The organism is Streptococcus infantis, from assembly GCF_047460685.1.
GTDB classification, from domain to species: Bacteria; Bacillota; Bacilli; order Lactobacillales; family Streptococcaceae; genus Streptococcus; species Streptococcus infantis_AD.
This window is the reverse complement of the sequence record NZ_JASHFS010000012.1, coordinates 1-57,671: the sequence shown is the minus strand read 5'-3', so window position 1 is coordinate 57,671 and position 57,671 is coordinate 1. Positions and strand designations below refer to the sequence as shown.

At 40.2% G+C, this 57,671-nt stretch carries 43 protein-coding genes, 1 tRNA gene and 4 pseudogenes (1 of these 48 running past the window's edge); 17 read left to right on the top strand and 31 right to left on the bottom strand.

Going from position 1 to position 57,671, the window contains the following annotated elements:
- The 5 genes from QM917_RS06975 to QM917_RS06955 form a co-directional block, all read right to left on the bottom strand.
- On the bottom strand, positions 1-6,340 hold the 5' portion of the coding sequence (locus tag QM917_RS06975) for a SpGH101 family endo-alpha-N-acetylgalactosaminidase (protein WP_414285336.1). Its footprint begins 515 nt before the window's first position; 6,340 of the gene's 6,855 nt are visible here — the first part of the coding sequence; it begins with the start codon at positions 6,338-6,340; its stop codon lies beyond the left edge, outside the window.
- 345 nt (positions 6,341-6,685) lie between these two features.
- Positions 6,686-9,010: a DNA translocase FtsK gene (locus QM917_RS06970; RefSeq protein WP_414285335.1), complete on the bottom strand. Its 2,325-nt coding sequence runs from the start codon at positions 9,008-9,010 to the stop codon at positions 6,686-6,688.
- Positions 9,011-9,099: 89 nt separating this feature from the next.
- Positions 9,100-11,055 carry a fructose-specific PTS transporter subunit EIIC gene (locus tag QM917_RS06965; protein ID WP_414285334.1) on the bottom strand — a complete coding sequence of 652 codons (1,956 nt, stop codon included), beginning with the start codon at positions 11,053-11,055 and terminating at the stop codon, positions 9,100-9,102.
- Complete coding sequence (gene pfkB, locus QM917_RS06960; protein ID WP_414285333.1) at positions 11,052-11,963, bottom strand: 1-phosphofructokinase; 912 nt, start codon at positions 11,961-11,963, stop codon at positions 11,052-11,054. The genes QM917_RS06965 and pfkB overlap by 4 nt, the downstream gene beginning before the upstream one ends.
- Positions 11,960-12,700: a DeoR/GlpR family DNA-binding transcription regulator gene (locus QM917_RS06955; protein ID WP_414285332.1), complete on the bottom strand. Its 741-nt coding sequence runs from the start codon at positions 12,698-12,700 to the stop codon at positions 11,960-11,962. Before QM917_RS06955 ends, pfkB begins: the two co-directional genes overlap by 4 nt.
- Before the next feature lie 161 nt (positions 12,701-12,861).
- Between QM917_RS06955 and QM917_RS06950 the strand changes: the two genes are divergently transcribed.
- Positions 12,862-12,949 (top strand) — tRNA-Ser (locus QM917_RS06950).
- A 129-nt stretch (positions 12,950-13,078) separates the two neighbouring features.
- Here the strand turns inward: QM917_RS06950 and QM917_RS06945 are convergent.
- The 7 genes from QM917_RS06945 to QM917_RS06915 all read right to left on the bottom strand — a co-directional run bounded on the left by QM917_RS06945 (position 13,079) and on the right by QM917_RS06915 (position 22,709).
- Complete coding sequence (locus QM917_RS06945; RefSeq protein ID WP_414285331.1) at positions 13,079-14,413, bottom strand: Nramp family divalent metal transporter; 1,335 nt, start codon at positions 14,411-14,413, stop codon at positions 13,079-13,081.
- 448 nt (positions 14,414-14,861) lie between these two features.
- Positions 14,862-18,038, bottom strand: coding sequence for a carbamoyl-phosphate synthase large subunit (gene carB / locus QM917_RS06940; protein WP_414285330.1), 3,177 nt, complete (start codon positions 18,036-18,038; stop codon positions 14,862-14,864).
- Positions 18,039-18,733: 695 nt separating this feature from the next.
- On the bottom strand, positions 18,734-19,813 hold the full coding sequence (locus tag QM917_RS06935) for a carbamoyl phosphate synthase small subunit (protein WP_000166838.1): 1,080 nt from the start codon (positions 19,811-19,813) through the stop codon (positions 18,734-18,736).
- Between the two features lie 49 nt (positions 19,814-19,862).
- Complete coding sequence (locus tag QM917_RS06930) at positions 19,863-20,786, bottom strand: aspartate carbamoyltransferase catalytic subunit (protein ID WP_414285329.1); 924 nt, start codon at positions 20,784-20,786, stop codon at positions 19,863-19,865.
- 20 nt (positions 20,787-20,806) lie between these two features.
- Entirely contained in the window at positions 20,807-21,328 is a 522-nt protein-coding gene (pyrR, locus tag QM917_RS06925; RefSeq protein ID WP_075229176.1) for a bifunctional pyr operon transcriptional regulator/uracil phosphoribosyltransferase PyrR, read from the bottom strand.
- Positions 21,329-21,536: 208 nt separating this feature from the next.
- Complete coding sequence (nth, locus tag QM917_RS06920; protein ID WP_371608332.1) at positions 21,537-22,166, bottom strand: endonuclease III; 630 nt, start codon at positions 22,164-22,166, stop codon at positions 21,537-21,539.
- Complete coding sequence (locus QM917_RS06915; protein WP_248035388.1) at positions 22,167-22,709, bottom strand: YceD family protein; 543 nt, start codon at positions 22,707-22,709, stop codon at positions 22,167-22,169.
- Between the two features lie 169 nt (positions 22,710-22,878).
- Between QM917_RS06915 and QM917_RS06910 the strand changes: the two genes are divergently transcribed.
- Positions 22,879-23,208 carry a helicase BlpT gene (locus tag QM917_RS06910; protein ID WP_248035385.1) on the top strand — a complete coding sequence of 110 codons (330 nt, stop codon included), beginning with the start codon at positions 22,879-22,881 and terminating at the stop codon, positions 23,206-23,208.
- A 242-nt stretch (positions 23,209-23,450) separates the two neighbouring features.
- On the top strand, positions 23,451-25,010 hold the full coding sequence (locus tag QM917_RS06905; RefSeq protein WP_414285328.1) for an ATP-binding cassette domain-containing protein: 1,560 nt from the start codon (positions 23,451-23,453) through the stop codon (positions 25,008-25,010).
- Positions 25,011-25,396: 386 nt separating this feature from the next.
- On the opposite strand, the gene QM917_RS06900 is transcribed toward QM917_RS06905, so the two are convergent.
- The 3 genes from QM917_RS06900 to QM917_RS06890 all read right to left on the bottom strand — a co-directional run bounded on the left by QM917_RS06900 (position 25,397) and on the right by QM917_RS06890 (position 27,566).
- Positions 25,397-25,993 carry a lysostaphin resistance A-like protein gene (locus QM917_RS06900; RefSeq protein WP_414285327.1) on the bottom strand — a complete coding sequence of 199 codons (597 nt, stop codon included), beginning with the start codon at positions 25,991-25,993 and terminating at the stop codon, positions 25,397-25,399.
- Between the two features lie 111 nt (positions 25,994-26,104).
- Complete coding sequence (gene htpX / locus QM917_RS06895) at positions 26,105-27,004, bottom strand: zinc metalloprotease HtpX (RefSeq protein WP_414285326.1); 900 nt, start codon at positions 27,002-27,004, stop codon at positions 26,105-26,107.
- A gap of 1 nt (position 27,005) precedes the next feature.
- Complete coding sequence (locus tag QM917_RS06890; protein WP_414285325.1) at positions 27,006-27,566, bottom strand: LemA family protein; 561 nt, start codon at positions 27,564-27,566, stop codon at positions 27,006-27,008.
- Positions 27,567-27,660: 94 nt separating this feature from the next.
- On the opposite strand from QM917_RS06890, the gene rsmG reads away from it, so the two are divergent.
- Both rsmG and QM917_RS06880 read left to right on the top strand, forming a co-directional pair.
- Positions 27,661-28,374: a 16S rRNA (guanine(527)-N(7))-methyltransferase RsmG gene (gene rsmG / locus QM917_RS06885; RefSeq protein ID WP_414285324.1), complete on the top strand. Its 714-nt coding sequence runs from the start codon at positions 27,661-27,663 to the stop codon at positions 28,372-28,374.
- A 212-nt stretch (positions 28,375-28,586) separates the two neighbouring features.
- Positions 28,587-29,870, top strand: a complete 1,284-nt coding sequence (locus tag QM917_RS06880; RefSeq protein ID WP_414285323.1) for a uracil-xanthine permease family protein — start codon at positions 28,587-28,589, stop codon at positions 29,868-29,870.
- 140 nt (positions 29,871-30,010) lie between these two features.
- Here QM917_RS06880 and QM917_RS06875 read toward each other — a convergent pair.
- The 6 genes and pseudogenes from QM917_RS06875 to QM917_RS06850 form a co-directional block, all read right to left on the bottom strand.
- Positions 30,011-30,747: pseudogene (locus tag QM917_RS06875) on the bottom strand (type II CAAX prenyl endopeptidase Rce1 family protein).
- A gap of 35 nt (positions 30,748-30,782) precedes the next feature.
- Positions 30,783-31,694 (bottom strand): DMT family transporter, encoded by a 912-nt coding sequence (locus QM917_RS06870; RefSeq protein WP_049548188.1) that lies wholly within the window; start codon positions 31,692-31,694, stop codon positions 30,783-30,785.
- A gap of 9 nt (positions 31,695-31,703) precedes the next feature.
- The gene (locus tag QM917_RS06865; protein WP_049548187.1) at positions 31,704-32,636 is read right to left on the bottom strand and encodes a serine hydrolase domain-containing protein; all 933 of its coding nucleotides are present in this window, start codon (positions 32,634-32,636) and stop codon (positions 31,704-31,706) included.
- Positions 32,633-33,358, bottom strand: coding sequence for a CppA N-terminal domain-containing protein (locus tag QM917_RS06860; RefSeq protein ID WP_049548186.1), 726 nt, complete (start codon positions 33,356-33,358; stop codon positions 32,633-32,635). The genes QM917_RS06865 and QM917_RS06860 overlap by 4 nt, the downstream gene beginning before the upstream one ends.
- Positions 33,359-33,507: 149 nt before the next feature.
- A complete protein-coding gene (locus tag QM917_RS06855) occupies positions 33,508-34,326 on the bottom strand; it encodes an endonuclease/exonuclease/phosphatase family protein (protein ID WP_049548185.1) in 819 nt (272 codons plus the stop codon).
- A 51-nt stretch (positions 34,327-34,377) separates the two neighbouring features.
- A complete protein-coding gene (locus QM917_RS06850) occupies positions 34,378-36,558 on the bottom strand; it encodes a PTS transporter subunit IIBC (RefSeq protein WP_414285322.1) in 2,181 nt (726 codons plus the stop codon).
- 202 nt (positions 36,559-36,760) lie between these two features.
- Here QM917_RS06850 and QM917_RS06845 point away from each other — a divergent pair, with 202 nt between their 5' ends.
- Genes QM917_RS06845 through QM917_RS06825 form a run of 5 tightly spaced genes read left to right on the top strand, consistent with a single transcriptional unit; the run spans position 36,761 to position 41,468 of the window.
- Entirely contained in the window at positions 36,761-37,708 is a 948-nt protein-coding gene (locus QM917_RS06845; protein WP_075231835.1) for a TIGR01212 family radical SAM protein, read from the top strand.
- Positions 37,692-38,249 carry a class I SAM-dependent methyltransferase gene (locus QM917_RS06840; protein ID WP_414285321.1) on the top strand — a complete coding sequence of 186 codons (558 nt, stop codon included), beginning with the start codon at positions 37,692-37,694 and terminating at the stop codon, positions 38,247-38,249. Before QM917_RS06845 ends, QM917_RS06840 begins: the two co-directional genes overlap by 17 nt.
- The gene (locus tag QM917_RS06835; protein ID WP_223139941.1) at positions 38,242-38,496 is read left to right on the top strand and encodes a hypothetical protein; all 255 of its coding nucleotides are present in this window, start codon (positions 38,242-38,244) and stop codon (positions 38,494-38,496) included. Before QM917_RS06840 ends, QM917_RS06835 begins: the two co-directional genes overlap by 8 nt.
- An 11-nt stretch (positions 38,497-38,507) precedes the next feature.
- Complete coding sequence (locus QM917_RS06830; protein ID WP_414285320.1) at positions 38,508-40,562, top strand: cation:proton antiporter; 2,055 nt, start codon at positions 38,508-38,510, stop codon at positions 40,560-40,562.
- Positions 40,563-40,604: 42 nt separating this feature from the next.
- Complete coding sequence (locus QM917_RS06825) at positions 40,605-41,468, top strand: YihY/virulence factor BrkB family protein (RefSeq protein ID WP_248035912.1); 864 nt, start codon at positions 40,605-40,607, stop codon at positions 41,466-41,468.
- A gap of 227 nt (positions 41,469-41,695) precedes the next feature.
- Here the strand turns inward: QM917_RS06825 and QM917_RS06820 are convergent, their stop codons facing one another.
- Positions 41,696-42,637 carry an ATP-grasp domain-containing protein gene (locus tag QM917_RS06820; RefSeq protein ID WP_248035911.1) on the bottom strand — a complete coding sequence of 314 codons (942 nt, stop codon included), beginning with the start codon at positions 42,635-42,637 and terminating at the stop codon, positions 41,696-41,698.
- A 14-nt stretch (positions 42,638-42,651) separates the two neighbouring features.
- Positions 42,652-43,902, bottom strand: coding sequence for a dicarboxylate/amino acid:cation symporter (locus tag QM917_RS06815; protein WP_414285319.1), 1,251 nt, complete (start codon positions 43,900-43,902; stop codon positions 42,652-42,654).
- Positions 43,903-44,151: 249 nt separating this feature from the next.
- On the opposite strand from QM917_RS06815, the gene QM917_RS06810 reads away from it, so the two are divergent.
- On the top strand, positions 44,152-44,505 hold the full coding sequence (locus QM917_RS06810) for a DUF3397 domain-containing protein (protein WP_414285318.1): 354 nt from the start codon (positions 44,152-44,154) through the stop codon (positions 44,503-44,505).
- Between the two features lie 110 nt (positions 44,506-44,615).
- Positions 44,616-46,277: an N-acetylmuramoyl-L-alanine amidase gene (locus QM917_RS06805; protein WP_414285317.1), complete on the top strand. Its 1,662-nt coding sequence runs from the start codon at positions 44,616-44,618 to the stop codon at positions 46,275-46,277.
- 45 nt (positions 46,278-46,322) lie between these two features.
- On the opposite strand, the gene QM917_RS06800 is transcribed toward QM917_RS06805, so the two are convergent.
- From QM917_RS06800 to QM917_RS06790, 3 genes and pseudogenes are all read right to left on the bottom strand, one after another.
- Positions 46,323-46,628 (bottom strand): hypothetical protein, encoded by a 306-nt coding sequence (locus tag QM917_RS06800; protein WP_371608352.1) that lies wholly within the window; start codon positions 46,626-46,628, stop codon positions 46,323-46,325.
- Positions 46,629-46,811: 183 nt separating this feature from the next.
- Positions 46,812-46,908 (bottom strand): annotated as a pseudogene (locus QM917_RS06795) (cell wall anchor protein); the annotation flags it as partial.
- 210 nt (positions 46,909-47,118) lie between these two features.
- Entirely contained in the window at positions 47,119-47,289 is a 171-nt protein-coding gene (locus tag QM917_RS06790) for a hypothetical protein (protein WP_193388990.1), read from the bottom strand.
- Between QM917_RS06790 and QM917_RS06785 the strand changes: the two are divergent.
- Together QM917_RS06785 and QM917_RS06780 are read left to right on the top strand one after the other, a co-directional pair.
- Positions 47,277-47,377, top strand: a pseudogene (locus tag QM917_RS06785) (IS630 family transposase); the annotation flags it as partial. The gene QM917_RS06790 and the pseudogene QM917_RS06785 overlap by 13 nt on opposite strands.
- A gap of 111 nt (positions 47,378-47,488) precedes the next feature.
- Positions 47,489-47,737 (top strand): annotated as a pseudogene (locus QM917_RS06780) (transposase); the annotation flags it as partial.
- A gap of 29 nt (positions 47,738-47,766) precedes the next feature.
- Here QM917_RS06780 and QM917_RS06775 read toward each other — a convergent pair.
- From QM917_RS06775 to zapA, 3 genes are all read right to left on the bottom strand, one after another.
- Positions 47,767-50,103 (bottom strand): endonuclease MutS2, encoded by a 2,337-nt coding sequence (locus tag QM917_RS06775; RefSeq protein ID WP_281335065.1) that lies wholly within the window; start codon positions 50,101-50,103, stop codon positions 47,767-47,769.
- Between the two features lie 116 nt (positions 50,104-50,219).
- Positions 50,220-50,768, bottom strand: a complete 549-nt coding sequence (locus QM917_RS06770; protein ID WP_414285316.1) for a CvpA family protein — start codon at positions 50,766-50,768, stop codon at positions 50,220-50,222.
- Positions 50,765-51,067 (bottom strand): cell division protein ZapA, encoded by a 303-nt coding sequence (gene zapA, locus QM917_RS06765; protein WP_281335063.1) that lies wholly within the window; start codon positions 51,065-51,067, stop codon positions 50,765-50,767. The genes QM917_RS06770 and zapA overlap by 4 nt, the downstream gene beginning before the upstream one ends.
- An 87-nt stretch (positions 51,068-51,154) precedes the next feature.
- On the opposite strand from zapA, the gene rnhC reads away from it, so the two are divergent.
- The 3 genes from rnhC to QM917_RS06750 all read left to right on the top strand — a co-directional run bounded on the left by rnhC (position 51,155) and on the right by QM917_RS06750 (position 55,118).
- The gene (gene rnhC, locus QM917_RS06760; RefSeq protein WP_414285315.1) at positions 51,155-52,036 is read left to right on the top strand and encodes a ribonuclease HIII; all 882 of its coding nucleotides are present in this window, start codon (positions 51,155-51,157) and stop codon (positions 52,034-52,036) included.
- A gap of 3 nt (positions 52,037-52,039) precedes the next feature.
- On the top strand, positions 52,040-52,651 hold the full coding sequence (gene lepB / locus QM917_RS06755; RefSeq protein ID WP_414285314.1) for a signal peptidase I: 612 nt from the start codon (positions 52,040-52,042) through the stop codon (positions 52,649-52,651).
- 100 nt (positions 52,652-52,751) lie between these two features.
- Positions 52,752-55,118: an ATP-dependent RecD-like DNA helicase gene (locus tag QM917_RS06750; protein ID WP_414285313.1), complete on the top strand. Its 2,367-nt coding sequence runs from the start codon at positions 52,752-52,754 to the stop codon at positions 55,116-55,118.
- Between the two features lie 47 nt (positions 55,119-55,165).
- On the opposite strand, the gene tig is transcribed toward QM917_RS06750, so the two are convergent.
- Positions 55,166-56,449, bottom strand: a complete 1,284-nt coding sequence (gene tig / locus QM917_RS06745) for a trigger factor (protein WP_061862742.1) — start codon at positions 56,447-56,449, stop codon at positions 55,166-55,168.
- Positions 56,450-56,842: 393 nt separating this feature from the next.
- Positions 56,843-57,671: mucin-binding protein (locus tag QM917_RS06740; RefSeq protein WP_414285312.1), on the bottom strand; the 829-nt coding region annotated here is incomplete at its 5' end.

Genomic DNA, 57,671 nt, shown 5'->3' with positions numbered 1-57,671 from the left:
CTGCTTCATCGCCCGCTGTGCCAAGAACGCCAGTGTATTCTGGAACCTCTACAACTGGGGCTGCTTCATCGCCTGCTGTGCCAAGAACTCCAGTGTATTCTGGAACCTCTACAACTGGGGCTGCTTCATCGCCTGCTGTGCCAAGAACGCCAGTGTATTCTGGAACCTCTACAACTGGGGCTGCTTCATCGCCTGCTGTACCGATTGGTTCTGTGTACTCTGGAACTTCATGGATTGCGGCTTCAACACCATTTACACCACCTGTGAATTCTGGAAGGTCAACAACTGGCGCAACTTCGTCACCCTTGCTTGAAGTTGGAGTTTCAGGTTTAGGTTTTGGAGTTGGTTCTGGATCTGGAGTTGGAGTAGGTGTTTGGTCTTTCAATTGGTCGAGATAATCTGCAAAGTATTCAAGCATTCTATTTGTCAAGAGATGATTATCTGTTGCAAATTTCATGCTGGCAACAACACTTGCTACTTCCTCTTGATTGCTCTTATCAGTCAATTTTTGAGCTTTAGCCAAGGCTGCTTCATAAGCTGTAGTATCAAGACCAGTTTCAGCAACTTGTGGACGAGCGAAGATCAATTCTGCAGCAGATTGATATCTATTGCCACCATCTCCGTAAGTTCTTGTTCCTGTTAGGACAATCTTCTTAGCTTTGATAGTCTTGCCAAAGTCGATATCTTTTGGCTTATTGTTATCAGCCCAATTGGTTGCATTGAAGGTATGTTCCTTACCTGTTTCATCCGTTACTACAAGAGTCACATCTCTCAAGTTACCATTTGAACCTGAACCACGCGGAACATAACGGAAGCCTGTGATTTCAGTTGGTTCCTTCAAGACCATAGTTGCAGGTTTACCAACATCTCCTCCGCTCCATGATGTATGCCATAGGCTTGACACGTTGCCATCAAAGGCATTTTCAAGACCTTCTTGAGCCTGAGCAGGAGCACTTAGGCTTGAAAAGTCATCTGCTACAAGAGCTGTTTTCTTCATCACTAAAGCGTCTTTAAGAGCATTGACCTTAGCAATTTCAGACTTAGCTTCTTCTACACTGATGTCATCGTCTGCTTGGCTGAGGTTGAAGACTGCTTCTTTCAAAGCATCCATTGTTTCTTTGGTGTAGTTAGTCATGGCTACAGTTGGAAGATAGTTCTTGACAGCATTTTCTGTCATCATCTTACCAGTCAAGACAATCTCTTCGATTTGAAGTCTGTCCATGATGAAGTCATTGTAACCACGGAAGTTAGCATTACCACCAGAATCTCCGCGAGTGTTACTTGCATTGCCTGTAGAGTAGATACCTACCCATGTATCGCCAGTTTCAGCCCCTGTCACGAGGAAGGTTGCTCGTTTCGCTTTTTGAGAATCTGTCCATGTATTTGGCAATTCATGCACTTCCATATTGCTCGTTTGACCAGATTGGAATTCTCCCTTACCGACTACAAAGGCGTAAGTGTTGTCAGAACCAGCTTCATAGTCAAATGTAATACGGTAGGTCTTGCCTGCTTCAAAGCGGAAGTTTTGTGGAATTGTTTGGTAAACCAAGTTACGACGACTTACGAGACCATTTGTCTTGAGTGACCAATTTCCTTCGATAACGTCATCAACTTTCTTGCCGTTCCAATCACGTTGAGTGTATGGACCATGTTTTTCAGACAAGTGAGTACGGTTATCTTCAACACCCTCGATACCACCGATAACAAATGGGAAGATACCTTGACCAACATTTTCAAAGTCTTGTTTGAAGACGCCTGTTGCAGTATCGTGACCGTCCCCGTACATATTTGATTCATTTTCAAAGGTACGAATTTCATCAAAGTAAGTTGCTTCATCGCCTGCTTCACGACTCAAGGTCAAGGTTACATTTGATACATCTGAACCTGTTGTGAAGAAAGCATACATGTTTTGGAAATAACTTGTGTTATCAACTGTTGCATTGCTTCGACGAGTATTGTGAGCATAGGCTTTTACATAGTTGAGGGCGAGTGACTTGTTGGTGTAGTTGGTTACTTCTTTTTCACCAGTATTAACGGTAATACTTGCTTTAGCATTACTACGGTTGTCTACACCGACATAGACTGCATATTTAGTATTTGGCTTCAAGCCAGTCAATTTTTGAGTGAGACTAACTTTTTCTTTGTTGCCTTGGATGCGGAGCATTTGGTTTGCACCTTGAGACTTCACGATTTCAGCCTTAGAAGCATCTCCCGAAATCTTCCAATGATCCAAAGATTCACTGTTAAATCCTTGGTCATAGATATGCATTCCTTCACTCCATGACATTTCAGGATTTGTTTGTTTAGAACGATAGAGAACATATGGCTGATTTGCAGTGAGGTCAAGGGTAATCTTACCATCTTTCACGGCAACTTCTTTTTCCTCAGTTTTACCTTGGTCAGTTAGCTTATAAAGGTAAACCTTACCATTTGCCCAGTCGCTAGGAAGTGTCCAAGTTGTTGCACCTGCTTCAGTATTGAAGTAGTACATTTTTTCCTTGTCACTTTCAAGCTTATTACCATTTGCATCCCAGTTCCAAGGTGTCAAGTAGGCTGAACCATCTTGAATCACACGATCGTTAAGCGTAACAATTCGTTCACGATATTGTGGACTGTTGACATCATTAGATTTACGAGTTACAACAACCTTGTTATTTGCAGCATCGACCAACTCGACTTTCATTTCTGGAGTCCATTTATAGGTACTACCATTGTCAGACATGGTTACTGGTTTGCCATTTTCCCATTTGCTTACTGTGAAGTGTTGGAAGTACTTAGTCATCACATCATGGGCAAACAAGTTTGTTACATAACCGTTATAGTCACTACGTCCTTGCCATCCTTCAAAGTCCTTCATGCTATAACCGCCTAGAAGTGGGTAGTCAGCTGCACCACCATAACTTCTGTAGTCACCAACCCAAGAATCTTTTTGGTGGTTACGGATAAAGCGAGTGATGGCACTGTTAATACCTTTATTTGTATAGCCACCGTAGGTCAAGTCAGCTGCCCAGTGTTGGAAGGTAGAATCATATTCACCACCATGGCCCCACTCAATAGCAAAGCGCCAACCTTGTTTGTTAATTTCTTTCGCAATAACGTGAGTTGCCCAGGCACCGTTGTCACCTGATTGACCGTTACCCCATACGTCGACATAGATGAAGTCTAAACCTTCACCCAATTCCTTCTTCAACTCTTCCCAACGAGCTAGACGCCCATGAGCGAGGTCATAACCAGCATCAATATTGATACCTTGGTCAAGCCAGTTCCAACCGTAGCTGTAGCTACCATCTGCATTTTTACGTAGGATATTTTCATTGAAGTATTTTGATTCAGGATATGTTTCTGAAGCGTTAACGTGGATACCGAGGTGGGCACCATATTTCTTAGCTTTCGCAATAAGAGTCTTAAAGTCTTCAACACCACCAATACGTTTACCGATGTCTGCATAATTCAAGTGTCCAGAGTCATGTCCTTCACTTCCGTATCCCTTAAGAAGTACACCTTGACCAAGACCATCGGTGTGGAGGTTGATCTTCTTGATACCATCCAAGGTCATGAGGAATGGGTTTTGCGCTTGTGAACCAAAGTTCATAGCGATACGGTAAGCTGTAATGTCTTTAACTTTTTCCCAACCTTGAGGGTTGTTCATGATGCTACGGTAAGCGATGGCACCATCTTGCCAGTCAACCTTATGGTCAGCATTAGCATCTTCAGTGATGACAACTTTTGCACTTGGAAGTTCTTGAGTGTATGCTGGGAAGACAACTCCATTGTGGGCTTTTTCCCATTGCCATTCAGAGCTATGAATTTCCACATAGTTGGCATTACCAATCGTATTCTTGTAAGCTGTCAATCGTGTCCAGTCGTAAGAACCACCACCGTAGCTGTTTTGTGAGTTACTCCATACCCCAGCTGCAAGCTTGTCTGTTGAAACAAATCCATACATGTAACCTTTGGCCAATTCTTTCATTGGATTGGTTACTTCGATATGGTCATCACCACTGACGTGAGTGTTGTTTGACATGGTTGCCCCATCAAACTTAGCTCCTGCTTGGTCACTAGAAACAGATACCAAGGCATTTCCTAGGAAGCTGATGGAAGAAAGTAATTTACGTTCGTCATCAATCTTTTGTCCTGGTGTCACTTGGTTATGGTTGACAATCTTAGTCACATCAAAGTGAAGTTGGTTGTCCACTACTTGCAAACGAACGGTCATATCTGCATTGATGAGATTTTTCTCATCACGGAGTTTCATGTCATACTCGGCAGTCGTTGCGTTGACCTTTTTATAGGTAACTTCAGGAGTCACAGCGTGCTTGTTAATCACCACTTGATTAATTGGTTGCACTTGACCCGGAAGTTTGTTGCCATTAAGGACATATTCTTTAATACGTGGGAAGGCTTGGTCAATGACTGCTTTCAATACTGTAGATTGAATAGTGTCGTATTTTACATTGCTATCATCTACTGTATCGCCCTTTTCTTTTTTAGTCGATTCTTGATCGCTTTTAACTCCTTCTTGGTCATCCGTTTTGACATTTACAATGGTTCTCTCACTGCCATAGCTTCCAGCCTTAAGAACGATTTTCTTCTCATCTTTGAGCTTGTCATTTACAGCAGATGGTAAGGTAAGTGTGTCAAAAAGTTTGACATCATTGTTTGTTGCGTTAAGTTGTCCATCTGATTTAAGACTGATGGTCAAGTGGTTGGTTGAGCCATTAACAGGAGCTGCAACACGTCCACCTTGGTACCAAAGTCCACTTCCATTTGACTTGTATTCCCAGAACCATCCACCTTGGTCATAACCTACAAAAACGTTGTTATCGGTATCTTTGAATTTCATGAAGACACCAAAGCGAGATTTACCAGTTTCAGATTCTTCTTTAAAGGTCAAATCAACTGTGGCATTTCCATTAGCATCGACTGTCAAACCATCTTTTTCAAACAAGGCTGGTTTCTTACCATTGTCATTTTGAGCAGTTGAAGCTAGTTGGTTGTAACGAACTCCATTTTCTTCACGGATTGTTACTGTTCCCTGTTGGTCTTTATTTTCAACTGTTTTCCATTCTGGAGTAACTTCTTTTGATTCAGTCGGTTTATTCTCAGCTGGTTTATTCTCAGCTGGTTTATTTTCAGCTGGCTTGTTTTCAGCAGGTTTATTTTCTGCTGGTGTTTCTTCTTTTGGCTTATCTTCCTTAGGTTTATCCTCTTTTGGTTTTTCTTCTTTATCTTCTACTTGCTTATCCAAAGCATCTAGACCAGCTGGTTTCGTTGTTTCAATACCCTTGATGTAGTTTTGAATCCACTCTAGCTGAGCAGGTGAGAAGAGAATACCTCCACTACGTTTACCAGATACACCATTTTGATGAATACCAATCAATTTCCCATTTTCATCGAAAATTCCACCACCGCTGGCACCAGGTTCACTTCCTTGATAGCTAATGCCACGAACACCTTCTCCGTGATTGTTAATAGCTTCAACAGTGGTATTAAGGATTGGATCGAGCTCGCCTTTTGGATAACCAAAAACATGCACCTTATCTCCCACCTTAATTGTAGATGGTTTATCCAAAACTTCAACTGGAGCATTTGCAAGTGGACTGCGAAGTTTGACAATGGCTAAGTCATTTTTATAACCTTTTAGGAAACCTTCACGATCCCAGTGTTTCACATCATTCTTACTGAATTTGACGTCCGGTGCCCCTTTGTAAGAAACTGTATAAACATCGTCATCACTTTCAACATTATCAGCTACTTTACGATTATTGCCATCTGGAACATCTTTGATAAAGTTATGAGAAACAGACAAAACGAGATTTTCCCCGATAACGATACCACTACCGAGCCCAGCAGAGCTTTTAATTTCGACAGTCGCACCGTAGTTTAATTCTCCATTTTTTGTTTTAGCTACTTCTTCTGGAACTAAGCTTTTATCTTCTTTTTCTAGTTCTTCTTTTGAGGCAGTGCGGCCATTTTCTTCAGCCTTATCAAGTTTTCCACGTAGTTCTTCAGGAAGAGTATCTGAAGCTGCTGAGCTTGTTGCAGTTGCAGTTTCTGTTGCCAGCAATTCTTCTTCAGTCTTTGGTCCTTCAGTTACTTCAGGAGAACCCTGATCTTCACCAGGTTTTGGCGCTTCAAAGTCATGCCCATCATCCTCTTTAGCATTGGCAAGAGCTGCCGCCAAATCAGCTGGCATATTCGCTGTTGAACCTGTTTGTGCAGAATCTGCGAGAACAGTGCTAGTTCCAAAGAAAGCTGCACCAATCATAACAGAAGCAACTCCTAATGAAAATTTCCGAATACTATATTTGCAACGTTTTTCAAATAATCCTTTATCCATCGGTTTTTTTGTTCCTTTCAGTTTACCAAGTAAGCGTTTGCATTTTATTTTAAAAAAATATCCTCCTCAATTTTTAAACACTTCTGGATAAACATATAATTTTTTCTATACCAATTTAATATATCAAAAACAGTTTGAAAAATCAATAGTTTAATAGGTAAAACTAGTAAAAGTAAAATCCAATTATTGGGCAAGTCTGAAACGATTTTCAGATGGCCTTATTTCTAAAGAAATCGCTATTAAAAAAGAAACTCTATCTAAAAAGTTAGACCAATTTTGACTAACTTTTTAATAAAGTTTCCATGCATTTTTATACTTTTTTTACGTTTTTTACGTTTTTTATTGTTATAAAACCTTTCGCGGCTTCGTTCCTTCTGCAGGTCCGATAACTCCAGCCATCTCTAATTCTTCCATCAAGCGAGTTGCTCGGTTAAAACCAACTGATAATCGACGCTGAATCATGGAAGCACTTGCTTTTTGAGTTTCAATGACCAGAGCCTTAGCTTCTTCAAATAGCGGATCTCCCCCTTCATCTCCTGTGCTAGACTCACCATCTGTCTCAGAAACTTCTCCTGGATCAAAGCTTTCATCATAGTCAGCATCTGCTTGAGCTTTGATAAAGCTAACAATACGCTCAACATCATCATCCGAGATAAAAGAACCTTGCAGTCTGACAGGGTGGTTTTCATCGATTGGTTTAAAGAGCATGTCCCCTCGACCAAGCAATTTCTCAGCACCATTTTCATCCAAAATAGTTCGAGAATCCGTTCCAGAAGATACAGCAAAGGCTACACGAGACGGTACATTGGCCTTAATCAAACCAGAGATAACATCAACCGACGGACGCTGCGTCGCAAGAATCATATGAATACCAGCCGCACGCGCCTTCTGTCCAAGACGGATAATAGCATCTTCTACTTCCTTGCTGGCTACCATCATGAGGTCAGCTAATTCATCGACAATCACGACAATCAAAGGAAGAGGTACTTGTTTATACTCAGATTGAGCGTTGAATTCCTCTACCTTAGCATTGAAACCAGCAATATTACGAACGCCAATTTTTGCAAAGAGTTCATAGCGATTTTCCATCTCATCCACGACTTTTTGAAGGGCCTTGCTGGCCTTACGAGGATTGGTCACAACTGGAATCAAAAGGTGTGGAATATCATTATAGACTGACAACTCAACCATCTTCGGATCCACCATCATAAACTTGACTTGGTCTGGACGCGCCTTCATGAGAATACTTGCAATGATACCATTGACTGCAACAGATTTACCAGAACCTGTCGAACCAGCTACTAGCAAGTGAGGCATTTTAGCAAGGTCGAAACTACGGGCTGTACCATTGACAGCTTTCCCAAGGGGAATTTCTAGAAGATTTTCAGGTTTAGTTTGCGACTGTTCCCAGAGCTCTCGGAAGGAGACTGTCGCAATCTCTGAGTTAGGCACTTCAATCCCGACTAAGGATTTCCCAGGAATTGGAGCTTCGATACGGACATCTTTCGCAGCCAAGGCCAGAGCCAAGTCATCTGCTAGATTAGAAATGCGATTGACCCGCACACCAACAGCTGGCTTGACTTCGTACTTGGTAACGGATGGACCAATCTCAGCACGTTCAACCGTTACCTTAATACCGAAACTCGCAAAGGTTTCTTCCAAAATCTTGATATTCTCGCGAACGATTTTCTTTTCCTTGGACTGGTCTTTTGGCTTATCGGGTGCAAAAAGTTGCAAGCTTGGAAGTTTGTACTCTAAAGCTTTTTTTGCAGAAAAATCTACCTCAACATCCTCATCCTCTAAGAACTCATCTTCCTCTGGAATGTCAACTTCGCTAGGAACTTCATAGTCTGCTTGAGGGAGAATAATTTCAGGTTCTACCCATTCTTTCTCTGGAAGAGGTGGTAAATCATCAAAGTGAACAGGGGGAGCTTCTAAAATCTCGCCAGTTTCCATATCAACAGGAGGTATGTCCAACAAGGCTTGCTCTGCCTGCTCTTTCTCAAGTCTTTCCTGTTCCTCTGCTTCCTTACGAGCTTTTTCTTCTTCTCGTTTGACAAAACGTTCTTGTTTCTTCTGCTCGCGTCTCTCCATCCAAAGTGCAAAACGTGCTCCAAGAAAATCAGCGACATCATAGACAGACCAGGGACTAACTAGAAGAGCACCGATTAAGATTAAGATGGCTCCGATAAAATAAGTACCAATATTTGAAAAGAGAAAGGCGACTGGAATATAAAGGGCAACACCTAGAAGCCCTCCTCCAGCAAAGCTAGTCACACGAAAGCCTGTCAAATCTGTCAAAACTTGGGCTAAAGTCCCCTTTAAGACAGATTGCTCGATGCCATATTTCCATACAAGATAAGCTTCAAAAATCAGCAATAAGCCTGAAAAAATGCAAAGAAAACCTGAGATCAGACCTTCTTGCTTCCGAATCCATTTAAAGAGAAAAAGATAGACTAGAACGACAACAATGACCAGATAAGCCAGACTTCCTACTAGTAATCGAATAAGGTTATAGAGCGTAAGTCCCACTGCTCCTAATTTCAGAGCAGCGAACATTAAGCAAAAAGCTATGACTAAGGAAATTAACATCCTTTGGATAGCTTGCTTTCTTTCTAATTCAGCTTTTGACGGTCTCCGTCTTGTTTTACTTGTATTTTTGTTTGCCATGCTTCTATTATACCATATTTCAGAAACATCTAGAGAAATCAAAAAATGACTGCCCACTTTCGTGTTCAGTCATTTGAATGTATTTGTAATTATTTTTCTAATGGTTTACGAAGATAACCGTAAACGACACCACTAACAAGTGCTCCAATCAAGACAAAGACAAGGTAAAGAAGGGCATTTGTTGTAAGGGCGATAACGAAGATTCCTCCGTGAGGTGCCATGAGTTTGATACCTGCAAGACCAACAAGTCCACCTGCCACTGCTGAACCAAGGATAAAGCTTGGGATAGCACGAGCTGGGTCAGCTGCACCAAATGGAATCGCACCTTCAGTGATGAATGACAAGCCCATAACGATGTTAGTCAAACCTGAGTTGCGTTCTTCTTTAGTAAATTTATCTTTGAAGAGAAGTGTTGCGACAAAGATTGCAAGTGGTGGAACCATTCCGCCAGCCATAACCGCTGCCATCGCTACTGAACCACCTGTTGACACTGTTGCTGCAAGAGTACCAGTACCAAAAACATAAGCTGCTTTATTGACAGGTCCACCCATATCGACAGCCATCATACCTCCAAGAACGATACCAAGAAGGACAGCTGAACCGCCTCCAAGACCGCCAAGGAAGTCGTTCATAGCAGTGTTGATTGCTGCCATTGGGATGTTAACAGCAAGCATGACAAATCCTGTCAAGACTGTTCCAAGAAGTGGCAAGAGAAGGATTGATTTAGCACCTTCAAGCGAACGTGGAACCTTCACGTATTTCTTAACCAAAAGTACCAAGGCACCAGCGATAAATCCACCAACAAGGGCTCCAAGGAAACCTGATGATACACCTGCAAGGGCTGAAGTTGCTTCACCACCTTGAGCGTAAGGGATTTTACCAAAGGCAAAACCTTCTTTGGCAATAGCTCCAGCTACGAAACCTGCTACCAAACCTGGTTTTTCAGCGATAGAGTAGGCAACATAACCTGCAAAGACTGGAAGCATCAAACCAAAGGCTGCACCACCAATTTTCATGAACATAGAAGCTAGTTCATGGTAAGAACCAAGATTGCCAAGATTTTCATTTGGAACACCCAAAGCACCATCAATCAAGAAGGCAAGGGCAATCATGATACCCCCACCGATAACGAATGGTAACATTTGAGATACACCACTCATCAAGTGTTTGTAGAAGGCACCACCAAGGCTCTGTTTTTCATTGCTTGTAGTTGCAGCTTTTACACCATTAGCAGCACGATAAACTTCTGCATCTCCAGAAAGAGCCAAGTTAATCAACTCTTCTGTTTTACGGATCCCGTCAGCAACTGGACGATTGATCAATGGTTTACCATCGAAACGATCCATTTCAACGGCCTTGTCTGCTGCGATGATAACGGCTTTAGCCTTGCGGATATCTTCTGCAGTCAATTTGTTGCCAACACCGCTAGCACCATTGGTTTCAACCTTGATACCGACACCCATTTCCGCAGCCACTTTTTGAAGAGCTTCTTGAGCCATATAAGTATGGGCAATTCCTGATGTACAAGCAGTTACAGCAACGATAAAGTCATCAGAACCATTTGCAGGTGTTTGAACTGGTTCCTCAGCTTTTTCTGATGCTTGGTCAAAGAGTTCAATGACTTGATCAGCTGATGTCGCTTGACGAAGTTTGTCAGCAAATCCGTCTTTCATCAAGTACTGAGACAATTCTGCCAAGGCAGCCAAGTGAGTATCATTGGCATCTTCTGGAGCAGCAATCATAAAGAAGAGGTCAGTTGGTTGTCCATCTAAACTTTCGTAGTCAACACCCTTGTTTGACTTAGCAAAAAGAACTGTTGCTTCCTTTACAGCAGCATTTTTGCTGTGTGGCATAGCGATACCGTCACCCAAACCTGTAGAAGTCAAAGCTTCACGCGCCAAGATTCCTTCTTTAAAGGTTTCAAAATCTGTCACGTATCCGTGTTCTACCAAGCTATGAATCATTTCTTCGATAGCTGCTGTTTTTTCAGTTGCTTGTAAATCGAGCAACATCACATCTTTTCTCAATAAATCCTGAATTTTCATTTTTTTTCTACCTCAACTTTTTCATAAGTTTCTTTAATAAATGCTGCAGTCGCCAAGTCATCAGAGAAGGTAGTTGCTGTTCCACAAGCCACTCCCCACTTGAAGGCTTCTACTGCATCTTTTGATTTGACAAACTCACCTGTAAATCCAGCAACCATAGAGTCACCAGCACCAACTGAGTTTTTCACGGTTCCCTTTATTGGTTTTGCAAAGTAGGCTCCCTCTGATGTTACCAGAAGGGCACCGTCACCAGCCATAGAGATGATAACGTTTTGAGCACCTTTAGCCAGCAATTCTCGAGCGTATTTTTCAATCTCATCTAAACTTTCGAGCTTGACTCCAAAGATAGCTCCGAGTTCATGATTGTTTGGTTTGACCAAAAGTGGTTGATAATCCAAACTATCAATCAAGGTCTGACCTTCAAAGTCACAGACCACTTGAGCACCCGTTTGACGAGTCAAGACAATCAAATCCTTATAGATGACATTGCCTAAGTTTTTAGCGCTTGAACCAGCAAATACCACTGTATCTTCTGCTGTTAGACTTGAAAGAATAGCTTTTAATTCTTCAAGCTGTTCTGGCTCAACAGTAGGACCAGTTCCGTTGATTTCAGTTTCTTGATCCGCTTTAATCTTGACGTTGATACGCGTATCTTCTGCTACTTGAACAAATCGCGTTTCAATTTGTTCTTCAGCTAAAGTATCTGTGATAAATTTACCAGTAAAACCTCCAATAAATCCAGTCGCTGTATTTGGAATATCCAAGCGTTTCAAGACACGGCTAACATTGATTCCCTTACCACCAGCAAACTTATCATCACTATCCATACGATTAACACTACCAACTTCCACTTTATCCAGACGGACAATGTAGTCAATAGATGGATTGAGTGTGACTGTATAAATCATACTTCTATTACCTCCGTTTTCTCTTTGATAGCTGACAAGAGATCGTGCCCCTTGCTTGTAATGACAATAGCTCGTTTTATAGGGGCAACCTTAGCGAAACAAGACTGACCAATCTTGGATGAATCAGCCAAAATATAGGTTTGTTTGGCATTTTCTAAAATAGCACGCTTAACAGCTCCCTCCTCCATATCTGGAGTTGTATAATAACCTTCATCCACACCGTTCATTCCGATGAAGGCACGGTCAAAGTGAAGCTGGTTAATCTGATTAAGCGCGACACCACCGATGCTGGCATCTGTTGTCATCTTGACTCCACCACCGATAATCACAGTTGGAATTTGCTTATCCACTAATTGTACCGCATGGTGAATGGAGTTAGTCACAACAGTAATGTCTTTTCGCTCCAATTCCTTAATGAGAAAGGCTGTCGTACTTCCTGCATCCACAAAGATAACATCTTTTTCTTTGATGAGGGAAGTTGCTTTTTGCGCAATCAATTTTTTCTCTTGAAGGTTTTTGACAGATTTTTCTTGAATGGTTTCTTCTTCTTGCAAGAAGTGAGGCAACTCTGCTCCTCCATGAACTCGGCGAAGTTTATTTTCCGATTCCAATTCATCTAAATCTCGTCTAACCGTTGATTCTGACGTGTCTAACAAACCTACTAATTTCTCTAGAGAAACGACTTTATGTTTACTCAGCTCCTCTAAAATCAATTTTTTTCTCTCGGTTTTTAGCACTTACTCACCTCCTGTTAACGATTACAGTAATCATTCTACCACAAAAAAAATCAAAGTCAAGCGCTTTTTATCACTTTCTTCCATTTTCTATCATTTTGCCAATTGTTTGAATTTTATTTGCAAGATAATTCCCTTTATGATAAACTATTTTAGTAAGTATTGGAAGATTACTCAAGAGGCTTAAGAGGCCGTGTTGGAAACGCGGTAGGCGTGTGAAAGCGTGCGTGGGTTCGAATCCCATGTCTTCCGTTGCTATAGTGTAGCTGCATCTTCATGCAGCTTTTTATAATATTTTTCGTCTATCAAAGATTTGAATTGCAAAAAATCACCCAAGAGTTCACTCTCGGGTGATTTTTTTCTACTTCATGTTAAAAGGTCTTAAAAAATATCAAACAGCAATTTCACATTGAGAATGGTCAAGATAATGGAAACGATATAACCAAGGATGGTATTCCATTTGGCATTGGTAAATTCTCCCATCAGTGATTTTTTTGAAGTAAGATAAATCAAGGGGAAGATTGAAAATGGAAGAGCGATAGAAAGAAAGACCTGTGAATAGACCAATAACTGATCCAAGGTTTTTTCCTGATGACCAAACAAAACTGCTACTATCATGACAGGTAGTAAGGCAAAGAGTCGAGTCGCCAAACGAATGAACCACTGAGGCAATCGCATATGTAAGAAACCTTCCATAACGATTTGTCCTGTCAAGGTACCTGTGATAGTCGAATTCTGACCACTGGCTAATAGGGCCAAGGCAAACAAGGTTGATAAGGTTGAGCTAGCTATAGCTCCCGCAATGGTTGAATCCTGCAAGGCATTATACATTTGAGAGAAAGCAGAAATCTCAGATGCATGTCCGAAAAAGAGAGCCGCCCCTAAGATCAAAAGAAGGGAGTTAACCACAAAGGCCAAGGATAACTGGAGATTAGAATCCCAAGTCATAAAACGAACGGCTTTTCGAACATCATTCTTGTCCTTGTGATTGATTTTCCGAGTCTGAGACAAGGAAGAATGTAAATAGAGGTTATGGGGCATCACTGTCGCACCCACAATCCCCAGCGCCAAGGTTAATTGACTTTCATGTCCAGGCAGAGGACTCTCAAACAAGGTTGCATTTGGTAGATAACCCTCAACGATTCCTTGGAAGCTTGGATGTGACAAAGCTACTAGATAGGTAAAGATTGCTAGAATCGTTAAAATCAGCGTTGTCACGATAGCTTCTATCTTCTTAAAGCCAAACTTCATAAGAAGCAATAAGAGAAAGACATCCAAAACTGTCAAGAGGATGGCTATCATAATCGGAATCTTAAAGAGAAGATTTAGGGCAATAGCTGAACCTAGAACTTCTGCCAAATCTGTCGCCATCAAGGCCAATTCCAAAATCACCCATAGACTATAACGAAGCCATTTTGGTGAGTGATGAGCTGTCGCCTGAGCCAAGTCCATCTGGGTTACAATTCCAAGTTTTCCAGCCATCTGCTGAAGCTGCATGGCAATAAGCGATGAAATCAGGATGACAAACAAGAGACTGTACTTATAGGAAGCACCACCGACTACACTAGTTATCCAGTTTCCTGGATCCATATAACCAACTGCTACAAGGGCACCTGGTCCCAAGAAGGCCTTTAAATTTTGCCAGAAATGATTATTATTTGGAGTATTGATAGATTGATTAATCTCAGAGAGTGACACTTTTTTATGAGAAGACATAGATACTTACCTCTTTCTAAACCTACTTTTTCATTATTTTCTATTAGAGAAAAATAAGATTGACTTTAAACTATTAAAACAATGAAAACTATATGAAAAACATTTAGTTTTTTCATTATTTTTCTTAAGGCACCTTAATATTTTTCTTAAGGCACCTTAATTATAACACAAAAAATGAAAACTATATGAAAAACATTTAGTTTTTTCATTATTTTTCTTAAGGCACCTTAATTATAAAAAATATGATAAAAACTTAAGAAAATTCAACAAAATTTTAGGGAAAGTCAGAATAAGTCTACTCATTAACGATAATGATAAATCTATTGATAAACTTTGACATTTAATGGTGAACTGTAACTATTATTTCTAACTCGATTTCTCTATAAAAGAGGAAAAACCAGCGTCTTTTGACGCTGGATAAAAGCTACTTAGATCATTTAACAAGAAACTAAATTGCTTCTGTAACGAAGCTACGGCTTTCAAGTACCTTAAGCATAGCATCCGCTGTATCCAAAGCTGTAAAGAGAGGAACTCCGTGTTCAATAGCTGAACGGCGGATTTGTTCACCATCTTCATCAGCAGTTCGCTTAGTACCAACTGTGTTGATGATAGCTTGGATTTTCCCTTTACGAACATAGCTTGGGATATCATGTTCATCATCACCAATCTTACCAACGAGTTGAGCCTTCAAGCCATGACTTTCAAAGAAAGCTGCTGTTCCTTGAGTCGCCAAAATCCCGTATCCAATCTCTTGGAAACGACGAGCCAATCCCAAAGCTTCTTCTTTTGCATCATCTGCGATAGTGAAGACAACATTACCAAAGGTTGGTAAGTGAAGATAAGAAGCTTCAAAGGCTTTGTAGAGTGCTTTTTCAAGAGTGGTATCAGAACCCATGACTTCCCCTGTCGACTTCATTTCAGGGCCAAGTAGGCTGTCTACCTTAGCTAGCTTGGTAAAGGAGAAGACTGGTGCCTTGATATGAACGCGTGTGCTTTCTGGGTAAAGCCCATCTTGGTAACCAAGCTCTTCGAGACTTTGACCAAGAATCAACTTAGTCGCTACCTGTGCCATAGGGATGTTGGTTACTTTTGAAAGGAATGGAACAGTACGGCTGGCACGAGGATTTACTTCGATAACGTAGACTTTCTCATCCTTGATAACAAACTGAATGTTCATCATCCCAAGACAGTTGAGGCCAATTGCAAGACGTTTGGTGTAGTCTGCAATCGTTTCTTGCACTTTTTGCGACAAGGTTTGAGGAGGATAAACCGCCATGGAGTCACCTGAGTGGACACCAGCGCGTTCGATATGCTCCATGATACCAGGGATGAGGACATTTTGTCCGTCTGAAATGGCATCGACTTCACACTCTTGTCCGACGATATAAGAGTCGACAAGAACTGGGTGGTCTGGACTAGCCTTAACAGCAGTTCGCATGTAAGATCGAAGATCATCTTCATTCTCAACGATTTCCATAGCACGTCCACCTAAAACATATGAAGGGCGAACGAGAACTGGGAAACCAATTTTACGTGCAGCAAGTACTGCTTCTTCTTCATTTGTTGCAGTCTGTCCTGGTGGTTGTGGAATATCCAAGTCTTTGAGGGCTTGCTCAAAGAGATCACGGTCTTCTGCACGGTCCAAGTCAGCAACTTGAGTACCAAGGATAGTCACACCAGCTTTTGCTAATGGCTCAGCAAGGTTGATAGCTGTTTGACCACCAAACTGAACGATAACACCTTTTGGTTGCTCAAGGTCAATAACATTCATAACATCTTCGAATGTCAATGGTTCAAAGTAGAGCTTGTCAGATACTGAGAAGTCCGTTGAAACGGTCTCTGGGTTTGAGTTCATGATGATGGCTTCATAACCAGCAGCTTGGATAGCCTTAACAGAGTGAACTGTTGCGTAGTCAAACTCTACCCCTTGACCGATACGGATTGGACCAGAACCTAGGACAAGTACAGATTCCTTATCTGACTTGATAGATTCATTTTCCCAACCATAGGTTGAATAGAAGTACGGAGTTTCTGATTCAAACTCTGCCGCACAAGTATCTACCATCTTGTAAACTGGGACAATCTTGTTTTCTAAACGAAGTTGGCGAACTTGATCAGCTGTAGTGTCCCAAAGCTCCGCGATTTTCCGATCTGAGAAACCATTGAGTTTTGCTGTTTTCAAGACATCGACATCCTGAGGATTTGCTCCCAATTCTTGCTCAATTTCAAAGATATGCAAGAGTTTATCCAGATAAAAGATATCGATTTTTGTAAGCTCAGCAATCTCTTCTGGTGTGTAACCACGGCGAATGGCCTCTGATACGTAGAAGAGACGGTCATCTTGAGCTTTGACAACTTTTTCAATCAAGGCATCATCTGAAATTTCTGCCAGCTCTGGCATTTCATTGTGGTGAACACCGATTTCTAGCGAACGACAGGCTTTGAGAAGGGATTCTTCAATGTTACGACCGATGGCCATAACTTCTCCAGTCGCCTTCATCTGGGTACCAAGACGACGTTCCCCTTTTTCAAACTTGTCAAATGGGAAACGTGGAATCTTAGCAACAACGTAGTCAAGGGCTGGTTCAAACATGGCATAAGTTGAACCTGTAACAGGGTTAATAACCTCATCCAAGGTCAATCCTACAGCAATCTTTGCAGCCAATTTAGCGATTGGGTAACCTGTCGCCTTAGAAGCAAGAGCTGATGAACGAGATACTCGAGGGTTCACTTCGATAACATAGTACTTAAAGCTGTGAGGGTCGAGAGCCAACTGAACATTACATCCACCTTCAATCTTAAGGGCACGAATAATGCTCAAGCTTGCATCACGAAGCATTTGGTTTTCATAATCTGACATAGTCTGCGCTGGGGCAAATACAATGGAATCTCCTGTATGAATTCCGACTGGGTCAAAGTTTTCCATGTTACATACAACAAGAGCATTGTCAGCTGAGTCACGCATGACCTCATACTCGATTTCCTTGAAACCTGCAATCGAACGCTCAATCAAACATTGGGTAACAGGTGACAACTTCAAGCCATTTTCAGCAATTTCACGCAATTCTTCCTCATTGGCACACATACCACCACCAGTACCACCAAGTGTAAAGGCTGGGCGGACGATAACTGGATAACCAATCGTCGCTGCAAAGGCAACAGCTTCTTCCACTGTGTTAACAATTTCAGATTCTGGAATCGGTTGATTCAATTCTTCCATCAATTGTTTAAAAAGATCGCGGTCTTCAGCTTGGTCGATGGCAGACAATTTAGTCCCGAGAAGTTCTACTCCCAATTCATCAAGAATACCATTTTTAGACAATTCCATGGCCATATTAAGCCCTGTTTGCCCACCAAGTGTTGGAAGCAAGGCATCTGGACGTTCCTTACGAAGAATACGTGTCACAAACTCAAGTGTAATCGGTTCGATGTAGACCTTATCTGCAATCTCTTTATCCGTCATGATGGTTGCAGGATTTGAGTTAACCAAGACAACCTCATACCCCTCTTCTTTCAAAGACAAGCAGGCCTGGGTTCCAGCATAGTCAAACTCAGCAGCCTGACCAATAATAATCGGACCAGAACCAATCACCATAATTTTTTGAATATCAGTACGTTTAGGCATTTACAAGATATTAAGGGCGTCAAGCGGACAAAGCTAAAATAGGAGTTATGACGAAGAACCGTCAGTTCTAGGAATAACTATCTTTTTAGCACCGTCCGTAGCCCGTATTCAATTCAGCAAATACGGAACACCCCTCTCCTTTCTATTCGGCAACTCTCTGGTTGCCATTAAATAAATTCTCCGACGATTTTTTAGAGAAACGATAATTTTCAATAAAAAATCTAGTGCAGGGAGTTTTTAGTTCGCCTAATAGCGACTAAAAGAAACGACCTGCCTTTCTATTCGTCGCCTCACAGGGCGACATTAAATAAGATATAAAGGACGAATAGAAAGCGATTGAATTTTAGGAAACCAAGGAAGGATTGACAATCCGAGTTGGGTTCTCTAAATTTCGAGCTTTCCGTCCGTGTTCAATTGCATAAATTCTCCGACGATTTTTTAGCGAAACGATTTTTTTCGATAAAAAATCTAGTGCAGGGAGTTTTTAGTTCGCCTAATAGCGACTAAAAGAAACGACCTGCCTTTCTATTCGGCAACTCTCAGGTTGCTATTAAATAAGATACAAAGGACGAATAGAAAGCGATTGAATTTTAGGAAACCAAGGAAGGATTGACAATCCGAGTTGGGTTCTCTAAATTCCGAGCTTTCCGTCCGTGTTCAGTTGCATAAAGTCTCCGACGATTTCACACTCGTCTTTAGTTTGCTTGTTTGAAAGCTTCCATCATCTCGATGAACTCGTCAAATAGATAACTTGCATCGTGCGGACCTGGTGCAGCATCTGGGTGGAATTGCACGGAGAAACCTGGTTGGTATCTGTGACGTACACCTTCAACTGACTTGTCATTGATTTCTTCATGAGTAATCATCAAATGGTCTGGAAAATCTTCACGACTCACTGCATATCCATGGTTTTGACTAGTAAAGTCCACGCGCCCTGTTGCAATTTCACGCACTGCGTGGTTAAAACCACGGTGACCAAATTTCATCTTGTAGGTCTTAGCACCATTTGCCATTGCAAAGAGTTGATGCCCCATACAAATACCAAAGATTGGAATTTTCCCGAGAATACCACGAATCATATCGAGTGCTTCTGGTACATCTTCTGGATTTCCCGGACCATTTGACAACATAACTCCGTCTGGATTTAAGTGAAGGATTTCCTCTGCTGTTGTAGTATAAGGAACGACCGTTACATTACAATCTCTCTTAGACAACTCTCTTAAGATTGAATGCTTGAGACCAAAGTCTACAAGTACCACGCTTAAACCTACTCCTGGAGCTGGGTAAGCAGTTTTTGTAGAAACCTGTTTGATATTATCTATTGGTAAAACAGTTGCTTGAAGCTGATCTGTGATGTGATCGATACTATCTCCCACATGTGTCAGAGTCGCTCTCATAGTTCCATGTTTGCGAATGATTTTTGTCAAAGCACGTGTATCAATACCTGAAATACCAGGGATTTTCTTAGACTTCAAAAATTCATCCAGTGTCATCTGGTTGCGCCAGTTGCTGGCTCTACGAGCTTCTTCAAATACCACTACACCTTTACAGGTTGGACTGATAGACTCGTAGTCATCACGGTTAATCCCATAATTTCCAACCAAGGGATAGGTAAAAGTTAGGATTTGCCCATTGTAAGACTGATCCGTAATGGATTCTTGATAACCAGTCATCCCGGTATTAAAGACAATTTCACCAGTTACATCGATGTCAGCCCCAAAGGCTTTTCCTTCAAAAATTGTTCCATCTTCTAAAACTAGAAGTCGTTTAGTCATAAATTCACCTCTCGTGGATGCTCTCAGGCATCTTTTAACGTTTTGTGTCTTATTTTGCGTTTCTGTAAGTCAATACAGATTCTAAAATTGCCATTCTGACAAAGACACCATTGGTCATTTGTTGAACAATCCGTGATTTTGGTGCTTCGACCAAGTGATCAGCAATTTCAACATCGCGATTTACAGGAGCAGGATGCATCAGAATAGCTTTATCTTTCAAGCGTTCATAACGTTCTTGAGTCAAACCATGCTGGGCATGATAGCCCTCTTTTGAAAAGACTGTTCCACTTTCATGACGCTCATGTTGAACACGGAGAAACATCATCACATCAACTTGGTCAATGATTTCATCAATGCTTACAAACTGTCCATAGTCTGCAAACTCTTGACTTCTCCATTCCTCAGGTCCAGCAAAGTAGAGTTCTGCTCCTAAGCGTTTTAAGATTTGCATATTGGATTTAGCCACACGTGAATGGTCAAGGTCTCCAGCAATGGCCACTTTAAGTCCTTCAAAGTGTCCAAATTCTTCATAAATCGTCATTAAATCAAGCAAACTTTGGCTTGGGTGTTGACCCGAACCATCCCCACCATTGATAATGGAAGTCGTAATAGTAGGACTTGCGATCAACTCTCTATAGTAGTCTACCTCTGGATGTCGGATGACACAGGCATCCACTCCCAAGGCTGACAAGGTCAAAATTGTATCATAGAGTGTTTCACCCTTATTGACTGAACTTGTTTTCACGTCAAAATCCAATAGGTGAAGTCCTAGTTTAATCTCTGCTACTTCAAAAGATTTGTGGGTACGAGTCGAACTCTCAAAGAAGAGATTAGAGACAATGTGTTGGTCTTCGTAAGAAGCTTTTGCTCCATTTTTAAATTCGATCCCGCGTTTGATCAATTTCATAACTTGTTCTACAGTAAGGTCTTCCATAGAAACTACGTGTTGAATGGCTTGTTGATTTTCTGACATGGCTAACTCCTTTTTGCTATCTAGGCTTCTTCAGTAATAAGAACACGATCTTGTCCATCAAGTTCAGTCATCTCTACGATGATTTCTTCTGAACGACTGGTTGGGATGTTTTTACCAACGTAGTCTGGACGAATTGGTAATTCTCTATGTCCTCGGTCTACTAGAACTGCTAAACTCACACGAGCAGGACGGCCATGGCTAACGATGTTGTCAATGGCTGCTCGGATGGTACGACCTGTATAGAGTACATCATCCACTAAAATCACTTCTCTATCCGTTACATCAACAGAAATGACAGAAGTATCTTCCCCACTTTTAACATCGTCACGGAATGGTTTTGTATCTAACTCAACGATTGGTACTGAGATTGACTCTAACTGTTCCAATCGTTCTTGAATGCGGCGGGCAATAAAGACACCTCGTGTTTTTATCCCTGCCAATACAATCTTGTTCAAATCTTTATTTCGCTCGATAATCTCATAGGTAATTCGAGTAATCGCTCGCTTGACGGTCAATTCGTCTACAACTTCTTTTGTCTTCATGACAAACCTCCAAAAAGAAAAGTCTCCTTAAACAAGGAGACTTCAGAATGTATAGTTAAGCCAGCCCTACCAAAACAGCAGAGACTCCACCCTTCTACTTGATTCAGCTCCTTGCCTGCCTCACGGGACAGGATTAAAGGAATATTTGATTGGTACTACTATAACACAAACCAGGAATCGATGCAAGAAAAAACACAAGAAATCAATTTTATAACGAACTAAAATCGTACAACTGTGGATAGTGATCGCATTCTGGATTTTTCGGATGACAGATAGCACGACCAAAGTAAATCATAGCCTGATGGGCTGCAAGCCATTCTTCTGGTGGCAAAACATCCATGACACGTTTTTCGACCTCAAGGGGTGTAGCTGATTTTTTAACAATATCGTGGTGTTTACAGATTCGCTCTACGTGAGTATCTACTGCAAAAGCTGGAATACCGAATCCCACGCTCAAAACTACGTTGGCTGTTTTACGACCAACTCCTGCCAAACTCTCTAATTCTTCTCTAGTCTGAGGGACTTGACCGTCAAAATCATCCAGGAGTTGTTGGGAACATTTTTTGAGGAATTTAGCCTTATTGCGATAAAGGCCTAGGCGAGAAATATACGAGGCAATCTCACTCTCACTTGCATCTGCCATGGTTTGTGGGGTTGGAAAAGCTGCAAAAAGTCCAGGTGTAGCCTTGTTGACTGCCGCATCTGTCGTCTGAGCAGACAGCATAACAGCAACCAGGAGTTCAAAATGATTGCGAAAATCTAGACTTGGTTTCGCATCTGGAAAAAGAGCAATGATTTCCTCAATGACATGACGGGCACGTTTCTTGGATAAAACCATCTATTCGTCTCCGTCAAACAGTCCTTGCAAACCTGCAAAAGGACTATTTTCTTCTTTCTTGACTGCTTGTTGGGCTTGATACTCTTCCTCAGACATGATTTGCCAGTCATTTCCAGATACAAATCCCTGACCTGCTTCTTCCTCAGCTGTTAAGACCTTGATTGGAATATTGAGCAAGATATTATCTGAAACACTTTCAGCCAGGTCAATTTCTCCATTTTCAATCGGTAAAACCAAGTCATCATCTAGAACTTCTTGGTCCAGTTGATTGGTAGCACCTTCCATAAAGACTTCTGTCACTGGATAAGACTCTTTCAATTCTACAGGTTCCATGCTACGGCTAGAGGCTAAAACGATTGTATAAGACAACTGATAATCTAGGAAAAACATACGGTCTTCGTACTGAACTTTTCCAATAGCGACAATATCTTTTACATCTATAATTTCTTGATTACGGGCACGCAAGTCAGCTGCTAAGTCTAAAGTCTGCTCAAAGTGCAAACCTTCAGGCTGCTTACGAATTTCTTGAATATTTAATTTCATACTTCCTCCATAAAGATTTACTATCTTGATTATACCATGAAAAAAGTTCAAACAAGGTATCTAAACATTTTAAATATTTTTCACTATTTTTTGATATATTTACTATGACATTTTTTGTTTTTGGTGCTATACTATAGACATCAATACATGAGCAAAGGAGGACGCTCATATGGAAGATAAAGAACTAATCTTAGAAGCTTATCAACTCATTTCCGAGTTAAACAAAGCTTACCAGACTTGCAAACAAGGATTGCCTGATGATCTGTGCTTGCAGCAAAATATTGACGAGCTACTCAGACAACTTAAAAAGACAAAGAAACTAGATAACTCTATCTTAGTTGATCTTGAGAAATTTTACCAACATACCAGTCTCTTGATTGGACTTGGCACCCTTAAACTCAATGAAGAAGCTCGCACAGCTTGGCGAAACTATGACAAATTCCACTACGATCAAGTCAAACACGTTTTGACACTCTATGGACCTGTTTTTGGTTTCTAGAAAGATTTGAATTTCTCATTTCTTTTGACAAAGTGTTCCAAAAGGTATAAAATAAACATAATAATTTTCGGAGGTAAGGGAGACATGAACAACTAAGTCTATCAAATAAAGAACCTTTATTTAGTAGATCTTGTTTCTGTCTCTTTTTGTGTGCTCTTTTTTCTGCTGCTTTTTCAGCCCTTTTAAAAGAGGATTTTTTGACATAGACAATTGGCTCTACTAGGTAAAGTAGAGCTTTTGTTATGCAATATAGACATTCTAGAAAGGGCATTAATATGATAAAAATTAACCATCTAACTATCACTCAAAACAAAGATTTACGAGACCTTATTTCCGATTTAAATATTACTATCCAAGACGGAGAAAAGGTCGCTATTATCGGCGAAGAAGGAAATGGAAAATCAACCTTACTTAAAACTTTAATGGGCGAAAGATTAGCTGATTTCACTATCAGGGGAGATATTCAGTCTGACCTTCAGTCCTTGGCCTACATTCCCCAACATCTCCCTGAAGAATTGAAGAAAAAATCTCTACAGGACTACTTCTTTTTAGAGTCTGCTGATTTGGACTTCAGCATTCTCTACCGTTTAGCTGAGGAATTGCACTTTGATAGCAGTCGTTTTGCTAGTGACCAAGAGATTGGTAGCCTCTCGGGTGGCGAAGCTTTGAAAATTCAGCTTATCCATGAATTATCCAAACCCTTTGAGATTCTATTTTTAGATGAACCTTCAAATGATCTGGACCTTGAAACAGTTGATTGGCTAAAAGGTCAGATTCGAAAGATTCAGCAAACCGTTATTTTCATTTCCCATGATGAGGACTTTCTTTCTGAAACGGCAGACACTATTGTCCACTTGCGACTGGTCAAGCACCGTAAAGAAGCAGAAACATTAGTAGAGCATTTAGACTATGATCGCTATAGTGAGCAGAGAAAGGCTAATTTCGCCAGACAAAGCCAGCAAGCAGCAAACGACCAAAGAGCATACGATAAAACCATGGAAAAACATCGGCGAGTCAAGCAAAATGTAGAAACTGCTCTTCGAGCTACCAAAGACAGTACTGCCGGTCGCCTATTGGCTAAAAAAATGAAAAATGTCCTATCTCAAGAAAAACGCTTTGAAAAGATAGCTCAGTCCATGACCCAAAAACCACTTGAAGAGGAAGAAATCAGACTTTTCTTCTCAGATATACAGCCATTACCTACTTCTAAAGTCTTAGTTCGACTGGAAAAAGAAAATTTATCTATTGGCCAGCGCGTTTTAGCTCAGGAGTTACAACTAACTGTCCGTGGCCAAGATAAAATCGGTATCATCGGGCCAAATGGTGTTGGAAAATCAACTCTGTTAGCCAAGTTGCAGCAACTTCTTAATAATAAGAGAGAAATCTCGCTTGGATTTATGCCACAAGATTACCAAGAAACATTGAATTTGGATCTATCTCCAGTAGAATTTCTCAACCAAACTGGGCACAAAGAAGAAGTACAGAAAATTCAATCTCTCTTAGCCAGTCTTAATTTCAGCTATCCAGAGATGCACCACCAAATCCACTCCTTATCTGGTGGCCAACAAGGTAAACTCCTTCTTTTGAATTTAGTCCTGCGGAAACCAAACTTTCTCCTTCTGGATGAACCCACACGGAATTTTTCTCCAACTTCTCAACCCGAAATCAGAAAACTCTTTGCCAATTATCCCAGTGGTCTGGTCACTGTTTCACATGACCGTCGTTTCTTGAAAGAAGTTTGTACGAATATCTATCGTCTGACAGAACATGGTTTGGAAGTCGTTGATTTACAAGATTTATAAATGTAGAAAATCTCAAAAGAGGCTGGGACAAAAGCCCTGGCCTCTCAATTGTCTTTGGATTGTCGAGCAAGACGCAGTGGTTGAGTGGGCTCTACTACGCTGATTTCATCAGCTTTTACAGCCCTACTCAACTGTGCGGAAGTGGGACGACGAAATCGAATTCTAACGAATTACCGATTTCTGTCCCACTCTCTCTTTCTACATATGTTGCAAACGCTCAATCCGCTCTGAGCTTAAGGGTTTAGTGTAGAAGAGTTTTTGAGGAGCCTTGCGATAGAAGGTTCTGCTACATACTCTAGAAGCCAACTCATGACTGGCTATTATTACAGTTGTATAGGGAAAAAATTTTACCTATATTTAAAACTCAGAGCATTCTAATTTGGAGATTATATCAAATACATAAAGCAGAATGCAACTAGATTATTGAGGAAATGTAAAAGAATAGAATTCCAAAGATTGTCGGAAGTCTTATACCTTATACCAAATGCCAACCCCATACCTAAATAGGTAATAAAACTAGGAATCGTATCGGGTCCATGTAGATAAGCAAAGAGAATCGATGTGGCAACCAAGCCTATATATGTATTCTTAAATACTGTCCCTTGTAACAGTCCTCGCATAAAAATTTCTTCCGTGACTGGTGCTAAAATACAGAGATCTAGAAAGAGCACAGGCAATGAAAGTGATAAACTTTTCACCGCTTGAGTTGTGTCTGATTGGGTAGGTCCTAAAAAATTGACCAACATATAAAATAAGAAAAGCAAGGCGTAGGAGAGAAGCCACTTCAACATATCTTTTAGGCTGATTTTTCTAATGTGAAACAAGTCATACTTTCTTCCTACATAAAAAAATATTGCAAGTTCAACAAGTGTAAAAATGATTGAGAGAACTAATGAATTTGTCTGCATAACTTTGTCAGCTATACTCAAGTGTATTGGTATGAAAATCAAAATTAAGAAAAAGGTCATCCAGCGCTTATACATGATTTACCTCACTAATATTTAATTACATATATTATACTACTTTTTTGTAATAGGACAAGTCACAAGTGAGGTGATAGATGCAAAAATCCAGAGGAAAAGCTCTGGATTCTTTTACATATGTTTCAAACGCTCAATTCGTTCTGAGATAGGCGGATGCGTATAGAAGAGTTTTTGCAAACCACCTCGTTTTTGAGGATCATTGATATAGAGAGCACTGCTAGCATCATCCACATGACGGCTCATTGGCTGACTATTGTCCAGCTTACGAAGGGCATTGATCATCCCTTGAGGATTACGAGTCAACTCTACACTTGAAGCATCCGCTAAAAATTCTCGCTGACGAGAGATAGCTAGTTGTACCAAGGTTGCTGCTAAGGGAGCCAAAACAATTGCTAGGAGAGAAACGACTAGCATAATAATTTCAAGTCCCCCGTTATCACGGTCATCACTTCTACGACCACGACCTGCTCCTCCCCACCACATCATGCGTCCAGCCATACTTGATAAAAGTGTAATGGCACTGGCAAGGGCAACCGCAATAGTAGAAATACGAATATCATAGTTACGAATGTGACTGACTTCATGGCCTATAACCGCTTCTAACTCTTCACGATTCATTATCGCTAAGAGTCCTGAAGTTGCTGCTACAGCTGCATTTTGAGGATTTGAGCCTGTTGCAAAGGCATTTAAGCTAGCATCATCGATGATAAAGACACGTGGCATGGGGATTTGCGCAACCATAGCCATATCTTCCACAACATGATAGAGTGTTGGTGCCGTCTGCTCATTCACCTCACGCGCACCATTCATACTCATGACTATCTCTGTTGATTGAAAAATCATGGACAAGGCATAGATAAAGCCGATAATCAGAGCGATAACTAAGCCACCAAGACCAGACCGCATAAAGAGGTAACCAACTGCATATCCAACCAAAGCCAAAAGTAAAAAGAATACTAGTAGTAAAATCCAAGTTCTTCGCTTATTACTCGCGATTTGATCATACAACATCCTAGTCACCTAAACCACTAAAATCGACTTTAGGTACTGCCTTTTCTTCTTCAGGAGTCTGAAGGAAGTCAGCCACTTTAAAACCAAAGAGTCCAGCAACTAGGTTACTTGGGAAAGTCTCCAATTTAACATTATAGTTGCTAACAACACTATTGTAGAGTTGGCGAGAGTAAGAAATTTTATTCTCAGTATTGGTCAGCTCTTCTTGCAATTGTGCAAAGTTGCCACTCGCTTTTAGGTCTGGATAATTTTCTGCAACGGCAAAAATTCCTGAAACCTGGCGTGAAAGGGCATCACTAGCTCTCATAGCTTCTGCTGGTGAGGTTGCTGTCGCCACTTGGTTACGCAGTTCTGCAACTTTTTCAAGCGTTGAACCTTCATACTTTGCATATCCCTTCACGGTCTCAATCAAGTTTGGCAAGAGATCGTTACGACGTTTCAACTGAACATCAATCTGACTCCATGCCTCCTTAGTTTGCATACGATTTTTAACTAAACCGTTATAACTAACAATTATGAAAATAACAATAAGAGCAAGAACTCCAAGAATAATCCAAGTCATCATATAATTCCTTTCTGCTTTTAGATTAGTACTAGTATATCAAATTTCTATCTTTTTGTGGTAAAATAAGATGATACTAAAGAAGGAAACTACTATGAAACCAGAAACATTTTATCAACTGCTAGCTGAACAAAATATCAATCTTTCTGACCAGCAAAAAGTTCAATTTGAGCGTTATTTTGAGCTCTTGGTCGAGTGGAATGAAAAGATTAATTTGACGGCTATTACAGAAAAAGAAGAAGTCTATCTCAAACATTTTTACGATTCAATTGCACCTATTACACAGGGCATGATTGAAAACCAGCCCATTAAACTCTTAGACATCGGTGCTGGAGCAGGATTTCCTAGCCTTCCTATGAAGATCCTCTATCCTCATCTAGATGTAACCATTATTGACTCTCTCAATAAACGAATCAACTTTCTGAATCTATTAGCCCAAGAACTAGGTTTAGAAAATGTTCACTTTTATCATGGACGTGCCGAAGACTTCGCACAAGATAAGAACTTCCGTGCTCAGTTTGATATCGTTACAGCTCGTGCAGTTGCCCGTATGCAGGTATTATCTGAATTGACTATCCCCTACCTGAAAGTCGGAGGAACATTGCTAGCACTTAAGGCAAGTAATGCTCCTGAGGAATTAACTGAAGCTAAAAATGCCCTCAATCTTCTCTTTAGTAAGGTTGAAGAAAATCTCAGTTACACACTTCCTAACGGAGACCCTCGCTACATTACTATTGTTGAGAAGAAAAAAGAAACTCCAAATAAATACCCAAGAAAGGCTGGCATGCCTAACAAACGTCCGCTTTAAATTTTTAAGTAAAAAAATATTTACAAAGTTTATAATTTCTGCTATACTATCCTAAGCAAAGGTTTTTAATGTCATCCCGTGAGGTGACGAAGACGCAGAAATATATGAAATTCTTTAATATTGGGATAACCATGTTTTGAAGAAGTCTTACTCTGAGAGCCTATTGCTGTAAAATAATGGGCTCTTTTTTGATGCCCAAAAGTGAGGTTAATATGAAACAGGAATCAACTGTTGATTTGTTATTAGACGTTGACCAACGTCCTTCAGCTGGAAAAGGAATTCTTCTTAGCTTCCAGCACGTATTCGCCATGTTTGGTGCTACTATCTTGGTACCTTTGATCTTGGGAATGCCTGTATCTGTTGCCCTTTTTGCATCAGGTGTAGGAACACTCATTTACATGGTTTGTACTGGCTTTAAAGTTCCAGTTTATCTGGGGTCTTCTTTTGCCTTTATCACAGCCATGTCACTTGCTATGAAAGAAATGGGTGGCGATGTATCTGCCGCTCAAACTGGGGTTATTCTTACAGGTTTTGTCTATGTCCTTGTTGCTGCAAGTGTTCGCTTTGCAGGTACAAAGTGGATCGACAAACTCTTACCTCCAATCATTATCGGTCCTATGATCATCGTTATCGGTCTTGGACTTGCTAGTTCAGCTGTTACCAACGCTGGTCTTGTAGCGGACGGAAATTGGAAAAACGCTCTTGTAGCAGTTGTTACTTTCTTGATTGCTGCCTTTATCAATACAAAAGGAAAAGGCTTCCTACGAATCATCCCATTCCTATTTGCCATTATCGGTGGTTACCTCTTCGCTCTAGCTCTCGGCTTAGTTGATTTCACCCCTGTTCTTCAAGCTAACTGGTTCGAAATCCCTGGTTTCTACCTACCGTTCAATACAGGTGGTGCCTTCAAACAATACAACCTTTACTTCGGTCCTGAAACAATTGCCATCTTACCAATCGCTATCGTAACGATTTCTGAACATATCGGAGACCATACCGTTTTAGGTCAAATCTGTGGACGCCAATTCTTGAAAGAACCTGGTCTACACCGTACCCTTCTTGGTGATGGTATCGCAACTTCTGTTTCTGCCTTCCTTGGTGGACCAGCCAATACAACTTACGGTGAAAATACAGGGGTTATCGGTATGACTCGTATCGCTTCTGTCTCAGTTATCCGTAACGCTGCCTTTATCGCAATTGCCCTTAGCTTCCTTGGTAAATTTACTGCTTTGATTTCAACAATTCCAAACGCTGTACTTGGTGGTATGTCTATCCTTCTTTACGGGGTTATCGCAAGTAACGGTTTGAAAGTCTTGATCAAAGAACGTGTTGACTTCGGTCAAATGCGTAACCTTATCATCGCAAGTGCTATGTTAGTGCTTGGACTTGGTGGGGCAATCCTTAAACTTGGACCAGTTACCCTTTCAGGTACTGCCCTATCAGCTATGACAGGTATCATCCTAAACTTGATCTTGCCATACGAAAACAAAGACTAATCCATATATAATCAACAAGAGGTCGGGACCAAAATCCCGACCTCGTTTTTATGAACAAGAAGCCTTTGATACAATAACTCATTGTACTTTTGTTGAAAACTTTGTTTTCTCAAATTTCCAGTCTTTTATCCTTAAATTCCTCAAGTAATCAAGAGATACAAGAGACTAGATCCAAACATATCTGCAAGAGCATGCATGTTAAAGAATGTGAGTAAATTCTTGACCACATACTTGTACAAGAAATAATAAAAGAGACCATAAACAAGCCCAATAACCAAGGCCCATAGTAAGCCTTGATAGGTATGGAAAGAAATTCGTATAATTACAGAATATACTAGAACCAGCCACTGATGCTTTTCTTTTACTGAAGTCAGCAATCCCAAGAAGGAAAATTCTTCATAAAAACCATTTAGAAGAGCATAACCAATGGCCATTGGCGTCAAAACCATAAATTTTCGAATGATTTCCATGGGATCAATAAAAGGGATCAACTGAGTATTAAAATAATTGTACTCACCACTAAGGGTTGTTACAATATCACCAAATATCCCAACTACAGCAAAGATAAGGGGTACCCAAATTAAAACAGAGCAGCTCCAGCGTATAGGTCTTGTTTAAAATCATAATTTCGAATCAAGAGATAAAGGAAAGTAATCCCTAACATCATTAATTGAAAAGTAAAATTACTAGAATAAGCTGCCCTATCACTAGCTACATTTGCCCTAGTTCCAGCAAAGTTAGTAAGAGTTGAAGGTGATAAACTTACCATAAATTGTTGGGTAGAACGAATGATAAACTCTCCAAACATTAAAACAGTCACGATAAAAATACCAAACCATTTTAAGGGACTTAAAGACTTAGATGGATGTAAACACAAAAAAACAGTCCTTGTAAAAAGACTGTTCTAGTAAATTACACTGAGTGGTGTTTCTTTTCCAACATTAAATCCTTCAATGAAATGATAGTCACAGCTAATAAAATCATAGCCATTCCAAGAAAGTCAATCGGATAGAAAATATCTCCCATAATCATGAAGGCGAAAAAAACTGCTGAAATAGGCTCAATAGAAGCCAAGAGGCTAGACTTGACTGGGCCAATCATACTAGCTCCCTTGAGGAAGGCTGTGTAGGCAAAGACCGTTCCGATCAAGATGATGCCTAAAAAAGCTAGAATAATATCAAAAGAAAAGGGAATACTAGCTCCAATAATCCCAGTAAAAGGTACTGCTAGTATACCTGAGATGGTCATTCCGACACCAATAACCAAAATGCTCCCCCATTTTTGAATCAATTTTATCGGTAAAATGATATAAAGAGCATAGGTTAGGGCCGAGAACAAGCCCCAGAAGAGACCCGCTGGTGTCATAGAAAGCTGATCCAACTGTCCATGAGTTGCAATGAGAAAGGTACCACCTATAGCTAAAAACATAGAGATGATTTCTGAAAGCGTCGGAGCCACCTTATCCTTGATACAAGTGTAAGCAAGAATTCCAACTGGACAGATATACTGGAGGACTGTCGCTGTCCCAGCATTTGTCTCCTGAATAGCCGATAGATAAGCTAATTGATTCAGAAAAAGACCAAATAAAGAAAATAACAAGAGAGAAAACAGACTTGATTTATCCTTCAGAAAAGCCATAAATTTATCCCTTGATTTAGTATAGGCCAGAAGAACTAAGAGTAATCCAGCGATTATCAAACGGATATTGGTCAGAACGAGAGCAGAAATCCTATGAGCCATCAAGTACTGACCACTGGTGCCAGACAAGCCCCAGGCAATACCTGCAATCACTGTAAAAAGAGTTCCTTTTAGTGCTTTTGACATACTTCCTCCCTAGTCTGCCTCTCTAATCAAGTCCATGACCTGATTACGATCTAATATCCACTGAGCACGCTCATCTTTTTCATAGGTTCGGTTAGATAGAAAAATTGCCGCCTCTTGCTTCTTACGATTCCACATGATAAAGGTCCCAGTATAGCCTGTATGGTCCAACCAGTCACCTTCAAGATTCCAGGCCAATGAGCGTTCTTTATCACTCAAATCTGAAAAATTTTGACTTAAGGATGTGGCAAAATCATCCTGCAAATAATGCTCAAGGAAGATTTTTAAATCATGAACTGTTGAAAACAAACCTGCACTACCTGCATGTTTCCCAAACAAACGAGCTTTGGGATCATGGACCACTCCTGCTTTCTGTCCACGGACCGTTGGAACAGCACTGCTAACTGGGCCAAACTGTGTTTCTTTCATCTTCCACGGATCCAAAACTTGCTCCTGTAAAATCTGGTCTAAATCTTTCTTGAAGTAACTTTCCAAGAGAAAACCCAACAAGAGAAAGTGCACATCCGAGTAAAGAAAGGCTCTCTTCTCACGTCGATTCAAATGAAACATAGCTTTTCTTAGCTGGTCAGCTGAAAGCTGATCCCTATTTGGGATAAAAGGATCTAAATCCGTCCCATGAGTTAGGAGTTGTTGAAGGGTTATGTCTGGATAATCTACCTCTGGAAGATAGTCTCTTATGAAGTTATCTAGCTCAATCTTACCTTCCTTCCACAAGAAAATTAAGACAGTTCCTACTCCAACAACCTTACTCACACTGGCCAAATCATAGACCAAACCCTCACGAGTCTGCTCGCCAATTTCTGGATTTGCTTCTCCTAGATACCAATCAGACCAAGCGCCATCCTGATAATATGCAAAAGAGGCACCAGGATAAATCCCTGCCTCAATTTGTTGCTTTATTTTTTGAATGATTTCTTGTTTCATACTTCTTCAAACCACAATTCGATGTTGTTGGTATCCTTACTTAGGAAAAACTTCTCAGATTTTGGAATAAAGTAACCAGTTTCTTCAAAACGCTGACGCAATTCAGCAAGTTCCAAGTTATCTACTTGAAATTTCAACATGGACAAGTCCCAAGTTACATTATTTTCAACCAGCAAATCACTACCTTTAGCTTGATTAAAAGCTAGTCGGTTTTCGATTTCTTCTTTTTCAAGCAGACTAGCTGTCTTTTCTGGCAAGTTGATTTCTACAGAGATTTCAAAGGCTGTCAAATATCTCATCTTGTCATCTTTTGAAAAAGTGACTTCTTCCTCAACTTTATTCAAATCTTTGATATCATCTTCCGCATGGATAAGGACACAATCTCCTTCCGGAGAAAGAACCTCAAAAGCATAGCCCTTGTTTCCTTTATAGAGGCGAGGATGTTTTTCCATTCTAGCTAGTAAGGCTTCAATTTCAGATGCATTTTCTACCTTTACAAGTAGCCTAGCTAATTTTTTAATCCCTTCAACCTTACGGCTTCTCATACTTGGTGATTCTTCTAAAACTAACTTTTCAATACCTGATTGATCTCCTAGGGATAAGAAGGCTGACTCTTCAAGCAAGGGTTTCATCCCCAAAGTCTCAATATAAAATGATTCATTTAAATTTCTATTATTTACCTTTAGCATCGGGATCATACGCTTTATTTGATTTACAATCATAAATTCCTCCAACACTTTTTATTTTAAAGGATTTTATCTTTTTTTACAAGTTATTCAATAAAAAACTTTAACTATATTAACTCTTTAAATAAATCAACCCCTTCTGCTAGTAGAAGGGGGACTGGTTTGTTTTTACTAAAATACCTTATTTAGTCTTTCCAAGCTAGTTCTGCTTGGAGACCATAATGATCGCTCACCTGTGGACTGTTTTTACCATCAAAGACGACGTGAAGGTTTTCTACCTGCATATCCTTTGTCGTAAAGACATAATCAATTCGAAGTGGTTCGCTGTTCCCCTTCCAACCATCAATTTCAGGCGGAACGGTAAAGCTTCCACTTCTTTCTTTTGCAACTTCATATGCATCTTGTAAGACTAGTGGACTAGCTAGAATGGCTTGATAACCTTCCTGACCAGCAGGATTATTGAAATCACCTGCTAGTAAGAGTGGCTTGTTCAATTCTTCCAGAACCGCTTCAAAGCGCGCCCATTCCTCTTGGAATCCTTTATCCCACCAAGAGAGATGGACACTGGCAACTGCAAGCTCTTTACCTTCAACTACTGTTTCTGCTAAAGCAACTCGACGAGTGTGATAGTCTGTCGGATCATCCACATCTGAAACTAAAATTTCTCTGGCTTCAATAGGTGTTTTAGACAAGATAGCTACACCTTCATGATAGCGATCATAACCGATATGGTTGTAGGCCCAAGTCCAGTAGTAATTTTTCCCATGCTCAGACAACTTCTCTACCAAAAGTCGTACATAGTGGTCTTGATGAATCGGCTCAGCCGATGGTAATGGCTGATAAAGTGGGCCTGTTTCTACTTGCGCTGAAGTGATTTCTTGGTTGATTTCCTGAAAACAAATCAAATCATAACTGTTTTCAAGGATATCTTGAAGTAAAAGTTGAAACTTTTGTTCAGGATCTTTTTCCATCCAACTATGGGTATTGAGTGTTAAAAACTTCATTCTTTTCTCCTATAAACAAGAGGTTGGAATCAGCTTCCAACCTCCTAAATATTACAATTCTACTTTTGCAACTGCTGTTTTAGCAGCAAGAGAACCTGTTTTTTCTAATTTAACTGATTTGATCGCATCACCATTTGTGAAGACAACTACTGTTGAAGTTTCACGTCCTGCTGCACGGATAGCATCCAAGTCAGCTGTGACAAGGAGATCACCTGCTGCAACTTTTTGTCCTTCAGCAACATGAACTGTAAATGGTTTACCTTCAAGACTTACTGTGTCCAAACCAATGTGAACAAGCACTTCAAGACCTGCTTCAGTCACAAGACCAAGAGCGTGTTTAGTTGGGAAGATGCTTGATACAGTACCTGAAACTGGAGATACAATGTTTCCATTTGCTGGTTCCACCGCAAATCCATCACCCATCATTTTTTGAGCAAATACTGGGTCTTTTACTTGTTCCAAGGCAACAACTTGACCGTCAGCTACTGAGTAAACTTCCTCAGTAAGACCTTTGAATTGAACAGTGTTTTGTTGCGATTCTGTCATTTGAGTTGGAAGAGTTTCAGGAATAATTTCACCTGAATCAAGGATATCTTGGATATCAGATTTCAATACGTCTGCTTTTGGACCGTAGATAGCTTGAACCCCTTGTCCTTTCATGACAAGACCCATAGCTCCTTCTGCTTTCCATTGATCTGCATTTCCTACTTTATCTGCATCTTTAACAGTTACACGAAGACGAGTCATACATGCATCCACATCAACGATGTTTGCACGTCCACCAAGAAGGTTGATAATGTTTACAGCTTGAGAACCTGCTGCAACTTTCACTGCGCTGCTAGCTTCTTCTGAACCTTCAGCAGTTTCGTAGTTTCCGTTACGTCCTGGGGTTGCGTAGTTGAATTTTTGAATCATGAAGTTTGCGATAAAGTACATGATTACAGCAAAGAGAACAGTTACCCAAATGAAGTTAATGATATCCATACCGATACCAGCACTGATTGCAATAGGTGTACGAGTCAAGAACTCAATTGAACCGAATGAGTGCATACGTAGGTTTACAACGTCAGCCATAGCGAAGGCAGCACCTTGAACAAGTGAGTAAACAAGATACATAGGTGTTGCTACAAACATGAACATGTATTCGATTGGTTCAGTAACCCCTGTCAAGAATGTTGCAAGAGCTGTTGCAATCATCATTCCTTTGTATTGGTGTTTCTTGTCTGCTTCAACATTACGGTAAATAGCAGCAGCCACACCCATCAAAATACCGAATGAACCAATCATTTGTCCAACTTTGAAACGAGCTGGATGTACTGTATCTAACAAGTGTTGGTATTGACTAGCATCAGTACCTTTAAGGTTTACAAGGTCTGTTACCCATGCAAGCCAAAGTGGGTCTTGACCAAATACTTGAGTGCCTTTTGCTGCACCAGTTAAAATATCATAAGTACCACCAAGAGCTGTATAGTTCATTGGGATAGTCAACATGTGGTGAAGACCAAATGGCAAGAGCAAACGTTCCAAAGTACCATACAAGAATGGTGCAAGAACTGGTGCTGTTTCTTGTGAATTGGCAATCCAGATACCGAAGTTGTTGATACCTGTCTGAATAAGTGGCCAGAAAGCTGAAAGAAGAATTGCAGCGATTGCTGAGCGAAGAATAACTACAAATGGTACAAAACGTTTCCCGTTAAAGAATGAAAGGGCATCAGGAAGTTTACGGAAGTTGTAGTATTTGTTAAAAGCAGTCGCTCCAACAAAACCTGAGATAATCCCTACAAATACCCCCATGTTAAGAGCTGGTGCCTCAAGTACGCTAATGAAGTAATCAGCAACCTTGATAGATCCACCAAAGATTGTTGAAACCATAGCGTTAGGATCTTTCAACATATCCCCTGATACACCGAAGATTGTACCAGTGATACGGTTAATAAGGATAAATGCAAGACCGGCCGCAAAAGCACCACCAGCACGTTCTTTAGCCCAGCTTCCTCCAATAGCGAGGGCAAACAAAATATGAAGGTTACCGATAACTCCCCAACCAATTTGCTCTAGTACGCCACCAGTAATAACTAGGGGAGCAAGGTTTGGGTCAATCATTGCAAGTGACTTACCGATTGAAATCATCAATCCAGCCGCCGGCATAACAGCGATAACCACCATTAGAGCCTTACCGAATTTCTGCCAAAATTCGAAAGACAAGACATTTTTGAATGTATCTTTCATCATTCAAATCTCCTTTATATTTATTCGGCAAACGTTTTACGAAAACGTTTGCGCGTGTTTATGTTTTAATTTTACCACTTTTTATTTTTTTGTAAAGGCTTTTATAAAAAAAAATTTGACTTTTTCTTTCGTTTCACTTTCTAGGCACGCTCTCTCTTACTGACCTTTTTTGAGTTTGTAGAGCTTTTCTGATATAATAATAGCTATGAAATCCTATAATACCTTGAATGATTATTATCGAAATTTATTCGGAGAAAAAACTTTTAAAGTCCCTATTGATGCTGGCTTTGATTGTCCCAATCGCGATGGAACTGTAGCACATGGGGGCTGTACTTTTTGCACGGTTTCCGGTTCTGGAGATGCAATCGTTGCTCCTGATGCTCCTATCCGCGAGCAATTCTATAAGGAAATAGACTTTATGCACCGTAAGTGGCCTGAAGTTAAAAAATATTTGGTTTACTTCCAAAATTTTACCAATACACATGAAAAGCTGGAAGTGATTCGCGAACGCTATGAACAAGCTATCAATGAACCTGGGGTTGTCGGCATCAATATCGGAACTCGACCAGATTGCCTTCCTGATGAAACAATTAAATACTTGGCAGAATTATCAGAGCGAATGCATGTTACTGTAGAACTAGGCTTACAAACTACTTATGAAGAAACTTCAGAATTGATTAACCGCGCCCACTCCTATGAACTCTACGTGGAGACAGTCAAACGACTTCGAAAGTATCCGAAGATTGAGATTGTTGCCCATTTGATCAATGGTTTGCCAGGTGAAACTCATGAAATGATGGTGGAAAACGTTCGGCGTTGTGTAAGGGACAATGATATCCAAGGGATTAAACTTCACCTACTTCACCTCATGACCAATACTCGGATGCAAAGGGATTATCATGAAGGTCGTTTGCAGCTCATGAGTCAGGATGAATATGTCAAGGTCATCTGTGACCAACTAGAAATTATTCCCAAGCATATCGTTATCCATCGGATTACGGGTGATGCGCCTAGGGATATGTTGATTGGTCCTATGTGGAGTCTCAATAAATGGGAAGTGCTAAATAGCATTGAGGCTGAAATGAGACGACGTGGTAGCGTCCAAGGATGCAAGGCTGTAAAACAGGAGTTTATGAATGAAAAGACCACTTGAAATAGCGCATGATTTTCTTGCCCAAGTCATCACCCAAGAGGATATTGTCGTTGATGCGACCATGGGAAATGGCCATGATACCCTTTTTCTAGCTAAGTTAGCTAAACAAGTCTATGCTTTCGATATACAGGAACAAGCTCTAGAAAAGACTAGTCAACGTCTACAAGAAGCTGGTTTGACCAATGCAGAATTAATCCTACAAGGTCATGAAACCGTGGATCAGTTTGTAAGGGAAGTTAAGGCAGCCATCTTTAATCTTGGTTATCTTCCTTCAGCTGATAAAAGCATTATCACCCAACCTCAAACAACTATTAAAGCACTGGATAAACTTTGCCAAATGCTAGTTAAAGGTGGACGAATAGCCATCATGATTTACTACGGGCATGAAGGCGGAGATATAGAGCGAGATGCTGTCTTAGATTTTGTCAGTCAGTTGCCACAACAAGAATATACCGCTACGATCTATCGCACTCTCAACCAGATTAACAATCCACCATTTTTAGTTATGATTGAAAAATTAGAAAGGTATCGACATGGATAAACAATACCTACGAGATAAAATAGAGAATCTACGTCACAAATTTGTCGAATCAACCCAACATGAACGGGCAGTTGGTATGTTAGATGAAGCTCATATGAGCAAGAAGATGCTGAAAATCAAGAAAAAAATGATAACACTTGAAATGGAACGTTGCCAGAAGAAAATCGAGCATAAAGACTGCTCGAAAATTGATCAAAAAATCCAAGAACAAAAAGAACTTTTTGAAGCTTGTCGAAAACAAAAATAAGGAGGTAGAAGATGGATTTACTGTTTTATCTCTTGATATTTTTACTTGTTCTCATTGTTTCTAGTACGACCAATAAACTTCTTCCCTTTTTACCCATGCCCCTGATTCAGATTCTTCTGGGAATCGGACTTGGTCTTTGCTTACCCAACAACCAATATCACTTAGATACTGAGTTGTTTCTAGCTTTAGTCATTGGTCCACTACTCTTTCGTGAAGCTCAAGAAGCAGATGTAACCTCTATCGTAAAGCACTGGAGAATCGTTCTCTATCTAATTTTCCCTGTCATCTTTATATCTACTCTAAGTATGGGAGGACTTGCCCATGTTCTTTGGGCGAGCTTACCATTAGCTGCCTGCCTAGCCGTAGGGGCTGCACTTGGTCCTACTGACCTGGTTGCCTTTGCTTCCCTTTCTGAACGTTTTACTTTTCCAAAACGAATTTCAAATATCTTAAAAGGAGAAGGCCTGTTAAATGACGCTTCTGGGCTAATTGCCTTTCGTGTTGCTCTCATCGCATGGACAACAGGGACTTTCTCACTTACCCAAGCTGGTACTTCATTAGCAATTTCCATCGTTGGAGGGTTTGCAGTCGGCTTTATAACAGCCTTAATCAATCGTTTCCTCCATACTTTTCTACTCAGTGTTCGAGCTACTGATATAGCCAGTGAACTCTTGCTGGATCTTAGTTTACCACTTCTAACCTTCTTCATAGCTGAAGGAATTCATGTTTCTGGAATTATCGCGGTCGTTGTCGCTGGTATTTTAAAAGCCAGTCGTTTTAAAAAGATCAATCTTCTCGAAGCTCAAGTGGATACAGTGACTGAGACCGTTTGGCACACTGTTACCTTTATGCTCAATGGTTCTGTCTTTGTTCTGTTAGGAATGGAACTGGAAATGATTGCGGAGCCGATTCTTAAGAGTGCTTTTTATAACAATGTGCTTCTTCTCATCACTGTCTTCCTTTTAACCTTCTTACTCTTTGCTATCCGCTTTGTAATGATTTACGGTTTTTACGCGTTTCGGATTAAGAAACTTCAAAAAAGTCTCCACAAGTATGTTAAAGATATGCTTCTCTTGACATTTTCTGGAGTTAAAGGAACAGTGTCTATCGCCACCATCCTCTTGATACCTACTAATCTGGAACAAGAATATCCTCTTCTTCTCTTCCTCGTCGCAGGTGTAACCCTTGTCAGTTTTCTTACTGGATTACTGGTCTTGCCACACCTTTCGGAAGAGCAAGAGCCATCTAAGGATCATCTCATGCATATCGCTATCCTAAACGATGTTGCTATGGAGTTAGAGAAAGATTTGGACCATACTAAAAACAAGGTGCCTCTCTATGCTGCGATTGATAATTATCACGGACGGATTGAAAACCTCATCCTCAGCCAGGAAAATAAGGAAATCCAGGAAGACTGGGAAGCTCTTAAACTCTTGATTCTCAGTATCGAGAGCGATGGTTTGGAGCAGGCCTATGAAGAAGGCAAAATCGGTGAAAGAGGTTATCGTGTTTATCAACGGTACTTGAAAAGCATGGAGAAAAATATTAAGCGAAACTTTGCTTCTCGCCTAACCTACTACTTCCTTGTTTCTATTCGGATTGTGCGCTTTCTCCTTCATGAGTTGGTCACATTTGGAAAAACCTTTCGTTCTTGGAGAGACAAGGAAAACCAAAGACTTCTTGCCATCGATTATGATCAGATTGCAGAGCTCTATCTAGCCAACACTGAAATCATCATCGAAAGTTTAGAAAACCTCAAAGGGATTTATAAGAGTTCTCTGATCAGCTTCATGCAGGAATCGCGTCTCCGTGAAACCAGTCATATTACCAGTGGTGCCTTTGTGGAACGGGTTATCAATCGTATCAAACCCAATAATATCGACGAAATGTTGAGAGGCTACTATCTAGAACGTAAGTCTATCTTTGAATACGAGAAACAAAAACTTATTTCAGCCAAGTATGCTAAAAAACTGAGACAAAATGTGAACAACCTAGAAACCTATTCTCTAAAAGAATCAGCCAACACATTACCTTATGATATGATGGAATTAGTTCGCAGAAATTAATGGCTATATAACATAAACAATTAAAAAATGGAGGATTGATAAATGATAAAGCTATGGAGAAAAATAACAGATAAACCTCTGTTAAAAGCTTTTTTGCATTACTATCAAGTCTCAGATAGTGAGTTGACTAGTGTAGCCGTTGCCTACTATTGGTTGATTTCAATCTTCCCTTTACTTATGATAGCCGTCAATATCTTGCCTTATTTTCAAATTCCAATCTCTAATTTTTTACTAACCTTAAAAGAACTTTTACCAGATACAATCTATGACGTAGTAGCAAAGATTGCTCGTGAAGTGCTGACGCAACCGTCTGCTGGACTATTGAGTTTTGCGGTGATATCTGCTCTTTGGACATTTTCAAAATCCATGAATTTCCTTCAAAAAGCCTTTAACAAAGCCTATGGAATTGCAAAAAATAGAGGAATTATCTCACACCAACTGATGAGTCTCCTAGTTAGTTTGGGACTTCAAATTCTCTTTGCTATTGCCCTATTCCTAAGTATGTTTGGTCATATGTTATTGGATTTGTTAAAAAACTACTGGAAATCCGAAAGTTCTCTATTTGCATATTTACAGGATTTTACAGGACCGCTGATTTATGTCTTTCTGTTTGCGATCTTGATCATGCTCTATTATTTCCTTCCAAACGTGAAAGTCGGTCGTATTCGTTACGTCCTTCCTGGAAGTCTATTCGTGTTTGTCACTCTCATATCTCTATTAACGATCTTTTCAGCTTATTTCAACAATTATGTTAACTATCTAGTCGACGTTCGATTTTTCAGTTCCATCATCGTTGTTGTCATGATGTTCTGGTTTATTATCATTGCCAAGATATTGATTATCGGTGCAGTGATCAATGCCAGTGTTCAAAGCCTTAAGGATCCAGACTTTAAAGCAAAGCAATAATTTTTTATCGATTAATACTCAATGAAAATCAAAGAGCAAACTAGGAAGCGAGCCGCAGGTTGCTCAAAACACCGTTTTGAGGTTGTGGATAGAACTGACGAAGGCAGCTCAAAATACTATTTTGAGGTTGCAGATGGAAGCTGACGTGGTTTGAAGAGATTTTCGAAGAGTATAAACAAATCAATCCCCCAGTCATTTAATACTGGGGGATTTTTGAATTTCCTACTTTATTGTCCATTCGTTAGGGCTTGCAATTCTGTTTTTAGATATTGAGCCAAATGCTGGTGGGCGAAAATATTGGCATTCTTTTCTGCGGTAGGATTGTAGTTTGTGTTGGTATTTACATCATAAACATAAATGTCACCACTCTCTGACTGAACCCATTCAATCGCCGCAACTTCAATCTGAGCATTCTTAAGGAAGTTCTCATAAGCTTCTCTTCGAGAATCTGGTAGAGGTTCTGTAATCTGGAATTTCTCAGACGTTTCCAGTTGCTCTGGTCTCTTACCGATTTGGCAACCATCTGCTGGGCACAGTTGGAAACCATCTGAAGAATCGATTGAGACAGTATAGAGGAACTTCTGATTGATAAACTCTGAACGGCGGATGCGTCCATCACTTGGCTTGATGTAGGCTTGTAATAAGGTAATCCCGTCCACTGATGGTTCAAAGAGAGGACTATTGACATAAGCTTCCAGTTCCTCTTCATTTTGGAAGAGTTGAACCCCTAAGCCCTTACCTGCTCTATTGTGCTTGGTAATCAAAGGATAGATGTTCAATTTTCTTGCTGCTTCGATAATATTTTCTTGACCTAAAACTGCAACTGTCGCAGGAGTCTCAATGCCCGACTCATTTAACTTCAGATATTGTTTGACTTTACTGATTTCAAGGTTGATAGCACCTGTTCCATTCACAACCTTGCGCCCATGCGCCTCCAACCAAGTGATCACCTGCTCTGTAAATTCTGGTGCATAGCGATGTCCTCTGGTGTGAGAAGACGCAGACATACGATTGTAAAAGATACCTTGTGGCGGTGGACTTTGCAGATCCAAAATTCCACTAGACAAATCCCACAGTTCATAAGGAACTTCTAACTCTTCCAACCATTTGACCAAATGCTGGGTCCATTCAAGATTCTCATGAATTACATAAACTTTTGCTTCACTCATTACTTATCATCTCCTTAAGAAAAGCTGACTGATAATTGGCTTTCCTTTTCTTCTTCTAAAATATATCCTTCTGTTTTTTCAATAACGCTAACTGTTAAGATTTGACCCAAAACATTAATCATGGTACGGCCGGCATTGACAAAGAAATCAACTGCAAAAATCAAGGCTACTCCTTCAACTGGTAAGCCCAATTGAGGTGCTGCAGCTAGTAGAACCACGATAGCTCCTGATGGTACGGTTGCCGCAGTTTTTCCAATCAAAGTCAAGAGTAAAACAGTAAACAAGAGACTTGATAATGAAAATTGAATGCCGTAGGCATGGGCGATAAAGATTGTCGCTACTGAGAAATAAACTGCTGCTCCCTCTAAGTTAAAAGTATATCCTAAAGGAACAACTAAATCAATCGTATGCTCGTCATGCCCCTGTTTTTTCAAATCTTTAAGAAGGGATGGCAAGACAACACTGGAACTACCCGTAACAAAGGCCAGAGTCAATAGACTCCAATTTTCACGAAAGGCTGACAAATACGGTACTTTAAAGAATAGAGCAATCAAAGGAAAAATAAGGAGAACCAATACAGCATAAGCCGAGTAAGTTCCGATTACAAATTGACCAAGCCCAATCAATTTATCAAGGCCAGTAGTTGCAACATCTTTGGCGATAAAACCAAAAATTCCAATCGGTGATAGTTTGACAATCACTGTAACAATCTTGTAGATGGACTCAATCCAGATTTGGAAACCTTCGATAATCTTCTGAGATTTCTCAGATTTAAGATTCCCAATTCCGTAACCAAGAAAGATAGCAAACACGATAATTGGCAAAAGAGCACCTTCTGAAAGAGACTTGACGATGTTTGATGGAATAAAACCAAGCAAAAATTCGCTGAACTTGACATTGTTCGCAATCCCATCAAGGTTTCCACCAGTTTGACCAATGTTCACACCTTGTCCAAATCCCAAAAAGTAACTAGCAAATACAAACAAAAGAGTAATGGCAGTTGTTACGACGAAACAGTAAACCAGGCTCTTGGCCAAGATTTTTTCGAAAGATTTTTTTCCGATAACTCCAGCTACTGCAACAACGATGGTTGGGAAGATTAGCGGAATGATAACCATATTGATCAATTTAATAAAGGCTTGTCCTAAAAATTGATAAAAGCCTGCAAATTGTGGCCAGATGACTGCAGCAATCACCCCCAAGACCAAAGCCACCAATAATTGGATTCCTAGTGAGAGTTTTGACCATAACGTAACTAATTTCATAAGAAACTCCTTTGTTTTATTTGCTACTCATTCTACTACTATTCTTCTCCTCTGACTAATATATTTTCTATGGTCACCATAAAAAAGATTTACATTGAGAGTTCAAACTATCATCGTACCGAACACATGATTCATTCTGTTCAAGCAGGAATTATAAAATCTGTTTCTTACCAATGATTTTTTGCTAAAACAGTGATAAATCAAGGAATTTACTTTTCTATTCTCAAAATTTTATGATACAATAATGGTATGATTTTAATGAAACTTGCTTCCATCTTGCTTTTGGTACTAACCTTAGCTCTGGCGATTATTTTAAGCAGACTCTTTAAGTTAAAGAAAAAGGACATCAATGCTGCTGATTTAGCTTTTCCTTTTCTAATTTTTGAATATTATTTGATTACGGCTAAGATGTTTACACACAATCAACTTCCAGTACTGGGAACGGCCTTATCAATACTAGCAATTGTGTTGGTCTTTTTCTTCTTAAACAAAAGACGTAGTTTTTATTATCCAAAATTTATTAAATTCTTTTGGCGAGCTGGATTTTTACTAACACTGCTCATCTATATCATCATGATTGTTCAAATTTTCGTGATGAAATAGTCAACTATTACAATATAGCCCACCAGCACCTCGATCTTGGCCACTAAATGTTCCATCTGAGGCACTTTTCTGATAAAATTATAAAAAAGTAAAAATAGGAGATAAATCAAGTGAAAAAAACGCTCTTGGCAAGCGCCATTACGCTTTCAGTATTTGGTCTAACAAGCAACCTTAGCTATGCTGAGGAAAACCAAGCACAGTCTACCCCAGTAGAAACAACACACAGTGAAACCTCTACTGACAAAGTGGAGAAAAACAGTCTCCCGGCCAAGGAAACTGAACCTTCAACTGAGGCAAATGCCAATCAAACAACAAATCCAGCTAAGAAAGAAGAAGACAAGGCTCCTGAAGTCCAAAAAGATGGTTGGGTATTCGAGGAAAATATCTGGCGCTTCTATGAAAACAATGCCCCTGTTCTAAACTGGAAAAAAATCCACGGGAAATGGTACTACTTCAACAAAGATGGAATCATGTTGAGCGATACTATTTTTGACGGATATATCCTGACTAGTAGCGGGGCTATGGTCGATTCTGGTTGGAGTAAACTCCAAGATAAATGGTATTACGCTAACGCTTATGGAAAAATTTCTCAACAAAAATGGGAAAAGATTGGTGGTGTCTGGTACTATTTTGACCAAGACGGTGTCATGCTCAGCAACACAATTTTTGACGGCTATCTATTAACGAATAGCGGCGCCATGGCTGAGAGTGCTTGGGTAAAACAAGATGGACAATGGTACTATGCCCCTGCTTCTGGTAAATTAATCAAAAATAAGTGGGACAAAATTAGTGGTACCTGGTACTACTTTAACAAAGACGCCACTATGGCAAACAACCAATGGATAGGTAGCTACTATCTAAAAGCTAGCGGAGCTATGGCCGAAAAAGAATGGATTTTCGATAAAAACTATAATAGCTGGTTCTACTTAAAATCTGGTGGTGCATATGCAGCGCGTGAATGGATCGGCTCTTACTACCTCAAGTCAGGTGGTTACATGGCTAAGAGCGAATGGATTGACGACAGCTACTACAATGCCCGTTACTATGTGGATGAAAATGGTGTCTATGTCACGGGAACTCGAAAAATCGATGGAACAGCACATCAGTTCCAAAGTAATGGAAAATGGATTGGTGAAGTACCTATAAGTCGTGGATTTGAAAAAGGGAAATACACGAAAACTGTTTTCTTAGATCCAGGACATGGTGGAAAAGATCCTGGTGCTGTTTATTATAACACTCAGGAAAAAGACCTAACCATGCAAATTTATCAAAAACTACGTAAGGAACTCCAGGGTCTTGGTTATACCGTTCTTTCTTCGAGAGATAGTGATGTCTATGTCGACTTTGTCACTGAACGTTCAAAAATGGTTAACAAAACGGACTCAGACATGTTCATCAGTATTCACTTCAATGCAAGCGGGAATCCTGCTTCAGGGAGATCTGGTATTCAAACTTACTCTTACGAAGAAGACAGTGGCTATCGTGCTAAGATCAATCCATACTGGCATAACCACCCTGACCGTATCAGTGAAAGCAATCGCCTGGCTGCCGATATCCACTCTTCACTACTAGCTGAAACTGGTGCTAAGGATGCAGGACTCCTACAAAGTAGTTTTGCTGTCCTTCGAGAAACTGATAAACCAGCTGTTCTATTGGAATTGGGCTATATTGATAATTTCAATGAGAATCAACAAGTCCGCAGTGACGCCTACCAAAACAGATTGGTTGCAGGTATCGTTAAGGGAATTCAAAAATATTACGCAGGTCAATAAAGAAAAAGTCTCGAGAAAATCTCGAGATTTTTTGTATTATTCTTCTTACTTGTTGGCTTCAGGAAAGAGAAAACCAATCCCCACACAGGCCAGAACTCCAGCACCGATAACCAAACCGCTTGAAAGTGGCAAGAGATCAAGAGTGGCATTGGCGATGATAAAAGCAATAATCAAGCACATAATACTGGCCTTATAATCTTTTTTCACCAAATTCTCAAGAGTAAAAAACAGAAATAAACCTACTGGAAATAGTGCCCAGATGTTAACATCCAAACTCGGCCATCCAACAAAGCCAAAATACAAGACTACTACTGCAACAACTAAAAATCCAATACCTAATACTTTTTTCATGATACGACCTCATTTTCTATTTTGTTAAGAAGTTTTATCTCCCTTTAACAATTACAACTATAACAGAAATAAAAATGGTCAACAATAGCTTTTGTCTATGTGGCAGACATGATAGACTATGTGGTCAGAATTTTTCTTCACCCACTATAGTTGACAAATAGCTAATCTTTTTTAATCAGAATATTAGCCTTCTTTTTTCTTATGAGCTACAAGACCAAATCCATACATTACTCCAAGAAGTCCAAGTGCTGCTATCTTCAGTAGCAGTATTTGGCAACTGAGGAGTATTTTCTTTAGCATAGTTTGCTTTCTCTGGAGTTACCGGTGTTGAAATCTTTTTGTAGACTTGCTCTGCATCTCCATCTGGAAGTTTCTTATCCTCTACTAAAAAGATTTACTTTATTTTCTAATAAAACAACGTTCTTGCACAACTTCCTATTACTCATAAATTTATACAGTCTACTAATAATAGCTTGCTATACTCACTTTATTATTCTAAAATTACAGTCACAAAGAGTTCATTATTGCAATAAATATCTAATTCATTTTCAGAATTATCACTAAACACTCCACCACCTTTTTTATAAAAATAAACTTCTAAATTACCTTCATACTCGACTTCAAAATTAGAATCTGCTTCTATAGTCAATTGAGAAAACATGGGCTCATATCAAAAAGCACCTCAAAAAGGTATTACCAACTTGCAATACTTTTTTGAGGCTCTCTTGTCTTGTTCTTATTTCAATTGACTATAATATTTTTGCCCCCCTTTTGCTTACTACTAAAGTTTGATATACTCCCCTTATAGTGGACAGTGAAAAAAACAAAATTTCACTAGAAACTACAGGGGGAGTTTTCGTATGTCAAAAAGAGGTCCGAAATCAGTGGAGGAGAAGTTAGAAGTTGTTCATCTTTACCTTGAACAAGGGAAGTCAATATCTATTTTGACCAAAGCATTTGGAGTAAATGGTGACACAATCAGAAATTGGATTCGTAAGTATCAAACAGAAGGTGTCGAAGGGCTCAAGGAGCGTCATAGCTGGAAGAAATATAGTTCAGAGTTAAAAGAAAAGACTGTAACAGATTATCTTGCAGGTAGAGGTGGTTTATCTTGAATCAAATTTTCATTCATTTTGCTTTATCCCTTAAAGGTTACGATGGTTGCTCCAGATCCGCCTGCATTTTGTGGTGCATAGCCAAAGCTCTTGACCTGTTTATTTCTTTGTAGGTACTTAGTCACCCCTTCACGGATGACTCCTGTACCGATACCATGGATGATGTCAACTTGGGCCATATTGTTGAGCAGGGCTTGGTCGATAAAGGCATCCAAGGCTTCCATAGCCTCCTCGTAGCGTTTGCCACGAAGGTCTAGTCGAGCTTGTGGACCTTTTCCTGCTGCACGTTTAACGACGTTAACTTGTTTCTTCTTGACTGGCGCTTCTTTCTGGGCTTGAACCAAGTCAAACTCTTTTTCTTCAAGCGTCATCTTAATCAAGCCAACCTGTGCTTCCCAACGTCCATCCTTGAGTTGATTGGTCAAGGTACCACGTTGACCATAGCTTAAAACGATAATATCATCTCCAACTTTTGGAGCTCGTTTTTTCTTGGCCTTCTGAAGAACCTTGTTTTTAGAAAGGTCAACTTTTTCAGGGGCTAATTTTTTGAGCTTAGCTTTGGCTTCGATAATTTCATGTGGCTTCAGTTGGGATTTACTGTGAAGATTTTTAAGTATATCATCACTCTCAGATAGTGCTAAGTCAACAATCTCAGCAGCTTGTTCTCGCGCCTTATTGAGTTCAGTTTCCTTTTCACGGTTGAGCTCGTTATAAAGTTTTTTAAGGGCACGGTTCATCTTGAGGTTTTCTTGCTCGACTTGGCGAATATTTTCAAGACGTTTTCGACTTTCAAGTGTCTGCTCTTCCAATTGCTCAATGATACGATTAACATCGTTGTCTTGGTCAATTTGCTTACTAGCGTCACCTACGATGACATCTGACAAGCCTAGACGTTTAGCAATCTCAAAGGCATTACTTCGACCAGGAACTCCCTGCATGAAACGATAAGTTGGGCGCAAGCTAGCTGTATCAAACTCCATGCTTGCATTTTGAACATAGGCAGTTTCAATACCATAGGCTTTAAGTTCAGGATAGTGAGTGGTTGCCATAGTCTTGACCTGACGCAAACGCAAGTCTTCTAAGATAGACATGGCAAGGGCTGCACCTTCTTGGGGATCTGTACCAGCACCAAGCTCATCTAATAGCAAGAGCGAGTTTTGGTTGACCTTACCCAGAATATCAACGATGTTGGTCATGTGACTAGAGAAGGTTGAGAGACTTTGCTCGATGGATTGTTCATCTCCGATATCTGCGAATATCTCCTCGAAAATCCCTACACGACTACCTTTATCAGCTAAAATTGGCAGACCAGACTGGGCCATCAACTGGGTCAAACCTAAGGTCTTGAGCATAATGGTCTTACCACCCGTATTAGGACCAGTGATGACGATAGCTGTTAAATCTTTCCCAAAGTGCACATCATTTGCGACTGCATTTTTTACAAGAGGATGACGAACGTGAAGCAGTTGAATCTCCTGTCCCTCAGACACTTGAGGTACTACTGCCTCCGTCTCTTGAATAAAGCGAACCTTAGCACGAATCAGGTCCAAATGTCCAATAATCCATGCATCATTGGCGATTTCAGCTGCATGAGGTCTTACTCTTTCAGAGAGTTCTTGGAGGATACGCATCATCTCATAGCGTTCGTCTGCACGAAGACTTGCGATTTCCTCACTTAGCTTGACCACTTCACGTGGTTCGATATAAACAGTGTTCCCACTGGCAGAAATATCATGTACTACACCAGCAATCTTGTTACGATAGGTATTCTTAACTGGAAGAACTTGGCGACCATTTCTACTTGCGATGATACCTTCTGTCAGCATCTGAGCTTTTTGTTTGAGAAGATCTTGCAGGACATCACGGACTTGACTTTCACTATCATGGATTTTTCGACGGATTCGTGCCAAATCCTCACTAGCAAAGTTCTCAATAAATCCAGCTTCGTTGATTGCTTGTAGATTTCCCTGTAAATGTGGAAAATCATGAAGTTTCTCAAACCAACTTGCCAGGTGGTCTAAACGTACATTTTCAAGATTGTCATAAAAATTCTGCAATTCACGACTGGCAAAGATGACACGTTTGAGAAGGAGAAATTCCTCGATGTTGAGATCAGCACCCATTTCCAAACGTTTGGAGGTCGCTGCAATATCTTTTGTTGCAGAAATGCTGAAATGAGGATGCTCGACAAAGAGTTCTTGCATTTCCTTCATCTCTACAAAAGCTTGTCTAATCTTGTCTCCTTTATCAGTCGGAGCAAGTTCTTTCAACTGCTCTAATCCTTGTTCCGTCAAAAGATGGGGCTCAAATAAAGCCTTGACCTTATTAAATTCTAATGTTTCTAGTATTTTTTTATTCATTTTCTTTTCCTTAGTTATAAGCCTAGGAACCCTGTATTCAAGTTCTAAAGCTTTCTTAAAAGTCTCCTTAACTTTTGGAATTGTAAACAAAAGGCTAGGAATAGTTCCCGCCCTTTTTATCCGATTATTTTGGTTACCCAGAGTTGTTTAATCATATGAGTAGTGATGGGAACACTCTGGATAATATGTTTAGCTACAAAGCTGTTTTCAAGTGAATTTTGAACAATTTGTAAAGGAACAGTCGCAAGAATAGTCAGTATCATCTGGAGGACAAATAAGGTCACTCCAACTGATAAGACTCCCGCACCGATGCGAAAATATTTGCCACCAAACTTTTTGGTTGGTACTAGGTTAAAAAAGAGTCCAATCAAACGACCGATGCAATAAAAGGCGGCAAATGCTAATAGATATCCAATACCTGCATAAAAGACTTTGTCCAGCTGGAAAAGTTGATTTGATGGGAAAAAGAAGGTTCCCTGTCCTTCCTGTGGACTTGCATATGGGATCAACAAATCAAATTGTTTCCCTAAAGATTGATAAAAATTTCCTGCAAGAAGAGCTGAAATCACAGTTGCTACAAAATAGTAAATCTGTAGAACCAAACCTCTACGATAACCGATATAAAAGCTCCATGCAAGAACCAATAAGAGAAGGACGGAAATCATAGGGAATCCTCAATATTGCTATGCTCTTGTTTAGTTGCTACAACTTGATGACGAAGGGCATCTAATTCTTGTTCCTTATCATCAAATTCAATCTCACGGCTGAGTTGGGTTGACAAGCTATTGACTGCTAATAAAATAGCGATTGTCTCATCATCCGCTCCAGGCATCTGCTCTTTAATTGCTTCATATTTTTCTGTTGCGACCTTGGCAATTTCCTCCATAAAGAGGTTGTCATGCTCAGTTGTTAGGGTCAATGTTTTTTTTCCGAATGTAAACTTGTATCGATTTAAATTTGCCATAAAAATTCACCTCACGATATTATACCAAATTTCACTAAATTTGTCAGTTTTTACCAATTCTACGGCTTTTATGGTACAATAAGAATTATGGCAAGTATTACATTAACTCCGAGCGAAAAGGAAATCCAAACCTTTGTTCAGAAATATGAACAAGCACTGACTCCTAGTAAAAATCCTTATATTCGCTACTTTTTCAAGCTTCCGCAGGCAAGTGTTTCCATCTACACATCAGGAAAAGTGCTCTTGCAAGGAGAAGCTGCTGAACGTTACGCCAGCTTTTTTGGTTATCAGGTCAGGCCAGTAGCTAGTGGACAAAACTTTCCGATGATTGGAACTGACGAAGTAGGAAATGGTTCCTACTTTGGTGGTCTGGCTGTAGTAGCATCCTTTGTGACTCCTGACCAGCATGACTTCTTACAAAAACTTGGTGTCGGAGATTCTAAGACCCTGACCGACCAGAAAATTCGTCAGATTGCGCCTATTCTCAAAGAAAAAATTCAGCATCAAGCACTCCTCCTGTCACCGACCAAGTATAATGAGGTGATTGGTGAACGTTACAATGCTGTGTCTGTCAAGGTAGCTCTTCACAATCAAGCCATTTTTCTCCTTCTCCAAAAGGGAGTCCAGCCAGAAAAGATTGTGATTGATGCTTTTACGAGTGCTCAAAACTATGAAAAGTACTTAAAAAATGAAGCCAATCATTTTTCCAATCCAGTTAGTCTGGAGGAAAAAGCAGAAAGCAAATACTTAGCAGTCGCAGTAAGCTCTATCATTGCGCGCGATCTCTTTCTAGAGAATCTCGAAAATCTGGGTAGAGAACTTGGTTATCAACTTCCAAGCGGGGCTGGAACAGCTTCTGATAAGGTAGCTAGCCAAATCCTTCGTGCTTATGGTAGGCAGGGACTCAACTTCTGCGCCAAACTACACTTTAAAAATACTGAAAAAGCAAAAAAACTGCTAGAAAGGTAAATTATGAAATATTTTAAATCGTTTTTAAAAGAGTGGAGTTTTATCCTCATTATCACTCTTATCGCCCTTAGTCGTCTCTTTCTCTGGAGGAATGTCAGTGTAGAAGGACATTCAATGGATCCTACCTTAGCAGATGGAGAAGTCCTCTTTGTGGTTAAACATCTCCCAATCAATCGTTTTGATATTGTGGTTGCTCATGAAGACGATGGGAACAAGGATATCGTTAAACGGGTCATTGGTATGCCAGGAGATACCATTCGTTATGACAACGATAAACTCTATATTAACGGTCAAGAAACTGATGAACCCTATTTAGCAGAATACCTCAAGCGTTTCAAGGAAGATAAACTCCAAAGCACTTATACTGGAACTGGTTGGGATGGTAAAAAGGGAGAATACTTTAGAACTTTAGCTCAAAAGGCTCAGGCCTTTACCCTAGATGTTAATTACAACACTAGCTTTACCTTCACTGTACCAGAGGGTGAATACCTCCTACTGGGTGATGACCGTCTGGTATCTAGCGACAGTCGACATGTTGGTACCTTTAAGGCAAAAGATATCACCGGTGAAGCCAAATTCCGCTTCTGGCCACTCAAGCGTATCGGAACATTTTAAAAACTAGGAAGAGGCCGAGAATTTTCCATCTCAGCCTCTTCTCATTCTATTTTGACTAAATCTGGGATAAATTTTCTCAGACACTATTGTAAGGAATTTTATGGAAGTTTATTTTTCAGGCACCATTGAGCGCATTATCTTTGAAAATGTCAGCAATTTTTTCCGTATTTTGCTCCTAGATATTGATGATACCAATGCTGAAGACTTTGATGATTATGAAATCATCGTCACAGGTACCATGGCTGATATCATTGAAGGAGAGGAATACACCTTTTGGGGACAAATCGTCCAACACTCCAAATATGGTGAACAGCTACAAATGACTCGCTATGAGAGAGCCAAGCCGACTAGTAAGGGCTTGGTCAAGTATTTCTCCAGCAGTCATTTCAAGGGAATTGGACTCAAAACAGCCCAGAAAATTGTGGATATTTACGGTGAAAACACTATTGACAAAATCTTAGAAAATCCAGACAAACTCCGGTCTATCGCTGGCCTCTCTGCTAAAAATCGTGAAGCCTTTGTCTCAACCCTTCGTCTTAATTACGGAACAGAGATGGTCTTAGCCAAACTAGCTAATTACGGCATCCCAAATAAGCTAGCCTTTCAGATCCAAGACTTTTACAAGGAAGAAACCCTAGATATTGTCGAGAACTATCCCTATCAACTGGTCGAGGATATCAAGGGTTTGGGATTTACCATCGCTGACCAATTGGCCCAAGAACTGGGAATTGAAAGCCAAGCTCCTGAGCGCTTCCGTGCGGGTCTTGTCCATAGTCTCTTTCAAGGTTGCATGGAGACAGGAGATACCTATATAGAAGCTAGGGACTTGTTGGAGCAAACCCTCAACCTTCTGGAATCCTCCCGACCAGTCGAACTAGATCCGAGTCAAGTTGCCCAAGAGCTTGCTTATCTGATTGAAGAAGATAAGGTCCAGCAAATTGATACCAAAATCTTTGATAATAGCCTCTTTTTTGCAGAAGAAGGGATTCGCAGTCATCTCATCAGAATCCTCGAAAAAGGTCAAAGTAAAAAACAGGATCTAGAGACTATTCAAGACCATATCACAACTGTTGAGGAAGAACTGGGAATTGAGTATGATAGTATTCAAAAACAGGCCATCTGCGATGCTATCCAAAACAAGGTCTTTATACTTACAGGTGGACCTGGTACTGGTAAGACCACTGTTATCAATGGCATTATCGCTGTCTATGCTCTTTTGGAAGGATTGGACCTCAAGAAAAAGAGCAATCTACCCATTCTCCTAGCTGCTCCAACTGGTCGCGCAGCCCGTCGCATGAATGAATTGACAGGTCTACCAAGCGCTACCATTCACCGCCACCTGGGCATGACTGGAGATGACGACACTAGCCATCTGGAAGATTATCTGGATGCTGACTTTATCATTGTGGATGAATTCTCCATGGTAGATACTTGGCTAGCCAACCAGCTCTTCTCCAACATCTCTTCAAACAGTAAAATTCTCATCGTGGGTGATAGCGACCAGCTGCCTTCTGTCAGTCCTGGTCAAGTCCTAGCAGATTTACTCCAGATACCAAGTATCCCTCAAACACGTTTGGAAAGAATCTACCGTCAGAGCGAAGAATCAACCATCGTCACTCTTGCAAGTCAGATTCGCCAGGGAATATTACCTGCAGATTTTACCCAGAAAAAAGCAGACCGCTCCTACTTTGAAATCGCTAGTAACCATATCCCTGCTAGCATTGAAAAAATCCTAGGTGCTGCTATCAGAAGTGGCATTCCTGCTCGCGACATTCAGGTTCTTGCCCCTATGTACCGTGGAACTGCAGGTATTGATGCCATCAACCAGCTCATGCAAGACCTCCTTAATCCTCCACAAAAAGACCTGCTTAGCTTTGAAGCTCCTCAGTGTCACTATCGAACAGGAGATAAGGTTATCCACCTAGTTAACGATGCAGAGGTCAATGTCTTTAACGGAGACTTAGGCTATATCACAGACTTGATTCCAGGAAAATACACCGAGTCCAAGCAAGATGAAATTGTCATCGACTTTGATGGGAACGAGGTTTCCTATCCTCGAAATGAATGGTACAAGATTCGCTTAGCCTATGCCATGAGTATCCATAAGTCTCAGGGTAGCGAGTTTCCCGTCGTTATTCTACCTATCACCAGTGCAAGCAAGCGCATGTTAGAGCGTAATCTCATCTACACTGCTATCACTCGGGCCAAAAGTAAACTGATTTTATTAGGTGAATTACAGGCCTTTGACTATGCAACTCAACATATCGGAACAGCTCGTAAGACCTATTTGATTGAGCGTTTCAGCGACTTAATAGAATCAACTGATGGAACTGGTAAATCAGCTGCTGAAACCACACTAGCTACTAACACTGAACAATCCTACATTCTAACCGAGGACAACTGGTCTAGTATCCCAGCCATGATTGGAATTACTGAAGAAGACCTGCAAGAATTTTTCGGAAAATAAAGCATAAGAAAACCCACCGAATCCGGTGGGCTTTTATCTTGTAAAGGTTATTTTACTGTTGCAGTGCTTGTGATCAATTCAACAGCTTTCTTCACTGCAATATCGTGTTTCAACATTTCAGCTGAAAGCAAGCTTTGTACTTGTGCAACTTCCATGTTGTAATCTGCAGCCAATTGCTCGATTTCTTTTTGGATTTCTTCGTCAGTAGCGTCAAATCCTTCAGCTTTCGCAACTGCTTCGATAACAAGGTTAGTCTTCGTACGTGACTCAGCTTCTGCTTCGTATTGTTTGTGAAGGTCTTCTTGAGTAGTTCCAGTGATTTGGAAGTACATGTCAGGGTTAATACCTTGACGTTGCAAGTTTCCAAGGAATTCGTTTACTGAACGGTGAACTTCTTCGTGGATCATTTCTTCTGGAAGTTCTACGATTTCAGCGTTTTCTACAGCTTTATCAATTGCTGCACCTTCAACGGCATCTTTGTAAGCTTCTTCTTTAGCAGCAGCCAATTCCTTGCGGTATTTTTCTTTCAATTCAGCAAGTGTTTCAACTTCTTCATCGATGTCTTTTGCAAGTTCATCGTCAAGAGCTGGAACTTCTTTCGCTTTTACTTCGTGGATAGTTGTTACGAATTTAGCTTCTTTACCAGCAAGGTCTTCAGCTTGGTAGTCTTCTGGGAATGTTACGATAACATCAACAGTTTCACCAGCTGAGTGACCTACCAATTGGTCTTCAAATCCAGGGATGAATTGACCTGAACCAAGTCCAAGTGAGAAGTTTTCACCTTTTCCACCGTCAAATTCAACACCGTCGATAGAACCAACAAAGTCGATAACAACAGTATCACCGTTTTCAGCAGCACCTTCTTTGATCACCAATTCAGCCAAGTTGTTGCGTTCACGTTCGATACGCTCTTCAACGTCAGCGTCAGTTACTTCTTTTTCTACATCAACTGATACTTCAAGGTTTTTGTAGTCGCCCAATTTAACTTCAGGTTTTGTAACAACTTCAGCAGTGATAACCCAATCTTGACCTTTTTCCATTGAAGTTACGTCAATTTTTGGTTGTGCAACGACTTCAAGACCAGCTTCTTTTACAGCTGCTTCATAAGCGTTTGGCAAAAGAGCGTTCATAACGTCTTGGTAAAGTGACTCTTCACCAAATTTTTGGTCGAAGATAGGACGTGGAAGATGCCCTTTACGGAAACCAGGAACGTTAAGAGATTTCTTTACTGAGTTAAATACACGGTCCAATTCTGGTTTGATTTGGTCTTGAGAGATAGTGAAAGTCAAGACACCACGGTTTGTTTCTTTGTTTTCAAATGATACAGACATTCTGTCATTTCTCCTTAAAATTTTTTTAAATACAGTCTATTATAACATTTTCCATTGATAAAAGCTAGACTAATGCAGATAAATCTGGCTAAAACACATTTTGGGTAATTTGGCTAATTTCTCTAGAAGTTAGTTTGCAAATTTAGACATAAAAATTTAAGTTTGATTCATTTTGAGTATTACACCTACTATAGTAGATTGAAATAAGATATGAACAAAGAGATTAGGAAAGTCAAATTAATTTCTAGAAATGTTTTAGAATCTGTAGCGTACTATTCTAGGTTCAATCCATTATATAAAAAGAAGACAAACATTCTTAAAATGTTTGCCCTCTTAATGCTATAGACTCTATCATCTAGTCCAAAGTAATTTCAATAGGATTAAATATTTATTCTAATCTTCTTTTTTCTTACGGGCTAAACCTAATAGCGTTGTTGCCATTCCAATGATTCCAAGTCCAGTCATAACCGTATTTGAATCCGTACCAGTATTTGGTAATTCCTGCACTACTTTTTCAGGATCCAAAGGTTTCGGATCTGGTTTTGCAGGAGTTTGTGGTTCTGGATTAGGGACTACTGGAGTGTCAGGTTTAACTGGAACGTAGATGATTGGTGTGTCGTCACCTGGGTTTTCAGGAGTGATTGGTTTTCCTGGTTCTACTGGTTTACCTGGTTTGCTTGGATCTTTTGGATCTGGCAAGTATGGTTTGTAGCCTGGTACGTCTGGAACGACTGGTTTACCTGGTTTACCTGGATCTGTTGGATCATTTGGATACTTCACTTCTGGTGTTGATGGGAAGTTTGGATCATTTGGTCTCTCTGGTTTTGGAACCAATTTTCCAAGTGGTTTGTAGGTTACTGTATCTGTTGCTTCAGGATTTTCTGGAGTAACTGTCTTACCACCAGCTTCTGTCTTATCAGCGTAGTAACCTGGAATTACTGGAACAGATACCTTACCGTAAGTATGGCTCTTCTCAGTCCATGTTGTAGTTCCAGAAGCTTTGTTTTCTTTACCAGTAAACGTAAAATCATCTTGAACGTTGTCCGCTGGAGTCTTATCACCTGCTCCTTCAAACTTAACTGTTTGTTTAGTTGGTTTCTTCACATCATTTACGATTGGTACGTAGATGATTGGTGTGTCGTCACCTGGGTTTGTTGGAAGGTTTGGAAGCTCCTTACCTGGTTCTACTGGTTGACCTGGTTTGCTTGGATCTTTTGGATCT

Coding starts and splice junctions, on each gene's coding strand:
- QM917_RS06930 (WP_414285329.1), bottom strand. CDS start 20,786: ATGTCAGAAAATCAACAAGCCATTCAACACGTAGTTTCTATGGAAGAC.
- tig (WP_061862742.1), bottom strand. CDS start 56,449: ATGTCTGTATCATTTGAAAACAAAGAAACAAACCGTGGTGTCTTGACT.
- pfkB (WP_414285333.1), bottom strand. CDS start 11,963: ATGATTTATACAGTCACACTCAATCCATCTATTGACTACATTGTCCGT.
- QM917_RS06790 (WP_193388990.1), bottom strand. CDS start 47,289: ATGTTTTCTCAATTGACTATAGAAGCAGATTCTAATTTTGAAGTCGAG.
- QM917_RS06860 (WP_049548186.1), bottom strand. CDS start 33,358: ATGATTGTAAATCAAATAAAGCGTATGATCCCGATGCTAAAGGTAAAT.
- htpX (WP_414285326.1), bottom strand. CDS start 27,004: ATGTTGTATGATCAAATCGCGAGTAATAAGCGAAGAACTTGGATTTTA.
- pyrR (WP_075229176.1), bottom strand. CDS start 21,328: ATGAAGACAAAAGAAGTTGTAGACGAATTGACCGTCAAGCGAGCGATT.
- QM917_RS06770 (WP_414285316.1), bottom strand. CDS start 50,768: ATGATTTCCGTCCTTCTCTTATTGGTTCTTGCATGGAGCTTTTATATC.
- QM917_RS06840 (WP_414285321.1), top strand. CDS start 37,692: ATGAAAAGACCACTTGAAATAGCGCATGATTTTCTTGCCCAAGTCATC.
- nth (WP_371608332.1), bottom strand. CDS start 22,166: ATGGTTTTATCCAAGAAACGTGCCCGTCATGTCATTGAGGAAATCATT.
- QM917_RS06835 (WP_223139941.1), top strand. CDS start 38,242: ATGGATAAACAATACCTACGAGATAAAATAGAGAATCTACGTCACAAA.
- QM917_RS06945 (WP_414285331.1), bottom strand. CDS start 14,413: ATGTCTTCTCATAAAAAAGTGTCACTCTCTGAGATTAATCAATCTATC.
- QM917_RS06965 (WP_414285334.1), bottom strand. CDS start 11,055: ATGAAAATTCAGGATTTATTGAGAAAAGATGTGATGTTGCTCGATTTA.
- QM917_RS06865 (WP_049548187.1), bottom strand. CDS start 32,636: ATGAAACAAGAAATCATTCAAAAAATAAAGCAACAAATTGAGGCAGGG.
- QM917_RS06820 (WP_248035911.1), bottom strand. CDS start 42,637: ATGAGTGAAGCAAAAGTTTATGTAATTCATGAGAATCTTGAATGGACC.
- QM917_RS06900 (WP_414285327.1), bottom strand. CDS start 25,993: ATGTATAAGCGCTGGATGACCTTTTTCTTAATTTTGATTTTCATACCA.
- rsmG (WP_414285324.1), top strand. CDS start 27,661: ATGAAACCAGAAACATTTTATCAACTGCTAGCTGAACAAAATATCAAT.
- carB (WP_414285330.1), bottom strand. CDS start 18,038: ATGCCTAAACGTACTGATATTCAAAAAATTATGGTGATTGGTTCTGGT.
- rnhC (WP_414285315.1), top strand. CDS start 51,155: ATGGCAAGTATTACATTAACTCCGAGCGAAAAGGAAATCCAAACCTTT.
- QM917_RS06815 (WP_414285319.1), bottom strand. CDS start 43,902: ATGAAATTAGTTACGTTATGGTCAAAACTCTCACTAGGAATCCAATTA.
- QM917_RS06970 (WP_414285335.1), bottom strand. CDS start 9,010: ATGGCAAACAAAAATACAAGTAAAACAAGACGGAGACCGTCAAAAGCT.
- QM917_RS06830 (WP_414285320.1), top strand. CDS start 38,508: ATGGATTTACTGTTTTATCTCTTGATATTTTTACTTGTTCTCATTGTT.
- QM917_RS06935 (WP_000166838.1), bottom strand. CDS start 19,813: ATGACTAAACGACTTCTAGTTTTAGAAGATGGAACAATTTTTGAAGGA.
- QM917_RS06890 (WP_414285325.1), bottom strand. CDS start 27,566: ATGACTTGGATTATTCTTGGAGTTCTTGCTCTTATTGTTATTTTCATA.
- QM917_RS06855 (WP_049548185.1), bottom strand. CDS start 34,326: ATGAAGTTTTTAACACTCAATACCCATAGTTGGATGGAAAAAGATCCT.
- zapA (WP_281335063.1), bottom strand. CDS start 51,067: ATGGCAAATTTAAATCGATACAAGTTTACATTCGGAAAAAAAACATTG.
- QM917_RS06905 (WP_414285328.1), top strand. CDS start 23,451: ATGCAATATAGACATTCTAGAAAGGGCATTAATATGATAAAAATTAAC.
- QM917_RS06825 (WP_248035912.1), top strand. CDS start 40,605: ATGATAAAGCTATGGAGAAAAATAACAGATAAACCTCTGTTAAAAGCT.
- lepB (WP_414285314.1), top strand. CDS start 52,040: ATGAAATATTTTAAATCGTTTTTAAAAGAGTGGAGTTTTATCCTCATT.
- QM917_RS06915 (WP_248035388.1), bottom strand. CDS start 22,709: ATGAAATTAAATATTCAAGAAATTCGTAAGCAGCCTGAAGGTTTGCAC.
- QM917_RS06810 (WP_414285318.1), top strand. CDS start 44,152: ATGATTTTAATGAAACTTGCTTCCATCTTGCTTTTGGTACTAACCTTA.
- QM917_RS06850 (WP_414285322.1), bottom strand. CDS start 36,558: ATGATGAAAGATACATTCAAAAATGTCTTGTCTTTCGAATTTTGGCAG.
- QM917_RS06910 (WP_248035385.1), top strand. CDS start 22,879: ATGGAAGATAAAGAACTAATCTTAGAAGCTTATCAACTCATTTCCGAG.
- QM917_RS06845 (WP_075231835.1), top strand. CDS start 36,761: ATGAAATCCTATAATACCTTGAATGATTATTATCGAAATTTATTCGGA.
- QM917_RS06750 (WP_414285313.1), top strand. CDS start 52,752: ATGGAAGTTTATTTTTCAGGCACCATTGAGCGCATTATCTTTGAAAAT.
- QM917_RS06800 (WP_371608352.1), bottom strand. CDS start 46,628: ATGAAAAAAGTATTAGGTATTGGATTTTTAGTTGTTGCAGTAGTAGTC.
- QM917_RS06775 (WP_281335065.1), bottom strand. CDS start 50,103: ATGAATAAAAAAATACTAGAAACATTAGAATTTAATAAGGTCAAGGCT.
- QM917_RS06880 (WP_414285323.1), top strand. CDS start 28,587: ATGAAACAGGAATCAACTGTTGATTTGTTATTAGACGTTGACCAACGT.
- QM917_RS06870 (WP_049548188.1), bottom strand. CDS start 31,694: ATGTCAAAAGCACTAAAAGGAACTCTTTTTACAGTGATTGCAGGTATT.